At 29.5% G+C, this 57,671-nt stretch carries 47 protein-coding genes (1 of these 47 running past the window's edge); 38 read left to right on the forward strand and 9 right to left on the reverse strand.

What is annotated here, in order from left to right; translation table 11 throughout:
• A protein-coding gene (locus NAB20_RS10020) for a T9SS type A sorting domain-containing protein (RefSeq protein WP_164849080.1) crosses the window boundary here: on the forward strand, window positions 1-982 show its 3' end. The gene continues 1,487 nt to the left of window position 1, outside the view; the window shows 982 of its 2,469 coding nt (coding positions 1,488-2,469); its start codon lies off the left edge, out of view; the stop codon is at window positions 980-982.
• 852 nt (window positions 983-1,834) lie between these two features.
• On the opposite strand, the gene NAB20_RS10025 is transcribed toward NAB20_RS10020, so the two are convergent.
• Complete coding sequence (locus NAB20_RS10025; RefSeq protein ID WP_375605070.1) at window positions 1,835-2,515, reverse strand: Crp/Fnr family transcriptional regulator; 681 nt, start codon at window positions 2,513-2,515, stop codon at window positions 1,835-1,837.
• A gap of 106 nt (window positions 2,516-2,621) precedes the next feature.
• On the opposite strand from NAB20_RS10025, the gene NAB20_RS10030 reads away from it, so the two are divergent.
• The 15 genes from NAB20_RS10030 (at window position 2,622) to NAB20_RS10100 (ending at window position 20,579) form a co-directional block, all read left to right on the forward strand.
• Complete coding sequence (locus NAB20_RS10030; protein ID WP_127823156.1) at window positions 2,622-4,997, forward strand: heavy metal translocating P-type ATPase metal-binding domain-containing protein; 2,376 nt, start codon at window positions 2,622-2,624, stop codon at window positions 4,995-4,997.
• Window positions 4,998-5,124: 127 nt separating this feature from the next.
• The gene (ccoS, locus tag NAB20_RS10035) at window positions 5,125-5,313 is read left to right on the forward strand and encodes a cbb3-type cytochrome oxidase assembly protein CcoS (RefSeq protein WP_088391602.1); all 189 of its coding nucleotides are present in this window, start codon (window positions 5,125-5,127) and stop codon (window positions 5,311-5,313) included.
• Between the two features lie 2 nt (window positions 5,314-5,315).
• Entirely contained in the window at window positions 5,316-7,502 is a 2,187-nt protein-coding gene (gene ccoN / locus NAB20_RS10040) for a cytochrome-c oxidase, cbb3-type subunit I (protein ID WP_235878105.1), read from the forward strand.
• A 4-nt stretch (window positions 7,503-7,506) separates the two neighbouring features.
• Window positions 7,507-7,701, forward strand: a complete 195-nt coding sequence (locus NAB20_RS10045; RefSeq protein WP_088391606.1) for a CcoQ/FixQ family Cbb3-type cytochrome c oxidase assembly chaperone — start codon at window positions 7,507-7,509, stop codon at window positions 7,699-7,701.
• Window positions 7,702-7,795: 94 nt separating this feature from the next.
• The gene (locus NAB20_RS10050; RefSeq protein ID WP_375605071.1) at window positions 7,796-8,734 is read left to right on the forward strand and encodes a cbb3-type cytochrome c oxidase N-terminal domain-containing protein; all 939 of its coding nucleotides are present in this window, start codon (window positions 7,796-7,798) and stop codon (window positions 8,732-8,734) included.
• A 125-nt stretch (window positions 8,735-8,859) separates the two neighbouring features.
• Entirely contained in the window at window positions 8,860-10,281 is a 1,422-nt protein-coding gene (ccoG, locus tag NAB20_RS10055) for a cytochrome c oxidase accessory protein CcoG (RefSeq protein ID WP_375605072.1), read from the forward strand.
• 91 nt (window positions 10,282-10,372) lie between these two features.
• On the forward strand, window positions 10,373-10,819 hold the full coding sequence (locus NAB20_RS10060) for a FixH family protein (RefSeq protein ID WP_105196775.1): 447 nt from the start codon (window positions 10,373-10,375) through the stop codon (window positions 10,817-10,819).
• 83 nt (window positions 10,820-10,902) lie between these two features.
• Window positions 10,903-11,604 carry a sulfite exporter TauE/SafE family protein gene (locus tag NAB20_RS10065; protein ID WP_105196806.1) on the forward strand — a complete coding sequence of 234 codons (702 nt, stop codon included), beginning with the start codon at window positions 10,903-10,905 and terminating at the stop codon, window positions 11,602-11,604.
• Window positions 11,605-11,660: 56 nt separating this feature from the next.
• On the forward strand, window positions 11,661-11,891 hold the full coding sequence (locus tag NAB20_RS10070; RefSeq protein WP_088391614.1) for a YdcH family protein: 231 nt from the start codon (window positions 11,661-11,663) through the stop codon (window positions 11,889-11,891).
• A gap of 565 nt (window positions 11,892-12,456) precedes the next feature.
• Window positions 12,457-13,506 carry a LysM peptidoglycan-binding domain-containing protein gene (locus NAB20_RS10075; RefSeq protein WP_105196774.1) on the forward strand — a complete coding sequence of 350 codons (1,050 nt, stop codon included), beginning with the start codon at window positions 12,457-12,459 and terminating at the stop codon, window positions 13,504-13,506.
• 25 nt (window positions 13,507-13,531) lie between these two features.
• On the forward strand, window positions 13,532-14,323 hold the full coding sequence (locus NAB20_RS10080) for a DUF4280 domain-containing protein (RefSeq protein ID WP_105196285.1): 792 nt from the start codon (window positions 13,532-13,534) through the stop codon (window positions 14,321-14,323).
• 18 nt (window positions 14,324-14,341) lie between these two features.
• The gene (locus NAB20_RS10085; protein WP_375605073.1) at window positions 14,342-16,732 is read left to right on the forward strand and encodes a glycoside hydrolase family protein; all 2,391 of its coding nucleotides are present in this window, start codon (window positions 14,342-14,344) and stop codon (window positions 16,730-16,732) included.
• Window positions 16,716-17,786: a hypothetical protein gene (locus NAB20_RS10090; RefSeq protein WP_375605074.1), complete on the forward strand. Its 1,071-nt coding sequence runs from the start codon at window positions 16,716-16,718 to the stop codon at window positions 17,784-17,786. The genes NAB20_RS10085 and NAB20_RS10090 overlap by 17 nt, the downstream gene beginning before the upstream one ends.
• A 57-nt stretch (window positions 17,787-17,843) precedes the next feature.
• On the forward strand, window positions 17,844-18,695 hold the full coding sequence (locus NAB20_RS10095) for an SH3 domain-containing protein (RefSeq protein WP_375605075.1): 852 nt from the start codon (window positions 17,844-17,846) through the stop codon (window positions 18,693-18,695).
• A gap of 315 nt (window positions 18,696-19,010) precedes the next feature.
• Complete coding sequence (locus tag NAB20_RS10100; RefSeq protein ID WP_127823152.1) at window positions 19,011-20,579, forward strand: hypothetical protein; 1,569 nt, start codon at window positions 19,011-19,013, stop codon at window positions 20,577-20,579.
• A gap of 257 nt (window positions 20,580-20,836) precedes the next feature.
• Here NAB20_RS10100 and NAB20_RS10105 read toward each other — a convergent pair whose 3' ends face one another.
• The 4 genes from NAB20_RS10105 to NAB20_RS10120 form a co-directional block, all read right to left on the reverse strand.
• Window positions 20,837-21,238, reverse strand: coding sequence for a DoxX family membrane protein (locus NAB20_RS10105; RefSeq protein ID WP_127823151.1), 402 nt, complete (start codon window positions 21,236-21,238; stop codon window positions 20,837-20,839).
• Between the two features lie 23 nt (window positions 21,239-21,261).
• On the reverse strand, window positions 21,262-21,795 hold the full coding sequence (locus NAB20_RS10110) for a carboxymuconolactone decarboxylase family protein (RefSeq protein ID WP_088391722.1): 534 nt from the start codon (window positions 21,793-21,795) through the stop codon (window positions 21,262-21,264).
• A 65-nt stretch (window positions 21,796-21,860) separates the two neighbouring features.
• Window positions 21,861-22,721, reverse strand: coding sequence for an AraC family transcriptional regulator (locus NAB20_RS10115; protein ID WP_088391720.1), 861 nt, complete (start codon window positions 22,719-22,721; stop codon window positions 21,861-21,863).
• A 280-nt stretch (window positions 22,722-23,001) separates the two neighbouring features.
• Window positions 23,002-24,141: an acyl-CoA dehydrogenase gene (locus NAB20_RS10120; RefSeq protein WP_127823150.1), complete on the reverse strand. Its 1,140-nt coding sequence runs from the start codon at window positions 24,139-24,141 to the stop codon at window positions 23,002-23,004.
• An 87-nt stretch (window positions 24,142-24,228) separates the two neighbouring features.
• Here NAB20_RS10120 and NAB20_RS10125 point away from each other — a divergent pair, with 87 nt between their 5' ends.
• The 3 genes from NAB20_RS10125 (at window position 24,229) to NAB20_RS10135 (ending at window position 27,268) form a co-directional block, all read left to right on the forward strand.
• The gene (locus NAB20_RS10125) at window positions 24,229-25,308 is read left to right on the forward strand and encodes an anhydro-N-acetylmuramic acid kinase (protein ID WP_088391716.1); all 1,080 of its coding nucleotides are present in this window, start codon (window positions 24,229-24,231) and stop codon (window positions 25,306-25,308) included.
• Window positions 25,309-25,374: 66 nt separating this feature from the next.
• Window positions 25,375-25,953 (forward strand): chalcone isomerase family protein, encoded by a 579-nt coding sequence (locus NAB20_RS10130; RefSeq protein WP_240668941.1) that lies wholly within the window; start codon window positions 25,375-25,377, stop codon window positions 25,951-25,953.
• An 88-nt stretch (window positions 25,954-26,041) separates the two neighbouring features.
• Window positions 26,042-27,268, forward strand: coding sequence for a Glu/Leu/Phe/Val dehydrogenase dimerization domain-containing protein (locus NAB20_RS10135; protein WP_375605076.1), 1,227 nt, complete (start codon window positions 26,042-26,044; stop codon window positions 27,266-27,268).
• Window positions 27,269-27,496: 228 nt separating this feature from the next.
• On the opposite strand, the gene NAB20_RS10140 is transcribed toward NAB20_RS10135, so the two are convergent.
• Window positions 27,497-29,032, reverse strand: a complete 1,536-nt coding sequence (locus tag NAB20_RS10140; protein WP_105196550.1) for a YifB family Mg chelatase-like AAA ATPase — start codon at window positions 29,030-29,032, stop codon at window positions 27,497-27,499.
• A gap of 149 nt (window positions 29,033-29,181) precedes the next feature.
• Here NAB20_RS10140 and NAB20_RS10145 point away from each other — a divergent pair, with 149 nt between their 5' ends.
• From NAB20_RS10145 to NAB20_RS10190, 10 genes are all read left to right on the forward strand, one after another.
• Window positions 29,182-32,184: an amidohydrolase family protein gene (locus NAB20_RS10145; RefSeq protein WP_375605077.1), complete on the forward strand. Its 3,003-nt coding sequence runs from the start codon at window positions 29,182-29,184 to the stop codon at window positions 32,182-32,184.
• Window positions 32,185-32,224: 40 nt separating this feature from the next.
• Window positions 32,225-33,526 (forward strand): amidohydrolase family protein, encoded by a 1,302-nt coding sequence (locus NAB20_RS10150; RefSeq protein ID WP_181142887.1) that lies wholly within the window; start codon window positions 32,225-32,227, stop codon window positions 33,524-33,526.
• Window positions 33,527-33,723: 197 nt separating this feature from the next.
• Window positions 33,724-34,797: a peptide chain release factor 1 gene (prfA, locus tag NAB20_RS10155; RefSeq protein WP_088391708.1), complete on the forward strand. Its 1,074-nt coding sequence runs from the start codon at window positions 33,724-33,726 to the stop codon at window positions 34,795-34,797.
• A 166-nt stretch (window positions 34,798-34,963) separates the two neighbouring features.
• On the forward strand, window positions 34,964-36,991 hold the full coding sequence (locus tag NAB20_RS10160; RefSeq protein ID WP_105196548.1) for a DUF5723 family protein: 2,028 nt from the start codon (window positions 34,964-34,966) through the stop codon (window positions 36,989-36,991).
• Window positions 36,992-37,041: 50 nt separating this feature from the next.
• The gene (locus NAB20_RS10165; RefSeq protein WP_105196547.1) at window positions 37,042-37,641 is read left to right on the forward strand and encodes an outer membrane beta-barrel protein; all 600 of its coding nucleotides are present in this window, start codon (window positions 37,042-37,044) and stop codon (window positions 37,639-37,641) included.
• 73 nt (window positions 37,642-37,714) lie between these two features.
• The gene (gene pyrF, locus NAB20_RS10170) at window positions 37,715-38,554 is read left to right on the forward strand and encodes an orotidine-5'-phosphate decarboxylase (protein WP_375605078.1); all 840 of its coding nucleotides are present in this window, start codon (window positions 37,715-37,717) and stop codon (window positions 38,552-38,554) included.
• Window positions 38,555-38,584: 30 nt separating this feature from the next.
• Entirely contained in the window at window positions 38,585-39,415 is an 831-nt protein-coding gene (locus tag NAB20_RS10175) for an ABC transporter substrate-binding protein (RefSeq protein WP_105196546.1), read from the forward strand.
• Window positions 39,416-39,435: 20 nt separating this feature from the next.
• A complete protein-coding gene (locus tag NAB20_RS10180) occupies window positions 39,436-40,209 on the forward strand; it encodes an alpha/beta fold hydrolase (protein WP_105196545.1) in 774 nt (257 codons plus the stop codon).
• A 562-nt stretch (window positions 40,210-40,771) separates the two neighbouring features.
• Window positions 40,772-41,857, forward strand: a complete 1,086-nt coding sequence (locus NAB20_RS10185) for an L-dopachrome tautomerase-related protein (protein ID WP_127823146.1) — start codon at window positions 40,772-40,774, stop codon at window positions 41,855-41,857.
• Window positions 41,858-42,082: 225 nt separating this feature from the next.
• On the forward strand, window positions 42,083-42,682 hold the full coding sequence (locus tag NAB20_RS10190) for a nitroreductase family protein (protein ID WP_088394323.1): 600 nt from the start codon (window positions 42,083-42,085) through the stop codon (window positions 42,680-42,682).
• A gap of 348 nt (window positions 42,683-43,030) precedes the next feature.
• On the opposite strand, the gene NAB20_RS10195 is transcribed toward NAB20_RS10190, so the two are convergent.
• Together NAB20_RS10195 and NAB20_RS10200 are read right to left on the reverse strand one after the other, a co-directional pair.
• Window positions 43,031-43,438 carry a DNA-binding transcriptional regulator gene (locus NAB20_RS10195; protein WP_088394325.1) on the reverse strand — a complete coding sequence of 136 codons (408 nt, stop codon included), beginning with the start codon at window positions 43,436-43,438 and terminating at the stop codon, window positions 43,031-43,033.
• 230 nt (window positions 43,439-43,668) lie between these two features.
• On the reverse strand, window positions 43,669-44,754 hold the full coding sequence (locus NAB20_RS10200; protein WP_375605785.1) for an IS1380 family transposase: 1,086 nt from the start codon (window positions 44,752-44,754) through the stop codon (window positions 43,669-43,671).
• 300 nt (window positions 44,755-45,054) lie between these two features.
• Here NAB20_RS10200 and NAB20_RS10205 point away from each other — a divergent pair, with 300 nt between their 5' ends.
• The 8 genes from NAB20_RS10205 to NAB20_RS10240 all read left to right on the forward strand — a co-directional run bounded on the left by NAB20_RS10205 (window position 45,055) and on the right by NAB20_RS10240 (window position 55,842).
• Window positions 45,055-45,456 carry a hypothetical protein gene (locus tag NAB20_RS10205; protein WP_375605079.1) on the forward strand — a complete coding sequence of 134 codons (402 nt, stop codon included), beginning with the start codon at window positions 45,055-45,057 and terminating at the stop codon, window positions 45,454-45,456.
• Window positions 45,457-45,633: 177 nt separating this feature from the next.
• Entirely contained in the window at window positions 45,634-46,233 is a 600-nt protein-coding gene (locus NAB20_RS10210) for a hypothetical protein (RefSeq protein WP_375605080.1), read from the forward strand.
• Window positions 46,234-46,314: 81 nt separating this feature from the next.
• Complete coding sequence (locus tag NAB20_RS10215; protein WP_375605081.1) at window positions 46,315-50,586, forward strand: hypothetical protein; 4,272 nt, start codon at window positions 46,315-46,317, stop codon at window positions 50,584-50,586.
• A gap of 98 nt (window positions 50,587-50,684) precedes the next feature.
• Window positions 50,685-51,293, forward strand: coding sequence for a DUF6088 family protein (locus tag NAB20_RS10220; protein ID WP_375605082.1), 609 nt, complete (start codon window positions 50,685-50,687; stop codon window positions 51,291-51,293).
• Between the two features lies 1 nt (window position 51,294).
• Window positions 51,295-52,281 (forward strand): nucleotidyl transferase AbiEii/AbiGii toxin family protein, encoded by a 987-nt coding sequence (locus NAB20_RS10225; RefSeq protein WP_375605083.1) that lies wholly within the window; start codon window positions 51,295-51,297, stop codon window positions 52,279-52,281.
• A 4-nt stretch (window positions 52,282-52,285) separates the two neighbouring features.
• Window positions 52,286-54,436 (forward strand): AAA family ATPase, encoded by a 2,151-nt coding sequence (locus NAB20_RS10230; protein WP_375605084.1) that lies wholly within the window; start codon window positions 52,286-52,288, stop codon window positions 54,434-54,436.
• Window positions 54,429-55,610, forward strand: a complete 1,182-nt coding sequence (locus NAB20_RS10235; RefSeq protein ID WP_375605085.1) for a hypothetical protein — start codon at window positions 54,429-54,431, stop codon at window positions 55,608-55,610. Before NAB20_RS10230 ends, NAB20_RS10235 begins: the two co-directional genes overlap by 8 nt.
• Window positions 55,588-55,842 (forward strand): hypothetical protein, encoded by a 255-nt coding sequence (locus tag NAB20_RS10240; protein WP_375605086.1) that lies wholly within the window; start codon window positions 55,588-55,590, stop codon window positions 55,840-55,842. The genes NAB20_RS10235 and NAB20_RS10240 overlap by 23 nt, the downstream gene beginning before the upstream one ends.
• A 362-nt stretch (window positions 55,843-56,204) precedes the next feature.
• On the opposite strand, the gene NAB20_RS10245 is transcribed toward NAB20_RS10240, so the two are convergent.
• Window positions 56,205-56,612: a helix-turn-helix domain-containing protein gene (locus tag NAB20_RS10245; RefSeq protein ID WP_088394327.1), complete on the reverse strand. Its 408-nt coding sequence runs from the start codon at window positions 56,610-56,612 to the stop codon at window positions 56,205-56,207.
• A gap of 206 nt (window positions 56,613-56,818) precedes the next feature.
• On the opposite strand from NAB20_RS10245, the gene NAB20_RS10250 reads away from it, so the two are divergent.
• On the forward strand, window positions 56,819-57,058 hold the full coding sequence (locus NAB20_RS10250; RefSeq protein WP_123901362.1) for a hypothetical protein: 240 nt from the start codon (window positions 56,819-56,821) through the stop codon (window positions 57,056-57,058).
• The last annotated feature ends 613 nt before the right edge of the window (window positions 57,059-57,671 follow it).

Genomic DNA, 57,671 nt, shown 5'->3' on the forward strand with positions numbered 1-57,671 from the left:
TTTATATGAATATAATTTTAATTCAAAATATGATGGTTCTTTTATTGCAAATCATAGTTATGAAAAAGGAGAGTGGGTTACTCCTTTAGAAATTTCAAATAGAGGAAATATTTATGGAGGCTGGAAAGAGATAGAGGAGTTGGTTAATAGGACTTGGAAACCGATAACGAATAATTCTAATGGATATAATATAAAGAATATGAAAGTTAATCCATTATATCCTAATAGATTGTTATATTATAGAAAAAGTAAGGCTAATGCTAATTTTGATGAATTAATTTATACTGAAGAAGAAAGGGATAATTTAGGTAATTTAGTTCCAAAAGTAATTACTCTTCCTTCTACTTCAAGATTGGTTAAGAACTTAGCAGCTATTTGTTTTAATCCTGTAAATCCAGCTATTTTTTATATACTATATGCAGGAAAAATTTATAAAACAGCTGATTCAGGAAAAACATGGAATGATATAAGTTTTAATTTGCCTTATTCAACTACTTATTGTATTGCAGCGCAAGGAAATCAAAAAAATTCAGTTTATGTAGGAACTAATTTAGGCGTGTATTATTTTGATGAAGAATCTAATTCTTGGAGTCTTTTTAATAATGGTTTGCCAAGAGTAAAAGTTACAGAGTTAAAAATTAATACTTCTGAAAATAACTTAACGGCTTCAACTTACGGAAGAGGAATATGGAGAGTTGCTTTACCTAGCGGGACACTTGCTGTAGAAGAGCAGGTATTAAATGAATATAAAGGAGGTGTTTTTCCTAATCCATCTAATGGCGTTTTTAAAATTAATGTTAGTATTGAAGAGCCTTTAAAAATGGCTATATATGACGTGTCAGGAAAAATGATTTTTGAAAAAAGTTTTCAATCGTTATCTCCTAATGACGAAATTAATATTTCAAATAATCCGAAAGGAATTTATTTATTAGACATAAAATCAGATCAATACACTATCAGAAAAAAGATTTTAATAAAATAATTAGAATTATATAGCGTAAAATCTTTTTAATTGAAAATAAAAAGGAGTAAGATGCGTTATACTTGTGTAGTAAAGACACTTTTAGACTGTCCTGAAATAATTTAAAAAGAAAATAAATAAAAGTAATATCAAGTTTTTTTTTAGTTTTTAACCCTATTTTGAGTAAAAATCAAAATAGGGTTTTAATTTTCTATTAACTCCAAATTCGGTGTTGGATTTGAAGTGAATTAGCAACTTCTGATCTATTCCATTTTGTTTTTTAAATTCAAAATACGTATTCAAATTTTAATGATCAAAATAGTTTATTATTTCTTCTTTTGTAATTTTTGATGAGCATTTGAATTTATTGAGAAATTTTGTTTCACAATGAAGTTTTAATGCGGAATATGTGTAAATATGAAGAAGTAAAGAAAAAAGAATTAATCATAAATAGCGAGAGTTCGACTTAAAAAAACTTTTAACTTGCTAATAAACAGTTCTTTCATATTTCTTTGAGGAACTTTGTGAATAGCTATACGACGAAAAACACAAAGAAAGTACTAATGGAAGTACAAAGTTTTTGTGTAATATCTTAAAAATCAATGCTTTTTATGTCGAACTTACGTTAAAATAGGAATGGTTTTGTATTTTTTTAGAGTGTTTTATAAGGATTGTTTTTTAGTTTATTGACATTTATTGTTTGCAAAGAACTAATTTAGTACAATCAAAAAGAGTCTTTTTTAAACTAAGTAAAGGGTATCTTTTGTGATGAAGATAGAAAAGACAAAGAAATCGCTTCTTTTTATATTCAAAGTTATTTTTATTTGGCTAAATTTATTATTTAAAGAGAAAAGTATATTGTGATATTAAAATTTATTCTGCTATTTTTCGTAATTGGTTTTTATTTTTAATAGCAATTTTTTTACCTGATATACTGATTAACTCTTGTTTGTTTAATTCAGAAAGTAATCGGATACAGCTTTCGGTAGCGGTACCTATTATACCAGCTAATTCTTCTCTGGATAGTTGAATACGAAGAGAGCCGTCTTCATTATTACCAAAAGTTTCTTCTAAATAAATAAGAGTTTCTGCTAAACGTTCTTTTACGCTTTTTTGAGCCATTGAAACCATGTGATCATCAGCTTCCTTTAAATCACCACAAATAGTTTTCATTATATTCATGGAAAACTGATTGTTTTGATTAAAAAATTTCAAAATTTCGCTTTTAGGAACAAAGCAAACTTCCATATCTTCTAAGGCAACAGCACTTAAGTTGGCGGGTTCTTCGCTAATCATAGATCGTTGTCCTAAGAGTTCTCCCGACTTTACTAATTTTACAATTTGGTCTTTACCATTAGTACTCAGTTTGGTCATTTTACAAACACCATCCTTTATACAAAATATGCCATTGGTCATATCACCTTCTTCAAAAATAGACTCTCCTTTTTTAATGGTGTATGACGTTTTACATTCGGCCATTCGTAATAATTCGTCCTTTGTTAGAGCCTTCAAAGAACTGAATTGTCTAACGATACATTGTTCACATTTGCTCATAGCACAAAAATCAGCATCCAAAGATATTTAAAGTATGACAAATATCATAGTAAAATAATCAATAAGAAAGGAAATTTGTTGAAGGTTTTAAAGAGCAAATGAATTTATGGATAAAATACATTGTTTTCATTGTGGAAACGATATTGTAAAAACAGAAGAAATTGTTTTAGAAGACAAGTCTTTTTGCTGTGTGGGCTGTAAAACAGTATATGAGATTTTTAGTCAAAATGATTTGGTTTGTTACTATGACTTTGAGCAATCCCCTGGTACTGCTCCACAGGATATTAAGGGAAAGTACGTTTTTTTGAATGATAAAAAAATCGTTTCTAAATTATTGGATTTTGAAGAAGAAGGAGTTCATGTTGTTTCTTTGTATATACCACATGTACACTGTAGTTCATGTATTTGGATTTTAGAAAATCTTCAAAAGTTAATCGAAGGAGTTGTTAGTTCACAAGTTAATTTTAATCAAAAGAAAGTTAGAATTACCTATAATCCAGTAAAAACGAATCTAAAAGATATTGTTGAAATACTTAGTAAAATAGGTTATGAACCTTACATTAGTTTAGAAAATTATGAAAATAAAAGACAAGAAGTTGATAGAACCTTAATTTATAAAATAGGGGTTGCCTTTTTTTCTTTTGGCAACATTATGTTGCTTTCTTTTCCAGAATATTTTGAAGTAGGGGAGTTTTGGATAGAACAATACAAAAGCTTTTTTCGTTGGTTAATTTTTGCTTTGTCATTACCTCCTTTTTTTTATTCCGCTTGGGGATATTATGTGTCTGCTTGGAAAAGCATTCAGTCAAAAATGCTTAACATAGATATTCCTATTGCTTTAGGAATTGTAGTCATGTTTGTTAGAAGTACTATAGATATAGTTTTTGATTACGGGCAAGGTTTTTTTGATAGTATGTGTGGATTGATTTTCTTTATGTTATTAGGAAGATTATTTCAGCAAAAAACCTATAATTTTTTATCATTTGAACGGGATTATAAATCTTATTTTCCAATAGCCATTACGAAAATTACAGCAGATGGATTAGAAGAACCTATTCAGGTATATGATATTTCAAAAGGAGATAGACTCTTAATTAGAAATCAAGAATTAATTCCTGTAGATGGTATTTTAATTACATCAGAAGGGTCTATTGATTATAGTTTTGTTACAGGTGAAGCCATTCCAATAAAGAAAAAATCGGGAGATAAGGTATATGCTGGAGGAAAGCAAATTGGTAAAGTAATAGAGATAGAAGTGTTAAACTCTGTATCGCAAAGTTATTTAACCCAATTATGGAGTAATGATGTTTTTCAAAAAAGAGTAGAACAAAAGTATAAAACAATTACAGATACTATCAGTCGATATTTTACCCCAGCATTGTTACTATTAGCTTTTTTATCCTTTGTTTTTTGGATATTTAAACAACCTGTTACCGCTTTTAATGTTTTTACGGCAATTCTAATTGTAGCCTGTCCTTGCGCATTGGCATTAACAGCTCCTTTTACGCTAGGTAATGTTCTTCGTATAATGGGGTATAGAAAATTGTATCTTAAAAACACAACGGTTATAGAACAGTTAGCAAAAGTAGACACAATTGTTTTTGATAAGACAGGAACCATTACAACTAATAAAAAAACGGCTATAACTTACGAAGGAACAGAACTAAGTTTAATAGAATTAAAACAGCTGAAAAATGTACTTAGAGGATCTAATCATCCTTTAAGTAGAAGATTATATGATTTTATTCCAGTTTATGAAAAAATAGAAGTAACAGACTTTGAAGAGATAACAGGAAAAGGAATTTTTGCAAAAATAGCTGGAAATTCAATAAAATTAGGTTCCTCTCAATTTTTGGAACACATGAGTGAAAATACTCATAAAAAAACCAAAGTACATATTGAATGGAATGGAATATATAAAGGGAGTTATGTTTTTAATAATCAGTATAGAGAAGGATTGGAACAACTGTTTGAAAATTTATCTAAAAAATACCAATTAGTTGTGTTGTCAGGAGATAATGATGGAGAAAAAAAGATTTTACAAAAAATGTTACCCTCTTCTACGCGTTTAGTTTTTAATCAAAAACCAGAGGAAAAGTTACAATATATTGAAAAATTGCAGAAAGAAGGTAAAAATGTTATGATGGTAGGAGATGGATTGAATGATGCAGGAGCATTAGCTCAAAGTAATATAGGAATTGCTATTTCAGAAAATGTGAATGTTTTTTCTCCTGCTTGTGATGGTATTTTAGATGCAACCCAATTTTCCAAGATACATTTTTTTATGCAATATTCAAAAAATGCCATGAAAACCATCTATATGAGTTTTGGATTATCACTATTGTATAATGTTATAGGACTTAGTTATGCTGTAACAGGTAATTTATTACCTATAGTGGCTGCTATTATAATGCCATTAAGCACTATTACTATTGTGAGTTTTGTAACATTAATGAGTAATTTTTATGCGTCTAAAAAATAATTTTAAGTTACAGATTTGAGGTTTATTAAAAAAAGAAACTTGAAATATTAAACAAAATAGGGAGTATGATAAAAATCATATTTTATCCCATATAGTCAAGGTAAATTTGAAGTGTAAAAATAAAGGTATGAGTATTATATATTTATTAATCTGCATCAGCATTGTATTAGCTGTTACTTTTCTTTACATCTTTATTAGAGCAGTAAGAAGTGGTCAGTTTGACGATGATTATACTCCTTCAGTACGAATGTTATTTGAAGATGAGTTAAAAAATAGTAAACCCAAAACAAATATAAATTCAGAAAAACAAAATTAATTATGGAAATGCAACAATTTTATTACGACAACAAAATTGTAAATAAGTTCATATACGCAACCATAGTTTTTGGGGTAGTAGGTATGTTAGTAGGGCTATTGTTAGCAACAATGTATTTATTCCCTAATATTACAGATGGTATTTCGTGGTTGAGCTACGGACGATTACGCCCCCTGCATACAAATGCAATCATTTTTGCTTTTGTGGGCAATGCAATGTTTGCTGGTTATTACTACTCAATCCAGCGATTATTAAAAACAAGAATGTATAGCGATTTTTTAAGTAACCTAAATTTTTGGGGATGGCAGTTAATTATTGTTGCGGCTGCTATTTCTTTACCTTTAGGTTATACCACTTCTAAAGAATATGCAGAACTAGAATGGCCAATAGATATTGCTATAGCAGTAATTTGGGTAGTATTTGGTGTTAATATGATTATGACTATTTTACGTCGTAGAGAAAGACACCTTTATGTAGCCATTTGGTTTTATATAGCCACTTTTGTAACGGTAGCAGTATTACATATTTTTAATAGTTTAGAATTACCAGTTAATGGTTTAAAATCATATTCTGTTTATGCAGGCGTTCAAGACGCATTGGTACAATGGTGGTATGGACATAATGCGGTTGCCTTTTTCTTAACAACTCCTTTTCTTGGCTTAATGTATTATTTCATGCCAAAAGCAGCTAACAGACCCGTGTATTCTTACAGATTATCAATTATTCACTTTTGGTCTTTAATATTTCTATATATCTGGGCAGGACCTCACCATTTGTTATATACAGCTTTGCCTGATTGGGCGCAAAATTTAGGGGTAGTATTTTCTGTAATGCTAATTGCGCCCTCTTGGGGAGGTATGATTAACGGACTTTTAACCTTAAGAGGTGTTTGGGATAAAGTACGTACGGATGTTGTATTAAAATTCTTTGTAGTAGCGCTTACAGGTTATGGTATGGCTACTTTTGAAGGCCCTATGTTATCATTAAAGAATGTAAATGCCATAGCACACTTTACGGATTGGATCGTGGCACACGTACACGTTGGTGCTTTAGCTTGGAATGGCTTTATGACTTTTGGTATTATTTATTGGTTGTTACCTAGATTAACAAAAACATCATTATACTCCCAAAAATTAGCTAATTTCCACTTTTGGATAGGAACATTAGGTATCATCATGTACGCTTTACCAATGTATGTGGCTGGTTTTACACAAGCCTCTATGTGGAAACAGTTTAATCCAGACGGATCGTTAGTATATGGTAATTTCTTAGAAACAGTAACTCAAATCATGCCTATGTACGCTATTCGTGCTGTAGGAGGAAGTATGTACTTGATAGGAATGTTAGTAATGGTTTATAATGCTTATAAAACAGTTGTAAACGGACAATCAGTAGAAGATGAATTAGCCGAAGCACCCGCTCTAGTTACGATTGCTCCATATCGTTTAAAAAATGAAAAATTTCATGCTTGGTTAGAAAGAAAACCTGTTCAATTAACAGTTTTAGCTACAATAGCCATTTTAATAGGAGGAATTATACAAATTATTCCAACAATCGTTGTAAAATCTAATATTCCAACTATTTCAAGTGTAAAACCTTACACTCCTTTAGAATTAGAAGGACGTGATTTATATATCCGTGAAGGATGTGTAGGATGTCATTCCCAAATGATTCGTCCTTTCCGATCAGAAGTTGCACGCTATGGAGAGTATTCTAAGTCAGGTGAATATGTATATGATCATCCGTTCTTATGGGGATCAAAACGTACAGGTCCCGATTTATTTAGAGTTGGGGGTAAGTATAATGATAACTGGCATTTTAATCACATGTGGGATCCCCAAAGTACGTCAGCGGGCTCTATTATGCCTGCATACAAATGGTTATTTGATAATAAATCTGCTGATTATTCTCAAATTGAGAAAAAAATGAAAGTAATGCAAACATTAGGAGTGCCTTATACCGAAGAAGACATCAAAAATGCCAAAACATCTATTGCAGAGCAATCAGCTAAAATAGAGACAAATTTGAAAAATGATCCAGATTTTGTAAAAAGTTATGCTGAAAGCGAAAAAAATGCTAAAATCCGTCAAGAAGAATTTGTTCCTATGAAGGATCGTGAAATTGTAGCTCTAATAGCCTATTTACAACGTTTAGGTACTGATATAAAAGTTAAAGATTCTCAAAAATAAAACTATGTTGAAGTTTGTTAAACATACTATGGAAAATATCACAGGAATTGAGATATATCCTATCATTTCATTGTTAATCTTTTTCTTCTTTTTTGTAGGATTGTATTGTTGGGTTTTTACCTATAAAAAAGAAAAGATAAATCAATTAAGTAATTTGCCTTTTGCTGAAGGTACTACAGACGAATTTTTAAATTTATAAAACATAAAACGGCTGTTTTATAGCAGATTGTAGCTCTATATCAAACATAATAAGATAATAGATATATACTGCTAAAAAATAAAATTTAAGCATTATGAAAAAAATATTTCCTATATACGTAAGAATTCCAGCATTTTTTGCCTTGTTTTTCATGGCGATGGAATTTTTTATAGACTCGGGCGACCGTCCAGCTTTTATTAAGTACCCTATACTAAATGTTATTTTATTGATTTTTTTGTTAATTCTGATAGCTGTAGAGTTAGTCCTTAAGGCAACAGATAAAGTTTTAGATACTTTATTAACTGAAGAACAACGTAAAGAAAAAGAATTAGAAGAAAATCTACCTTTTACTAAAACTCAATTTTTTAAAGGAATTATACAAAAATTAACTCGTTCTCGTAAAGTAGAAGAAGAAAATGAGTTAATTATGAATCATAATTACGATGGAATTCAAGAATTGGATAATGTTTTACCTCCTTGGTGGGTGTATCTATTTTATGGGACCATTGCATTTGCATTAATTTATTTAGTCCGTTTTCACATGCTAGGTCATGATGATCAAACAACTGAGTTTGAAAAAGAAATGACTATAGCAAAAGTTCAGGTAGAAGAATATAAGAAGACAGCCCCCGATTTAATGAGCAAAGAAAATGTTACTTTATTAACAGATGCTGAAAGTATTAATGCAGGTAAGGCTATTTTTCAAACAAACTGTATTGCGTGTCATAAGGCAGATGCAGGAGGAGCAATAGGTCCCAATCTAACAGATAAATATTGGGTTTTAGGCGGCGGAATTAAAAATGTATTTAATACCATTATGGAAGGTGGACGTGCTGGTAAGGGTATGATTTCATGGAAAGATCAAATAAAACCATCAGATATACAGAAAATAGCAAGTTATGTATTGAGTTTACAAGGTACCAATCCAGCTGGAGCTAAAGCACCCGAAGGAGATCTATGGGAAGAAGGCGCTACAACTATGCCTGCAACTCAAAACATTTCAGCAACTGTAGATTCAACTAAAGCTAAATAATACTAAATATAAAATTAGTTGCCATTTGAAACAAAGGGAGAAATCCGCTATAAGTATAAAAATATTGTATATGATTTCTCCATTTCACTCTGTTTTATTCAAAATGACATAAAAAATAACAAATTATGGCAGGCCATTTACCATCAGATAGCTTTAGAGATACCATTGCAACTATTGACAAAGAGGGAAAACGTGCATGGATTTTTCCTAAAAAACCAAGTGGGAAATTATATGATAAAAGAAAAATAGTAAGTTATTTTTTGTTAATATTTCTTTTCTCAGCACCTTTTGTAAAAGTAAACGGCAGTCCGTTTTTATTATTTAACGTAATAGAACGAAAATTTTCCATTTTTGGATTTCCATTTTGGCCTCAAGATTTCCATTTGGTCGTAATTTCAATGATCATTGGAGTTGTAGGATTAGCTCTATTTACAGTAGCATTTGGACGCATTTTTTGTGGTTGGATTTGTCCGCAAACTATTTTTATGGAAATGGTTTTTAGACGAATAGAATATTGGATAGAAGGGGATAGAGGAGCGCAAATTAAATTAGCTAAACAAGAATGGAATGCTGAAAAAATAAGAAAAAGATTAACCAAATGGATGCTCTTTTTTATAGCCTCCTTTTTTATAGCCAATGTTTTCTTAGCTTATTTAATAGGAGGTGATTCCGTATTAGACATGGTACGCCAAGGCCCCTTACAAAATACAACGACCCTAATTGCTCTTTTAATTTTTACAGGCGTTTTTTATTTTGTTTTTGCATGGTTTAGAGAACAAGTATGTATTATAGCTTGCCCTTACGGTCGTATGCAAGGAGTCTTGTTAGATAATAAGACAATCAATGTAGCGTATGATCACGTAAGAGGTGAAGGCGAAAGAGGAAGAGGAAAATTTAGGAAAGGAGAAGATAGAACACTATTAGGAAAAGGAGATTGTATTGATTGTCATCAATGCGTAAATGTTTGTCCTACAGGAATAGATATTAGAAATGGAGTTCAGCTAGAGTGTGTTAATTGTACTGCTTGTATAGACGAGTGTAATGCTATTATGACAAGTGTAAACTTACCCATTAACTTAATACGCTATGCAAGTGAAAATGAGATTGTAAAAAAAGAAAAATTTGTTTTTACAACTCGAATGAAAGGATATGTAGCCGTTTTAAGTATTTTAATAGGTATTTTTATAGGAATGCTATTTTTAAGAAATGATGTAGAAGCCACTGTATTACGTTTACCAGGACAATTATTTCAGCATAAAGGAGAAAATATTACAAATGTTTTTACTTATAAAATAGTAAACAAAACCATGGATGATTTTAAAAACGTAACCTTTAAATTAGTTAGTCCAAAAGGAAAAATTGAAATAGTAGGTAAACAAAGTGTTCAGGTTAAAAAAGATAATTTAGCCCAGGGAACTTTGTTTGTAGAAATTCATCCAGCATTTTTGGAAGGAGATAAGACAAAAATAAAAATAGAAATTTATAATAATAAAAGGTTAATAGAAACCACTACTAGTAATTTTTTAGGGCCAAGAAAATTTAATTAGTATAGTTCAACTTTAATAAAACAAAAAGATGACATAAAAATGGATAAAATGGTTTTATTGAGTTAAAAAAAAGGTATGTAATAATAGAATTATGAAAGCAAATTGGGGAACAGGAATTGTGATAGCATTTGGGTTATTTATCACATTCATATTATACTTTGTATTTAAAGTACAAGGAACAAAAGAATACGATCATGAAATGGTTACAGAAGAATATTATAAAAAAGAAATAGGATACCAAGATCAATTAGATAAAGAAAAAAATGCTCTCAATCTAAACGAAAAGGTTATTTTAGAAATTAAAAAAGAAGGACTTATAATAAAATTTCCAAAATCATTTGATTACAAAAATATAATAGGTAAGGTGTCCTTTTATAGACCGTCTAATCAGCAATTAGATTTCGATGTGCCCATATCGTTATCTTCTTCCAATTTGCTCATACCTAAAACCAAGCTGATTGGCGGTCGTTGGGACATTACTATTGACTGGGAATACCAAGGAAACAAATATTTGAATAAAGAGAAAGTAAATTTATAATAGCAAACAATAATCGTATGCCATAAACTACTAAATAATAGTTTTAAAATAATAGGTATATGGTTATTGCTAATCATAAAAAAATGATATACTCAGCATTCATATTAGGTTTAATTAGCAGTTTGCACTGTGTGGGTATGTGCGGACCTATTGCTATGATGTTGCCAGTTGATAGAACTAATCAACTTACAAAAGTTATACAAATTATAACCTATAATATAGGAAGAATCATATCCTATATTTTATTAGGATTGTTTTTTGGTTTGTTGGGTAGAGGGCTTTTTCTTGCTGGTTTTCAGCAAAAAATGTCAATTATGATTGGCATTTTAATGATAGTAATAGTTTTAGTTCCAGAAAAAGTCTTCGCCCAATATAATTTGTCTAAGCCCATCTTAACAATATTAACTAAATTAAAATCGTCATTGGGACAGCAATTTAAAAAGAAAAGCTATCCCTCTATTTTTATGATCGGTTTACTCAACGGATTTTTACCCTGTGGATTAGTATATGTAGCACTTTTTGGAGCGATTGCAATGCAAAAAATTCATTTAAGTATCCTATATATGACTTTGTACGGAATAGGAACCATTCCGATGATGGCAACAGTTGTATACACGGCTAATTTATTAACAATCCCTATACGAAGTAAAATTCAAAAAATAATACCCATAGCAGTTATTGGAGTGGGAATATTATTTGTTTTTAGAGGATTAGGATTAAATATCCCTTTTTTATCTCCCAGTACCATGAGTTTATTAATTCAAAGCACACCACATTGTAAATAAAAGAGATAAAGAAAAATCAATATAGAATTATAATAATAATTTAAATATAAGCAAAAATGGAAAGACACAACCTACTGAACGAATTCCCTGAATTCACTGAAAAAATTCATGATTTAAAAACAAAAGACAATCATTTTAGAAAACTATTTGATGAATACCATGAAGTAGAACATGAAATTCACCGATACAATTCTGGAGCAGAAGTCACTACAGATGCACACATGCACGAGTTAAAAGCTAAAATGTTATTTTTAAAAGATGAAATTTTTTCGATGCTGAAAAATTAATTAGATAAAAAGTGAAAATCGTTTAAGATTTTCACTTTTTTATTTTATTTCAAAAAAACATTCAAAAAAATAAATTTTAAAAGTTATAAAAAAACAGTTCTCATAGCTTTGAATAAAAAAATAGTTCTACTATAATTTTATCCAATAAACAATTTCCTCTATTCATTCCTATCGTTCCTATTGATTAGGTTAAACAAAAAATACGATTACATTCAATACGGTAATAAATAGGGTAAAAATAAAATTTTCCATAAAAAACAACAAAATATAATTATTTTGTAATTTAAAATGATAAATTTGATATTTATTGTAAAAAAAATAAATATAAAATTGAAAACAATGTCTTGATGAAAAAAACAAGCTATATAGGGTAAAAAAACACAATTGAAGAAGATGTAAATTTATGACACAATAACATGTTTTAATACAAGTATAAATATGGCTAACAAACAGTTTCAATACAAGACTATTAAAATAAAAGAACATCTTCCATTAAAAGATTTTAAATACAAATCAACTTGATAAAACATTTCTGTTTTATCGCTAAAAAACAAACAAAAACGAGATGAATATTAGTTGGTCAATGCATATTGTAAAAAAAGGAGATACCTTAGAATCTGTAGCACAAAAATTAGGAATCAGTAGTCAAACACTCAGACAATATCATAATACCTATTGCGATCTAAAAGAAATAATAGAAGAGAATCATCTAAAAGGAATTAGTGCAATCCTATTACCTTCCTCACAAGAAATCCAAGAGTTTAAAGAGTTTGAAAAAAAAAATCAGACCCTTAACAGTCTACCATTACACTACTTACCTCATAATTTTTATAAACCCAGTTACAATATAGAAGAAACAATAGAATCATCAGCAAAAGCTCCCTTTACAGTAAGTTATAAGGCGACCCTAAAAACCACAAGAGAAAAAGAAGGAATCATAGTATCGTTAGCAAACAGCTATTTTCAAAAAGAAGAAGAAACCCCAGAAGATAAGATTTCTACATTAGCCATAGCTTGTATGAACACAATATATCCGATAGAATTTATAATAAATTCCGGAGGTCAGATAATAAACATAAAAAATCATCAAGAAATAATAAACAAATTTAAAGAAAGAAAATTAGACCTTTTAACTTATTTTTCAGGAAAAATAAATCAAGCATATATTGATAAGTTTGAGAAAACTCTAACAGATAGAAAAAAAATTCTAAAGAGTTATTGTTCAACCTTATTATACCAAGTCCTTTTTCCCAATATGAGTTGGTTTAGTGAAGAAGAAAAAAATGATTTTTTTTATTATCAAGCCAATTCGTATAACGTAGAAAGTGCAGTTATAACACAACATAATTTTGAAAACACAGACTATATAAAAACAATTGTTACATCAAATTATGAAGAAGGGAGCACATTTGAAGAAATATTACGTAAAAAAATTATAGAATATTCCCATAATACAATAGATACCCAAGAAGAAGATCTATCAAATTGGCAAGGAAGTATAACTTTTATTTATTACACCTCCAAAAAAGAAAAACAATTACTAAAAGTAGAAGCCGAACTTAAGATAGAAAATAACCAAGAAATATATCTAAAGCATACCTTAAAAATAAATTAACTAAACAAACTAAACCAGTCTATATATGAAAAAATATAGAGTACAAAAAGGCGACACACTCAATAGCCTAGCGGAGAAATTTGCTATAAAAGACGGAGCCAGCCTTCGCGCATTTCACAACATATATTGTCCTTTAGAAGACTTATTAGATTCAGAAGTCGTAGTAGGAAAAGAGCTTCTAATAGCAGAAGAAGCCCCTTATATAAAAGAAAAGCAAGAAAACAATGCCCCACAGAACAACGATACAAAAACAGAAGTAGCAGTATCCCAGAGTTCCAAAGAAGTAGCAAAAAAAGAAACAAGTCCAAGTTCTGACTCCTCCAGCTCCACTCCACACGAAGGCAAGCACTTTGTCGTACAAAAAGGACAATGTCAGTGCAACCAAGGGTTTCAATTTCCATCCTTTAAAGTAACCAGTCATACCAAACATTATTGGAATGATTCCCAAGGCAAGTCTGATTACTTGGCCGTAACAGAAGAAGATATACAACTAAATCCAACAGCACAACCCTTTGGACAATGTAAACTAAAACCCAGCTCCGGAGGGTATTTACCCTGCTCCTTTGCAGCCGCAGGGAAATGGACTAAAACCTATGATAAAGTAAAAATTTTAGACAAAAAATGCGTCACCGAAATATCCGAGTTAATGTGCAGTACAGGCGGTAAAATTACCATTTTAAAACACGGACAAGAAAGTCAAACCAGTAAAAACCAAGTTAAAAAAGCCAATCCACACGAACAACATCTATACAACCCCATTCTGAATTTTGAAGAATTTCAAGAAGAAATTAACAGTGATAATAATGAAATTTGGTAATAAAAAAACAGATTTATAATGAAAAAAGGGATATCCGTAATATCAGGCGTAACCTCGCCCACAGTAGGCGAAAAAATGACCTACCACATATCCGAATGGTACCCCAATACCCCCTTATCTGAAAGAGAAAAAGCCAACGTTACTTGGGAGCTATTCAAAAAAAGAAGCGATGGAAGATTTACCACCACCCATGTTAAGAAAAAAGGAGACAGCAGTTTTACCTTTGGCGAATCTTCGGCAGGAGAAACCTATCGATTAGAAGCCTATTTATACCAACCCGAAGGAGGCGGATTAATCATAACCCCCAAAGCCAGCAGAATCCCCAAAATATGTAAAGTAGACCTAACCTATGTAGACGATAGTAAAGGAAGTGTTTTTAGTTTTACAGAAAAACTACGAGCCAAAGCGCATTGTGTAAATATGTTTAACAAAGAAATCTTATTTACTTTATGGGAAGACGACGCAAAAGGCAGCGGACACAATGCCTCTAACAAACTCATTGATACAAAGAAGGCAAAAGTAGATTTATATGGTAATGTTGTAGTAGACTTTATGCTAACCAAAGCCTTGATGAAGAAAGCCATGCAAGGAGAAGCAGATATAAGAGAACTAGAGTTTTATGTAACAGTAGAATATTACAAAAATAAAAAGCACACAACAACAAACGTAGATATACAAAATCCATTACCTACAGAAAATAAACCCCCTTCTCAGTCTACGGGAATAAAAAAAGCCAAAGGTTCTCCAGCTGAAGAAAAACCAAAAAGCAAGAAAGAGGAAAGTGGCTTATTAAACCCTATTTCCGAAACCTTAGGTGAAATATGGGATTGGGTAGAAACCCAAGGAACTGCCCTAAGAGACAAACCCCACACCATTGAAATCCCGGAGGGAAAAAGCCCCGCTATTGTGGGGAAAACGAAAGTGGAGAAGGCTTCCACTACAGGTACAAGCTGTGGTGAAAGATATTGCATTAAAAAAGGAGACAAGAGTGAACTCATACGAGAAATTAATATTCGTTTAGCGGGTTTTGGCGGAAATGTCCCGACTGATGAATTTACAGACCGCACCGAAAAAATGATTAAACAGTTTCAACGGGATTATATGAAAGTTCCTGAGACAGGTAAGGTTTGTGGTAATGTGTTGAGGGCGATTGATGATTTTTCTACTAAGTTTGATATAGGTGTGCCTTTTTGGAACCAATTAAAATGTAGTTGTTCAACCAAAGGTAGACAAGCTAGTTCTAAATTAAGAGTAATTAAAGAAAAAAATATTTGTGATGGTTTTGGTGATCATACTGGAAAAGGCACATATAAAAAAAAACCTCATAATGAAGCAAATCATAATTATGAATATCCAGGCATACATAGAAGCTTATTGTTTGGTTTAAAAACTTTAAAATTTTATTTCAGCCAGCAAACTATTTATTCTCTAGATTTAATTTCATCTGGATACAGATGTAGATTTAAAAATTACACAACAACAAATCATCAAGGAAAAGCAATTGATATTCAGTTTAGTAAAGGGGATTGGAATATCAGAGGTGAACAAAAAAAGAATTTGGAAACATTGCGAAAAATTAGGGATGAATTTTATATAAAATATTTAGGAGGACAAGAAAATTGGACAAATCCAAATAAATTTTCAATTGAACCAATTGATTTGTTATATAAAAAAAATGGGAGTGTTAGATTTGATCATACTTTTAGTTGGATTCATTTTGATGTTAGACGATTTGATGCAATTTACTTAGAAGATAAATATTTTTGTAAAAATAGTCAGTCCTTAAATGGTAAGAGCATAGTTCAATTAGCAAGAGAAATGGGATTAAATGATTTGTGTAATTGTTTTAGAAGTTTTACACCTCAAGGTAACCCAGAAGCTGAAAAAAAAGACTCGAATGAAAGAGTTGATCCTAAAACCCTAAAACTATCGGATAAAGGCAAACAATTCATAAAAGATTGGGAAAAATTTGAGCCTAAGGCTTATAATGATTCTGAAGGATATTGTACTATTGGGTATGGTCATTTAATAAAAAGAAAAAAATGTGAGGATATTACAATTCCTGATGAATTTAAAAATGGAATAACCAAAGAAAGAGCAAATGAATTATTTGAGCTTAGATTAAAAAAATTCGAAAATTCCGTAAAAAGAGACATCACTGCTCCTCTATATCAATATGAATATGATGCTTTAGTAAGTTTAGTATTTAACACTGGGGAAAATTTTTTAAATACAGGTGGCAAAAATGATGGTGAGACAAAAATTAAAAAAAATATAAATAATAAAGAATATGAAGCAGGAGCTAATGAAATGAAAGATGTCACAAATGGAGGAACTTCTGGTTTAGTAAAAAGAAGAAATGCAGAAATTAAAATGTTTAAAAATAATATATATGATTCAACACATTAAACTTATAAAAATGATTTTATTTATTTATTTAACCAACTTATTATTCCTAGTTTCAGGATGTAAGACTGATTCTAAAAATGGTTTAGAAAAAGAGAATGTTATTTCAAATACAGAAATAACAAATACTTTACCAATTAATGAAGATAAAAAAGATAGTACTTCTGATGATTTAATAGAAAAAAAAGAAAACTTTGAATTAATTGAAGTAAAACAAATATCTAATAACAAAACTGTAGATTCAATTGTATCAAGATTGAAATCGATAAAAATTAATATTACTGACAATAACATCATTATAAATAATATTAAAGCCCAATTTACTGTCAATAAATCAAATTCGAAAAATTTATTTGGTCAAAATTATATATACAAATATTATTCTGACTATCTGTCCAAAAATTACAAAATCAACATACAAAATGAAGTTGATTATATTGAAGTGAGTTATGAAGATTCTCAAAAGTATCCCTTTAAGGATTTTTTTATGGAGGGTGGTATTGCCGTTTTTACTAATGGCTATCTAATTTTACAATACTCTGATTACTTAATAACTTTCAGAAAAAAATCCAGCAATAACAACAATTCAAATAATCTAGTATCTCTCCCATTTGATTATCAAAAATACACAAATGACTGTTACTTAAAAAATAATGCTGAATGTGATAAAAGATATCCTCAAATTCAAGGTAATGAATTGAACTTAGTCACTAGTTTAATTAATAAAAAAATCAACAAGAACAAACCTTATGCAATTTATCATATTGATAATGGTGGGTTATCTTTCGAGACATACATAATTCAAATTCGTGATGATATAGAAGAATATTTTTTAAATCATTTAATGATAAATGTAAAAAACAATATACTGATTTCTAAACAAATGATAGGAATTCAATTAGATGGTGATGCACCCGAAGATCTGACTTATACTGCTAAAACATTTACTTTAAATAAAAATCTAAGTATAGATATTTTCGAAATGAGATTTTCCAAGATTTATAAAAAAATAGAAAGTTATAAATTAAACTCTGATGGAAGTTTATCTAAAATTTAAATAATAGAAAACGGCTTAAAACCGTTTTTCTCAACATTCTTGACAAAGTAAAAACCAATGAAAAAATTCATTTATCTAGCATTAATAGTTGTGTGTTTTTCTTGCAAAAAAGATAATTATATAACAAATAATTTTAACGATTCAAATAAGGAAGACACATCTAAACTTAATAATCAAGAAAGTAACAGTTTAGAAAATCAAGAAAATTCAATAGAATTTGGCAATTTATTCAATGAAGGATCTCAAATAAATTTTACTCCAAGCGATTTAGTTAATCCAAGCAATGAAGAACAAAAAGAATTTAAAAAAAAATTATCTGAATTTGAAAACAGTATTCCAATTGAAGATTTCGATCCAGAGAATTTAAAAATTTTAATTAACAATTCCACTTATTTTGATTCACAATACTATGTAAATAGTCAATGGCTAGACTATTTTATCAAAAAATTCAAATTAGAAAACTATCTTGATTCAATTATGCAAGAAGCAATAAAAAATGAAGACTTTAATGCTGTGAAAATTATTATTGCAAATAATTATATAGTCAATTTGACAAATATAGAAATGGCAAACGAAAGAAAATCTGAACAAAAACTTCTAATTGAAAGAGATGTAAAAGAAAACGAAAACTTTTACATAAAGGAAAAGTCAAAAATAGATGAAATAATTATTCTTTTAAATAAAAAATTTAATTCAAATATGATTTTTGACAAAGATGGTTATTCAAATCTAAGAAGTAAGCCAAGTTCAAATTCAGATATTATAACAAAAATAAATACCAATGAACATATAATAGTTCTTAAATGTATTGAAGAAGATGTTGAGGAAAGCAAAAAAGGATGGTATTATATCGAGACAAAAGATGGTAAAAAAGGCTATGTACACAAATCAAGAATTGTATCAAAATAAATAAAAACGGCCGTAATGCCGTTTTTTGTTGTACGTTCCTTGACAAACTAAAAACTAAAATCAATCACAGGACCCAGTACCATAAAAGCAGGCGAATGGACAGATTACAAAGTATCAAGCTGGTATGATGCAACACCTGCAAACGAACGCAATGAAGCACACGTAAAATGGGTAGCATATCACGATAACAAAGGCAATTGGGAAAAAATCCTAGAAAAAGAGCAAGGACATTTCCGCTTTCAAGAAGGTGCTGTAGGAAACACCTATCTCATTGTGGCATATAGCCACGAACCAGAGCTGGACAATGCCAGTGCAATGAAAGTAAAAGTAGTTTCTGCCGAAAAACGTGAGGTTTTACGAGTAGAAATGACAGATATAAATGATAATAAACTCACTAAAGACCTACCTTACGGGCGCAAAGTAAAAGCAAAAGCCTATACCACTGGAATGGTCGGAGAAAAAATTTTATTCAAAATGTGGGAAGATGATGCAGAAGGTGGTGGACATAGTGAAGAAAACAAATATAATCTTGTCGCTCAAGCTATGGGAAAAGTTGGTGAAAAAGGCCTAGCTATTGTAGAGTTTACCCTAAAACCAGATTTTAAAGTAATCGCAAAGGCGCACGCTGGCAAAGGCGGCGAAGGTAAAACACACGAATACTATGTAACAGCGGTAGCAACGCTAAAATCAAACTATGTTGCAGGAAGTAATTTCAATGTATATTCACCAGAGGAAATAAAAAAAGTAGAAGAAGATCAACTAAAAGGAAATCCACCTAAAGAAAATACTCCTCCAAGCGCAGTTGAAAAAGTCGAAGTAAAACCAGATAAAATTGAAATTGATGTTCCTACTAACGTTACTAAGACTAAAGTAGAAGATTCTAAAACAGACGTTCCAAAAATAGAAGCTCTAATTGATGCCTATTTTGCTAAAGAAGAATTCACTAAGGAAACCACCGAAAAAGCAGGTAAACAGCAATATACGTTTAAAAACGAGAACAAAAATATAGATAAAGACAAAATTGCCACTATCATAAAGAAAAAAGTAGATGCAGACCTAAAGAAAGATAAAAAATATTCGAAACTAGAAGATATAAAAGCTGCTTTAACTAAAACTACTTATGCTAAAAATGAAGTAATCTCTTTTGACGTCTATAAGCTAGGGGCGAATTTTGTTAAAATCAACAATGCTCCACTAGAAGAAGAAATATATGTAGTAGCAAAAACCGTATTGCTAGATGGGAAAGAAGTAAACATTAAAATAAAAGAAAAAGAAGAAATTTTAATAGCTAAAACTGCCGATTTACCCGTTCAAGAAGCGAAAAAAGAGGGTGCAGAACTAACCACATTAAAAGCTACAGTAGAAAAAGGAGAAGCTAAAATAAAAATTAAGCTACGCCCAAAATCTGATGAGGATTTAAAAAAGTGGAAAGAAAAACTGGCTGGAATAAAAGACGGACAGTATACATATACTTTTGGAGGTAAAAATGACACTAGTACTGATGCCAAGAAAAAAACGGTTGCTGGCGTAATTATTAAAAAAATAAAAGACGAATTAGCTAAAAATAAAAAATTTTCTAAAGCTGAGGATATTGTAAAATCATTGGCAAATGTCTCGTATGACAAAGGCGAAAAAATCACTTTCGACACCTACAAAGTACCGACCGAATACCTATGGCTACAGGCAGAATGCCAGGGTAACGTTAAAAAACACGAAGGGGAATTTTTGAAAAAAGAGGGGTCTTATTTTGAAATAGGAAAAAAATGTGAGTGTGAAGCTAAGATTAGGGCTTTTATGAGAGTATTGAGAATAGCCAATGATTTTATTTCTAATAAGCAGGCCAATTATACGCATTTTTTGATGAAGAAGACTGGTGCTTTGTAGAGACTAAAGATGGTAAAAAAGCTATGTACAAATCAAGAATTGTATCAAAATAAGTAAGAGGCTGTCTAAGTACACTGACCCCAAATAGTATCTAACTTTTTGGTGCAGTGCATTTTTTAGACAGTCTCAAAACGAGTTGTATAGCTAAGAAAAAGTATTTTTTTTCTTAGACTTTACTTTTTTATCACAAAATATAATGCGGAATTTGTTATAAAGTCTGCTGTCATACATTTTTTTTAGTAAGGCTAATAAAAATTTTATGTTTTAGATGTAAAAATTTTATTATCAAATTCATTTATGCCGAGACCTAATAAAGTACCTAATAAAGTAATATGAATCATAATATTCATCCAATTTCCTGATGGTATATGAACCGTCGCTAGGGCAATAAACATCACAAGTGATAAAAAGCTGTAAGAATAAAAAAGTTTTTTATTAATAATAAGAAAAATACCAGCAATTAATTCTAATAAAGCTAAAATAAGGGCTAAAATAAAAGTTCCTTTATGGCCTAAAAAACTCCAACCAGTAGATTTTAAAAAATTAGCCATATTTTGTAAACCTACACCTCCTAAAAAACCTTCAAATAATTTTTCAAGTCCGCCCCAAATAAATAATAGACCAAAGGCTATTCTGATGATTAAATTTCCCGATTTCATTTTGATAAAATTTTAAAAGTTAATTAAAGTTCAGATGCAATTGGAAAGTCAATGGCAAACTCCGTTAAATTGTGTAGGTAATTACTAATTATTTTGTCTCCTACGATAATAACGAGATCAATTAAATTGGCTTCTGTATAGCCTGCAGCAAAAAAAGAGGCTTTACTTGTTTCAGTTGCTTTACCACGATTTTCTACTACTGAAGCGGTAAATTTAGCCAAAGCGTCTAATTTAGGATCAAAAGAAGCAAAACCCTTACGAAGTTCTATTACCTGCTCTTCTGTAAAACCATTCATCTTACCTAGCATAGTATGGGCTGATAGACAATAACGGCATCCATTAATTTGACTTGTTACAAGATTGATTACTTCTCTTTCCTTTGCCTTAAGTGTACTTTTTCTATTTTGCAAAGTAAGATAATCGCTTAATGCGGTTTCATTTTTTGCGTAATAAGCGTATAAATTAGGTATAAAACCTAAGTTTTTTTGAAGATTGTCAAAAATTACTTGATTGTTTTCTGATACTTCTTCTCGAGTTGGAATTGTAAACTTTGTCATTGTTTTATTTTTTATGTTATTGGAATAATTACAATGCAAAGATCAGGTAATAGTAAGATCAAGGGTTAGGTTTTCGTTCCCGATGAGTTGGCAATATTTCCCAATAATGAGTTTTTAAATTCAGAAGGGCTGATTTTTTCAGATTTTTTAAAAAAACGACTAAATGATTGTATATCTTCAAAGCCAAGTTCGTATGCTATTTCTTTAACTGCCTTATCAGTATACCTAAGCATTCTTTTGGCTTCTAAAAGTTTTCTTTCATGAATGATTTGTAAAGGGCTTTTTTTGGAAACTTGTGAAAAAATATTAGCCAGTGTTTTTGCTGATTTATTTAATAAGCTGGCATATTCTTTTACGGTATGTTTTTGTTTAAAATGTTGTTCTACCAAAAAATGAAATTCTCTAACAATATCAATTTCTTTTGTCTCTAATTTAAATAAGTTTTGTTGTAATTTGTAAATGCGTGTACAAAGAATAATAAATCTTTTTAACATCATTTGAAGCATTTCTAATTGTAAACTATCTTTTGATTGCATCTCAATTAAAAACATTTGCCATAACGTTTCAAATTTATCAATTTCATCTTCTGGTATTTGAAAATAAGGTAATTGATTAGCTCCATAAAAGAGTAATCCCTTGCAGCTTACTTCGCTGTCATGATCTTTAACACAATAAAATTCACGATTAAATTTTATAACCCTTGCTGCTTCTAAATGATCAATTTCAATTTTATGAAAAGATGTAAGACATAAAATAGTATTATTAGCAAGATTTAAAGTATTTCCTTCATAAGAAAAATCCGCTTGGTCACTTTTTATCCATATAAATAAAAGAGGATAAGACAAAGTGTTGTCTAATGTTAATAAACTGCCAGTATGGAGGTTTATTAGTTCTATGTATTCATTATTTAATCCGCTATATATCATTAGAAAGAGCTCTTTAATAAAGTTTTTAGTGGCTTTAATGTGTAAAAAAACAAACTCAAATATAATTAAAATAGTTCGTTTAAAAGAAAGACTTTATTATATCTTATATAATGGTAATATATTTAATAAAGCAATTGGAAGATATGAATGAAGAATGAAATTGAATATAAAAAGTATGAGCTCGAACTTATCGAGCTCATATTCTAATTAAAGCAATTATAAACTAATTGATGTTTTTGAGTGCAGTGTATAACGGCATTCTTTTTTATATAGGATAAAATTATTTTATTAAACCTCTAGAAATAACAATTCTTTGAATTTCAGAAGTTCCTTCATAAATTTGAGTAATTTTAGCATCACGCATCATTCTTTCTACATGATATTCACTAACGTATCCGTTACCACCGTGTATCTGAACTGCTTCTATTGTTACATTCATTGCAGTTTCTGAAGCAAATAATTTAGCCATTGCGCCAGAATGAGATATATCTTGTCCTGCATCTTTTTCACAAGCAGCTTTTAAACAAAGCATTCTTGCAGCAGTAATTTGGGTAGCCATATCTGCTAATTTAAAAGCAATAGCTTGATGTTGGAAAATTGGTTTTTTGAAAGCTACACGTTCTTGTGAATATTTTAATGCTAAATCGTAAGCACCAGAAGCAATACCTAAAGCTTGAGAAGCAATACCAATACGTCCACCATTTAAAACAGCCATAGCAAAATTAAAACCAAAACCATCTTCACCTATACGGTTTTCTTTTGGTACTTTTACATCCGAAAACATAAGAGAATGTGTGTCAGAACCTCTGATTCCCATTTTTTTCTCTTTAGGGCCTATAGAAAAACCTTCCCATCCTTTTTCAACGATAAAAGCATTGATTCCTTTATGTCCTTTTTCAGCATCTGTTTGAGCAATAACGATATAGGTAGAAGCAGATCCACCATTTGTTATCCAGTTTTTAGTACCATTTAATAAATAATGATCTCCTTTGTCAATTGCCGTCGTTTTTTGGGAAGTAGCATCTGAACCAGCTTCAGGCTCAGACAAACAAAAAGCACCAATAACATCACCTTTAGCAAGAGGAACTAAATACTTCATTTTTTGCTCTTCACTAGCAAATTTTTCCAAACCTGCGCATACTAATGAGTTATTTACGGACATGATTACAGCTGCAGAAGCATCAATTTTAGCTATTTCTTCCATAGCCAGTACATAAGAAACGCTATCTAAACCTGCTCCTCCATATTTAGGATCAACCATCATACCTAAAAAGCCTAGTTCAGCCATTTTTTTTACTTGTTCCGTTGGAAATATAGAATGTTCATCTCTTTCTATAACACCTGGTAATAATTCAACCTGAGCAAAATCTTTTGCAGCTTGCTGAATCATTAAATGTTCCTCGCTTAAATTAAAGTTCATTGTATTTTTGTGTTTTTGTTTTATAAAAGTTTTCAAATATAGTTATTTATACTAATTTACCAATAAGTTTGATTATTTTTGCAGGTTATGGAAAAAAAGTTTTTTAATGTTATAGGCGTTATGTCGGGCACCTCTTTAGACGGGGTTGATTTAGCCCATATTTTTTTCAAAGAAGAAGATCAAACTTGGAAATTTGAAATATTAGAAGTAGAAACGGTACCTTATGACCAAGAGTGGGTATTAAGGTTAAAATTAGCTGTAAACTATAATCAACAAGATTTAGAAAAGTTAAATGAGGATTATACGCTATATCTAAGTTCTATCATTAATAAATTTATAAATCAATACCAATTAAATAATGTAGATGCTATTTGTTCACACGGGCATACTATTTTACATCAACCAGAAAAAGGTATTACCCTACAAATAGGTAATTTACCCATGATAGCTCATTTAGTTAAGCAGACGGTAGTGTGTGATTTTAGAGTTCAAGATGTTAATAAAGGAGGACAAGGAGCCCCTTTAGTTCCCATAGGAGATCATATTCTGTTTTCAGATTTTGATTATTGTTTGAATTTAGGAGGATTTTCTAATATTTCATTTCAACTATTAGATAAAAGAATTGCTTTTGATATTTCTCCAGTAAATACGGTTTTGAATTTCTTTGCAGAAAAAACAGGAAATAACTTTGATGACAAAGGAGCTATGGCTAGATCTGGATCTATTAATCATTCTTTGTTAATGAAGTTAAATCAATTAGCCTATTATCAATTACCTTTTCCTAAATCTTTAGGAATAGAATATGTAAAAAGTCAAATATTACCGATTATCAAACAATTTGAAGGTTTAAGTATTCCAGATATTTTATGCACATTTTCAGAGCATATTGCCGTTCAAATTAAAAATGTATTATTAAATAAATCAGGGAAAATGCTAGTTACGGGAGGAGGAGTGTATAATGATTATTTAATTGAAAGAATCAGAAATAATAATCCTAATATAAAAGTTTTAATTCCTGATCAAAAAATAATTGAGTTTAAAGAAGCATTAATTTTTGCATTTTTAGGCGTTTTAAAATTAGAAAATAAAATAAATGTACTCTCCAGTGTAACAGGCGCTTCAGAAGATCATTCGGCAGGTTACATATATAAGATTAAATCAGAATAAAGCAATCATTTTTTGGAATAAAATTTAAATGTGGTACATTTGTATTACCCTAAAATATTGAAAATTATGAAATTGAAAAAGTTATTTTTTCTTGCTTTAATGTGTACCGCTTTTATCTCTAATGCGCAAACACAATTTGAAACAGACGGCGTAATAGTTCCCAGAACTATAGAGGTAAATGGAGGAAAAAAAATTCAATTAAATGGATTTGGAACTCGATCAAAGGCTTGGGTTGATGTATATGTACAAGCTTTATACTTAACTGCTTTATCTCAAGATCCACACGTGATTATGGATAGTGAAACAGATATGGCTATTCGTATTGAAATAATTTCAAAAATGGTTACAGCTCGTAAACTAACTAATGCAATGGAAAAAGGGTTTGAAAAATCATGTGGAGAAAAATTAAACGCCATGATGCCTAAAATTAACCAATTTAAGTCATTGCTTTCGGAAGAAATAGTGAAAGGAGATGTGTATGTATTATCTTATAATCCCAAAGAAGAAGCTATTACAGTTACTAAAAATGAAAAATTAAAAGGTAAAGTAGAAGGGAAAGACTTTAAAAAAGCTCTTTTTGGTATTTGGTTATCAGATGAACCAGCAGATGAAGATTTAAAGAATGAACTTTTAGGAAAACATTAAAAGAATAAGTCCTTGAAAAAAGTTGTGCAAAATAATTACATTTGCACAACTTTTTTCATAAAATACACATCTAAAATTAATATATAATATGAAAGAGCTTTTAAAGAAATTTGAAAATAAAGAACCAGAAGTCGTATTTCATTGGAAAGATCCAGAAACAGATGCAGAAGGTTGGACTGTAATTAATTCATTGCGTGGAGGGGCTGCAGGAGGAGGAACTCGTATGCGTAAAGGTTTAGATATGAATGAAGTTTTATCTTTAGCTAAAACAATGGAGGTTAAATTTTCAGTTTCTGGACCAGCTATAGGTGGAGCAAAGTCAGGAATTAATTTTGATCCAAATGATCCAAGAAAAAAAGAAGTCCTGCAACGTTGGTATAAAGCCGTATCTCCCTTGTTGAAAAGCTATTATGGTACTGGAGGTGATTTAAATGTAGATGAAATTCATGAAGTAATACCAATGACCGAAGAATGCGGTGTTTGGCATCCACAAGAAGGTGTTTTTAATGGCCATTTTAAGCCTACTGAAGCAGATAAAATCAATCGTATTGGACAATTACGTCAAGGAGTTGTAAAAGTTATAGAAAACACAACTTTTTCGCCAGATATTCATAAAAAATATACCGTAGCTGATATGATTACAGGTTACGGAGTTGCACAAGCCGTAAGACATTATTATGATATTTATGGAGGTAATGTTGCGGGTAAAAAAGCCATTGTTCAAGGTTTTGGAAATGTGGGATCAGCCGCTGCTTTTTATTTAGCAGAAATGGGAGCCAAGATTGTAGGAATTATAGATAGAGAAGGAGGGCTTATTAATAAAAACGGTTTTACTTTTGAAGAAATTAGAACGTTATTTCTTAATAAAGATGGCAACAAATTAGTAGCAAATAATATGCTTTCTTTTGCCGAAATTAATAAAGAAATTTGGACTATAGGAGCTGAAATTTTTGCACCATGCGCCGCTTCTCGTTTAGTTACAAAAGAACAAGTAGAAAACATGATAACATCAGGATTAGAAGTAATCTCTTGTGGAGCTAATGTTCCTTTTGCCGATAAAGAAATTTTCTTTGGTCCTATTATGGAGGAAACAGATAGCAAAATAAGTTTGATTCCTGATTTTATTTCAAATTGTGGAATGGCTCGCGTTTTTGCTTATTTCATGGAACGAAAAGTACAAATGACAGACGAAGCTATTTTTAATGATACTTCAGATGTTATTAAAACGGCTATCCAAAAAACATTTGATTCAAGTTCTGATAAAAAGAATATAAGTGCAAGAGCTTTTGAAATAGCCTTAAAGCAATTAGTATAATTTTTATAGTCTTTAAAAAATAATATTTTAAAAAGAAATAAGATTTAAATGCAATACGAATTGTTTTGTTTCTTGCTTCTTCAAATTTCCTTTTACTGATTAAAGTAAGGTGATTTTTGAATTAAAATAATAAGATTTCAACTTTTTGAATCGTTTTAATTTTTATAGATTTATGTAAAAAGAGAATATCATAATTTTTTGAATATTCTCTTTTTTAGTTGTAAAATATTACCCAAGCCAGCCTTCTCGGTCTAAACTCCTGTATTGTATTGCTTCCGCTATATGATCCGCTTGGACATTTTCTGAATTTTCAAGATCGGCAATCGTGCGAGACACTTTTAAAATTCTATCATAAGCTCTAGCAGATAAGTTTAAACGATCCATAGCAGTTTTTAATAAATGGATAGAATCGGCATCTAAAAGACAATATTCTCTTATTTGTTTTGTTGTCATTTGAGCATTGTAGTGTAAATGATCATATTTTTCGAATCTTAAACTCTGAATTTCGCGTGCTTTACAAACTCTCTTTCTAATTTCAAAACTAGATTCTGATGGTTTATTATCCGAAAGTTTTTCAAAAGGTACAGGGGTTACTTCTATATGTAAATCTATTCGATCCAACAAAGGACCTGATATTTTACTCATATAACGCTGCATTTCATTAGCAGTGCCACTTAATTTAGAATTAGAATCATGAAAATATCCACTAGGACTAGGATTCATACTAGCAACAAGCATAAAAGAAGAGGGGTAGGTAATGGTAAATTTAGCTCTTGCTATTGTTACTTCTCGATCCTCTAACGGCTGTCGCATTACTTCCAAAACTTCTCGTTTAAACTCAGGTAGTTCATCTAAAAAAAGAACACCATTATGGGCTAAAGAAATTTCGCCAGGTTGTGGATAACTGCCTCCTCCAACTAAAGAAACACTTGAGGCAGAATGATGAGGTGCTCTAAAAGGACGTTGATTCATTAAGCCTGAATCCTTAGCTTTTCCAGCAACACTGTGTATTTTAGTTGTTTCCAATGCTTCTTTTAGTGTCATAGGAGGTAAAATGCTGGGTAGTCGTTTGGCTAACATAGTTTTACCCGATCCAGGAGGTCCAATTAAAATGATGTTATGACCTCCAGCTGCCGCTATTTCCATACATCTTTTAATAGATTCTTGCCCTCTTACTTCTGCAAAATCAAATTCTGCAAAATCAATAGTTTTAAAAAATTCTTCACGAGTGTTGATTTTTGTAGGCTCTAGTTGTATTTTCTTTTCAAAAAAATCAATAATTTCACGTACATTTTCAATACCATAAACCGCCAAATCAGATACAATAGCTGCTTCATTAGCATTTTGTTTTGGCAAGAAAAAACCTTTAAAACCTTCTTCTCTAGCTTTTATAGCAATAGGAAGAGCTCCTTTTATAGGTTGTAAACTCCCATCTAAAGAAAGTTCACCCATTATAATGTATTCCTTTATTTGGGCTTCATTAATTTGTCCAGAAGCAGCTAAAATACCTATTGCAATTGTTAAATCATAAGCAGATCCTTCTTTGCGTAAATCGGCTGGGGCCATATTTACAATTATTTTTTTTCCAGGAAATTGATAATGATTATTCTTAAGAGCAGCTGCTATTCTAAAACAACTTTCCTTAATGGTACTATCAGGTAGTCCTACTAGATGATAACCAATCCCTTTTTCTGTATTTACTTCTACTGTAATAGTAGTAGCATCTACACCAAATACGGCACTTCCAAATACTTTTACTAACATGGCTTATATTATTTTAAATGGCTTATATATGACAAAAGTAATAAAAACATTTATTATTTAATTTTGTTCTTAAATAAATGTTAAAATTTTAATAAATAAACTCTAAATAGAGATGTTATTTTTAATTTTCAAAAATAAATAAATCATGAATGATGAAAAAAATTATAGCATGCTTATTCCTTAATTTAATATTGTTAAATACTATAAATTCCCAAGAGTATTTTCCTAATAATGAAAGCGTTCAAAGCAAAACTTCTAATTTTATAGCTTTTATTAATGCAAAAATTTACGTTACACCTTCAGAAATAATAGAAAATGGAATATTATTAATTAAAGAAGGCAAAGTGGTGGAAGTTGGTCAAAATCTAATAATTCCAAAAAATACTATCACTATTGATTTAAAAGGAAAGAACCTCTATCCTTCATTTATTGATTTATATACCAATTTTGGTATCCAAACCAATGAAAAGTTAAATGCGTATAAAGATAATAATCCATTATATGATACCAAAAAGAAAGGATATTATTGGAACGAACATATCAAACCAGAAAAAAATGCTTTTGAAGCTTACAAATATGATACTCAAAAAGCAGAAGAATTTTTAAAAGCTGGATTTGGAGTGTTAGGAACTCATATTCCAGACGGGATTGCAAGAGGTACAGGTGCTTTAGTTTTTTTAAATAATGAAAATGGAATTAATAATTTCTTAGAAAAATCAGCCACTCATCATTTTGCCCTCATGAGAAGTGCCTCTTCTAATCAAGCTTATCCATCGTCATTAATGGGGATTTTAGCACTTTTGAAGCAAATGTATTACGATGCTAATTGGTATAAAAAAGGAAATTCAGAATATAAAGATACCTCATTAGAAGCTTTAATAAAAAATGAAAAATTAATTCAAATTTTTGCTACAGAAGACAAATTAAATGCACTGCGTGTAGCGAAAATAGGAAAACAATTAGGCGTTAATTATATATTTAAAGGTTCAGGAAATGAATTTGAGCGTATTGAAGAAATAAAAAAAACAAATTCCCAATTTATTATTCCCATTCATTTTCCTGAAACTTACGACGTATCCGATCCTTATATAGCCAACCAAATAGAATTGGCCGATTTACGTTTTTGGAATCAAGCACCCTTAAACCCTAAAATATTAAACGAAAACGGTATTGTATTTGCTTTAACAACAGATAAATTAAAGAAATTAGAAGACTTTAAGACCAATTTGTTAAAGGCAATAAAATATGGTTTAAATACGACCACAGCATTAGAAGCCTTAACTACAGTTCCAGCTCATTTATTAGGCAAAGAAAATCAGATAGGTTGTTTAAAAGCAGGAGCTTATGCCAATTTTTTAATTACTTCAGGAGATATTTTTGATATAAAAACAACTTTGTTTGAAAATTGGGTTAATGGTAAGAAATATGTAATTAATGATTTAGAAGCAAAAGATATCAGAGGAAATTATCAGTTAACTATTGGAAATGAAAACTATAAAATGAAAATTGAAGGGGAAATAAAAACACCCAAAATAGAAATTAAAAATGATCAAGATAAAACAATAAATTCCAAATTAACACTATCTAATAATTGGGTAAACATCCTGTTACAAACAGTAGATACCACTAAAACAGAATTTCATAGATTAGCAGGTTTTGTTTCAGATGCTAAAAAAATGACAGGAAAAGTCATAAAAGCCGATGGATCAGAATCGGTTTGGGAAGCAAAACAATCCGCTATCTTTATATCCAAAGAAGAAGAACAAAAGAAAGAATATTTAAATAAAATTTTTCCTATAACCTATCCTAACTTACCTTATGGTAATAAAGAAAAACCCAAAGCAAAAAATGTACTATTTAAAAATGCAACAGTTTGGACAAATGAAAAAGAAGGAATTTTAACAGAAACCGATGTTTTAGTAAAAAATGGAAAAATAGTAGCTTTAGGAAAATCAATAAAAGAAGAAACAGCACAAATAATAGATGCTAAAGGCAAGCATCTAACAAGTGGAATCATAGATGAACATTCTCATATAGCAATATCTAATGGAGTGAATGAAGGAGGACATAACTCATCAGCAGAAGTTACAATAGAAGATGTTATTAATTCAGAAGATGTAAATATTTATAGAAATCTAGCAGGAGGCGTAACAACTTCACAATTATTACATGGATCAGCCAATCCTATTGGGGGACGCTCAGCCATAGTACGTTGGAAATGGGGATTATCACCAGACGAAATGATTTTTCAAAATTCACCCCAGTTCATCAAATTCGCTTTAGGAGAAAATGTAAAACAATCCAACTGGGATATTTCAAATCCAACTCGTTTTCCACAAACACGTATGGGAGTAGAACAAGTATTCGTAGATTATTTTACTCGAGCATTAGAATATGACCAAAATTGGAAATTGTATAATGCACAAGGAAAATCAGGTAAATTAAAACAACCACGTATAGATCTTGAATTACAAACAATAGCCGAAATTTTAAATAAAAAACGATTTATTTCCTGTCATTCGTATGTTCAATCTGAAATTTTATCACTAATGCGAGTAGCCGAAAAGTTTAATTTTAAAGTAAACACTTTTACCCATATATTAGAAGGTTACAAAGTAGCTAATGAAATGAAACAACATGGGGTAGGAGCATCTACTTTTTCTGATTGGTGGGCCTATAAATATGAAGTAAATGATGCCATTCCATACAATGCCTCAATTTTACATAAACAAGGAGTACTTGTAGCAATTAATTCAGATGATGCAGAAATGTCAAGACGATTAAATCAAGAAGCCGCAAAAATAGTTAAATACGGAGGAGTTTCAGAAGAAGATGCTTGGAAAATGGTTACATTAAATCCCGCTAAATTACTCCATCTAGATCATAAAATAGGAAGTGTAAAAATAGGTAAAGATGCTGATTTAGTTTTATGGGATAATAACCCATTATCAATATATGCAAAAGTAGATAAAACCATGGTTGAAGGGATCATATATTATGACACTGAACAAGATAAACAACACCGAAAATCCATTCAATTAGAAAAAGCAGAGTTAATCAATCAAATGCTACAAGAAAAAAATCAAGGAACTTTTACAGTACCAGTAGTTAAAAAAATAAAAAAACAATACCATTGTGATACAATGGAATAGTAATAATTCAATTCTTGTACCCTTTTAAAGATATGAAACAATGAAAATAAATATAAAAATTTTATACTCCTTACTATTTGCAACAGGCATTTACTCTCAACAAATTCCAGCCCCTAAACAAACCAAATCAGTACTGATTATCAACGGTGTAGCGCATTTGGGAAATGGAGAAAAAATAGAAAATAGCGCAGTAGGCTTTAAAGACGGTAAAATAAACTTAGTAGCGGATGCTCGCCTTACTCGTATAGATTTAAGTACCTATGACGAAGTAATACAAGCAGAAGGCAAACATATATATCCTGGTTTTATAGCTCCCAATTCTACAATAGGATTAGTTGAAATAGATGCCGTAAAAGCAACTAACGATGAAAGAGAAATAGGCGGTTTTACTCCTAACATAAGAAGTCTTATAGCTTATAATACAGAATCAAAAGTAATAGAAACAGCACGTATTAATGGCGTTCTTATAGCTCAAGTTGCACCAAGAGGAGGAACCATAGCGGGAACTTCATCTATTGTCCAAATGGACGCTTGGAACTGGGAAGAAGCAGTTGTAAAAGAAAATGATGGAATTCATTGTAATTTTCCAGCTACGTTTAAAAAAACAGGATGGTGGGCTGAACCAGGAATGATAGAAATAAACAAAGAATATTTAAAAGAAGTAAACGAGTTTTCTGATTTTTTAAAAAATGCAAAAGCCTATTTAGCCAGTGAACCAATAGAAAAAAATAGAGTATATGAATCTTTAAGAGGTGTTTTTAATGGAACCCAAACCCTATATGTAAACGCCAATGAAGAAAAACAAATCATCGATGCCATTAGAGTGATACAAGAAAATCAAATACAAAAAATGGTAATCATTGGAGGATATCAAGCTGATAAAATAGCACCTCTTTTAGTTAAAAATAATATAGCAGTCTTAGTAGGAAGAGTACACAGTTTACCCAATTTAGATCAAGATGACATAGATCACCCCTTTAAAATAGCCAAACTCTTAATAGAAAAAGGTGTTTTAGTAGGTTTAGAAAACAGTGGAGACATGGAACGAATGAATACCAGAAATATACCTTTTCAAGCAGGAACAACAGTAGCCTATGGACTGACAAAAGAACAAGCCTTACAAACAATTACCCTAAATACCGCTAAAATTTTAGGAATTGATTCTATTTGCGGTTCCTTAGAAGTAGGTAAAGAAGCAACACTCTTTATTTCTGAAGGAGATGCACTGGATATGCGTACAAATAACCTATCACACGCCTATATTCAAGGAAGAAAAATTTCTTTACAATCACATCAAACCCAATTAAACGATAAATACAAAAAAAAATATAACATTCAATAAAACTTTAAATAGAAATCATCAACTTAATGAAAAACAATAAATAATAAGATTTTTGATAGTACACGAAGCTTTCTTTTAAAAGGGAAAAAAATATTTATAAAAATATATTTAAACCAGATCATAAAACTTAAATCTCTAATTCTTGGTTCTTGAAACAAAAATTGTAATTTTGTAGTCCAAAATAGAAGAATTACAATATGTTAGAAAGACTTCAATATGTAAAACAGCGTTTTGATGAGGTTTCAGATTTAATTATCCAACCAGATGTTATTGCTGATCAAAAACGTTATGTACAATTAAATAAAGAATACAAAGATTTAAAAGCGTTAGTTGAAAAACGTGATGAATATGTAAACCTTGTTGGAAATATTAATGAAGCCAAAGAAATTATAGCAGATGGTGCTGATGCTGAAATGATAGAAATGGCAAAAATGCAACTAGAAGAAGCACAAGAAAGACTCCCTCAATTAGAGGAAGAAATCAAATTCATGCTAATCCCTAAAGATCCAGAAGACGCTAAGAACGTAATGGTTGAAATTCGTGCTGGTACAGGTGGGGATGAAGCCTCTTTATTTGCAGGAGATTTATATAAGATGTATACCAGATACTGTGAAACCAAAGGATGGAGAACCTCTGTTGTAGATCTAAACGAAGGAACAGCTGGAGGATTTAAAGAAATTATTTTTGAAGTAACAGGAGAAGATGTTTACGGAACTTTAAAATACGAAGCAGGTGTACACCGTGTACAACGTGTACCCCAAACAGAAACACAAGGACGCGTACACACCTCTGCTGCTACCGTTATGGTATTACCAGAAGCAGAAGAGTTTGATGTACATATAGATATGAATGATGTTCGTATTGATTTATTCTGTTCTTCAGGACCTGGCGGACAATCTGTAAATACAACCAAATCAGCTGTGCGTATGACACACATTCCAACAGGATTAGTAGCACAATGTCAAGACGAAAAATCACAACACAAAAATAAAGATAAAGCCTTGTCAGTACTACGCTCCCGTTTGTACGAAATGGAACTAGCTAAAAAACAAGAAGAAGACGCTAAAAAACGTAATTCGCAAGTTAGCTCAGGGGATCGCTCGGCAAAAATTAGAACCTATAATTTTCCACAAGGACGTGTAACAGATCATAGAATAGGTATGGATATTTTTGATATGGATGGTGTAATGGGTGGAAAAATTCAAAAATTTATAGACGAATTACAATTAGTAGCTAATACCGAAAAATTAAAAGAATCAGAAGTATATTAATGGGGGCTGAAAAGTTAATACTCAGCGTTTAATTTGTTACTTCAACGACAGGAGAAGTCACATTACCAGTATTATGTGATTTCTCCCTATGGTCGAAACAATAAGATTGTCATTTTTTAGAAGAGCCTCTACTTTTAAACAATAAAACCATCATCAAATAAAAAAAATGAAAAAACTTCTCACATTATTTTCTCTTTTCCTCTGTGCAGAACAAATACAAGCACAGTCCTATATCGGATTTGTTCCCGATAACTACAGTGGTGTACACGGTATGATTTATAATCCCGCCGCTATAGTAGGATCTCCCTATCGTCTAGATTTAAATTTAGTTTCAGGAAGTGCCTTGCTAGGTAACGATTATTTTGGTGTCAAAATTACAGACCTTTTAAAAAAAGACTTTGATATAGATTTACAAGCCAAAAAATTTGCTTCATCAAACAATAATGCAATCGTAAATGCAGACGTATTAGGTCCCTCATTTATGTTTAATATTGCACCCAAACACGCTATTGGTTTTTTTTCTAGAGCCAGAGGAAATGTAAACATACACGAGTTAAATGGTACTTTATTTGATAAATTTAGAGAAGATTTCAAAGATGTTAAAAATTATAATATTGATGAAGGCGATTTTAACATGGTAGCCAATACTTGGGCAGAAGTAGGCTTGTCTTATGGAGCCATTATCCTAAATAACGAACAATATTCATTAAAAGGAGGTTTTTCATTAAAGTATTTACAAGGATTTGCAAATTCGTATGCCTACGGAAGAAATATAAGCTTGTTTTTTAATGCAAATAATCTTCCTAAAAATCAAAAAATTACAGCCACAGGAGATTTTATTTATGGCGGTACTAAAGAATTTGATAACCTAGATAAAGAAATTAAATACAACTCAAATTCTAATGGATTTGGAGGTGATTTAGGATTCCTATTTGAAATAAAAAATCAGGATATTCAAAAAAAATATGGGCCTAATTATAAATGGAAATTTGGAGTATCTGTAACCGATATAGGTTCTATTAACTATAAATCAAATACAGAAAATCATTACGAATTTAATAGCATTACCATCAATCAAGTACTTGTTGAATCAGCAGGAAATTTAGACAAGATTTTAACATTATTTGATTCAACTCCAGAGGTTAATACTTCACAAAAAGTAATGCTGCCAACCGCTTTACATACCAATATAGATTGGAATTTTTTTAGAAAATTTTATTTAAATATTAACGGTGATTTTAATTTAAACGATAAAAAAGCCTTAAATACAACATCAATTGCTAATACCTATATTTTAACTCCACGTTACGAAAGCAAATGGTTTAGTTTTGCTTTGCCAGTAAACTATATGGAATACAGAGGACTAAATGTAGGAACTAGTTTGCGTTTTGGTCCTTTATTCTTAGGATCAGGATCTATCTTAAGCAATCTCATTTCATCAGAGTCAAAAGGTGCCGATGTTTATTTTGGATTAAAAGTACCAATTTATAAAGGAGAAAAAAGAGTAAAACAGCCAAAAGAAATAAAACAACCAGAGCCGACACCTGTAGTGGTAGAAAAGATAATACCTGACACCGATAATGATGGTTTGTTAGACAATGTAGATCAATGTATTAACGAAAAAGGACCCAAAGAAAACGGAGGATGTCCTTATAAAGATACCGACAATGACGGTGTTATAGATCCTGAAGATAAATGTATAACAATAGCAGGACCTGTTGAAAATAAAGGTTGTCCTTGGCCTGATACAGATGGAGATATGGTGTTAGACAAAGATGACAAATGTATAGATGTACCTGGAACAATCAAAAACAATGGATGTCCTGAAGTAACACAAGCAGTTGTTAAAAAGCTAAATGATTATGCAAAAACAATTTTGTTTGATGCAGGAAAAAATACTTTCCAATCTACTACTTATCCAGTATTAGAAGCTATGTCAGCCCTTTTAAAAGAATATCCTACAGCTAAATTCTCATTAGAAGGCCATACAGATAGTATAGGGAAAGCAGAAACAAATCAAGCTTTATCAGAAGCACGAGCATCCGCTATTATGAATTATTTAGTAAGTAAAGGAATTGATAAAGCAAGACTAAAAGCAATAGGATATGGTGAGTCAAAACCAATAGCTTCTAATAAAACAAAAGCAGGAAAAGCATTGAATAGAAGAGTAGAAGTGAGATTAATCATTGAATAATTTCATCATTTTTAATATCTTGTACATCATAAACAAAATAATGTACAACTATGAAAAATACGAATTTTAAAAAAATAGGCCTATTATTATTACTAAGTTCATTTTTTAATAGTAATGCTCAAGAAAAAAGAACGAGCGAGTTCAGAGTTAGTTATGGAGTAGTTTCAACTAACAGTATCATTAATACCGTTACAGATATTTTAACTACTCCAGCAACTTTAGGAGCAATAACAGTAGATAATAAAATCAGTTCAGGAGTATTTACTATTAGTTATAGTTATGCTCTTGTAGATAAGTTAAATTTAGGATTAGATCTAGCGTATGAAGCTTTTGTGTCAGATGTCATATCCAATGGCAAGATTGTAAATAAACAAAAAGAAGACGATATTACCCTAGCTCTAAAATCCAATTATAATTATCTGTCAAAAAATAAATTTAGATTATATTCAGGTTTAGGAATAGGTTATACACTTATCAAAAACAGAACAAATGATTTATCCTCACAAGGACTATCCTTTGATAATTCAAGCCGATTTAATTTTCAAATAACAGGTATCGGATTTCGATATGGAGGAAAATTAGGAATAAGTGCAGAAGCTGGTTTAGGATATAAAGGAATTTTAAATGCAGGAATTTCCTATCAGCTCTAAAATTAAGATATTTATTAAAAAGGATGTTCAATTTGAACATCCTTTTTTTATTTTTGTAACACAAAAAAATAAAATGACAACACAACAATTAATCCATCAAATTCAAGAAAAAAAATCATTCCTTTGCATAGGATTAGATGTAGATTTAGATAAAATACCACAACACCTTTTAACAACAGAAGATCCTGTATTTGAATTTAATAAAGCTATTATAGATGCTACACAAGATATATGCGTAGCCTATAAACCCAATATTGCTTTCTTTGAAGCTTATGGAATCAAAGGATGGATTTCGTTAGAAAAAACCATTCAATATATTAATAGAAATTATCCTCAAATTTTTACCATTGCAGATGCAAAACGAGGCGATATAGGCAATACCTCCTCTATGTATGCCAAAGCATTTTTTGAAGATCTAAAATTTGATTCCGTTACAGTAGCACCCTACATGGGAAAAGATTCCGTAGAACCTTTTTTAGCATTTAAAGACAAACATACAATCATGTTAGCTTTAACATCAAACGAAGGAGCCTTTGATTTTCAAACCTTAAATGTAAATGGAAAAGAATTATACAAACAGGTTATAGAAACATCTAAAAATTGGAAAAACTCAGAAAATCTAATGTATGTAGTAGGTGCCACTAAAGCAGAATATTTTCAAGAAATTAGAAAAATTATACCCGATAGTTTCCTCTTAGTACCAGGAGTAGGAGCACAAGGAGGAAGCCTACAAGAAGTATGTAAATACGGAATGAATAGCAATGTAGGTTTATTAGTTAATTCTTCTCGTGGAATTATTTACGCTTCAAAAGATAAAGATTTTGCTCTAAAATCAAGAGAAGAAGCTTTGAAATTACAAAATGAAATGAAAGAAATTTTAATTTCAAACCCAACTTTAAACCTTCAGAGTTAAAAGAACATGATTTAATCCCCTTTTGAACAAATGATTTATACTGATCCAACAGGAAACCAACAAGAATTAAAAGCAACCCCCAAAAGAATTATTTCTTTAGTACCTTCACAAACCGAATTATTATATGATTTAGGTTTAGAAGATAAAATTGTAGGTATAACAAAATTTTGTGCACATCCTTTTCATTTTAAATCCACAAAAACTATTGTAGGAGGAACAAAAAATATAAAAATAGATAAAATAAAAGAACTAAATCCCGACATCATTATTTGTAATAAAGAAGAAAATACCCAAGAAATAGTTCAAGAATTAAACTCAATATGCCCCGTTTGGGTAACAGAAATCTATACTGTTGAAGATAATAACAAAATGATTGAAGATTTTGGCAAACTATTTAATGTACGTACCGAATCACAAAAATGGATCGATAAAATTAATTTTGCAAAAAATGATTTTCTTCATTTCATCAAAGATTATGAAAAACAAACAGTAGCCTATTTCATCTGGGGAAAACCCTATATGGTAGCAGGAAGAGATACCTTTATTAATCATTTATTACAATTAAATAAATTAGAAAATATTTATGCAAATAATGATAAGTATCCCCAACGATATCCAGAAGTTATTGTGCAAAAAATGCGAATTCAAGGCGATCCCGACTTAATATTCCTTTCATCAGAACCCTATCCTTTTAAAGATGAACACGCTTTTGAATTAGGGCGATATTCACACCATGCAAAAACTGTTTTTGTTGATGGAGAAATGTTCTCATGGTATGGTTCACGTTTAGTAAAAGCCTTCGATTATTTTAAAAAATTACGTTTACGTATAGGTGAATTACATTTACACCATGCACACTAAAAATAGAATTACTATAAAATATGATTCATTACACCATTTATGAAAATACATCAAGTAATCAATGGGTTACTTTTGTACATGGGGCAGGAGGAAGTTCTTCTATATGGTTTAAGCAAATTAGAGAATTTCAAAAACATTTCAACGTCCTATTACTCGATTTAAGAGGACATGGAAATTCTAAAAAAGCAAACTTCTCAAAAAAATATACATTTAAGTCTATTGCTCATGACGTATTAGAAGTTATAGATTATTTAAAAATACAGTCATCCCATTTTATCGGAATTTCTTTAGGAACCATAGTCATCAGGCAATTAGCCGAAATGTATCCAGAAAGAGTTAAAAGTATGATTATGGGTGGTGCTATCCTAAAAATGAATTTTCGCTCACAAATATTAATGAGAGTAGGTAATTTTTTTAAATATGTATTACCCTATTTATTCCTCTATAAATTATTTGCCTTTATTATTATGCCAAAAGATAATCACAAACAATCCCGTTTGATGTTTATCAATGAAGCTAAAAAATTGTATCAAAAAGAATTTATAAAATGGTTTAAATTAACATCTGAAATAAATCCCGTATTAACTTGGTTTCGACAAGTAGAATTAAATATCCCAACGTTATATATAATGGGAGAAGAAGATTACATGTTTTTGCCAACCGTAAAAAAAGTAGTAGAAACACATTATAAATCAGCAAAACTAACCATTATTGAAAAATGTGGACACGTTGTAAATGTCGAACAAGCCCCTATTTTTAATAAAAAAGCAATTGATTTTTTAAAAAAAATATAATAAAATCCAATTTTAAAATTTTGAGATAGATTTAACCTAAGTTTCACATTACACTTTGTTTTACAATAAAAAAGGCAATAAATTCAAGTGCTCACGGAAAATTTTAGAAGATGAAAAAGGCAACTATTTTGGTACGTCCTTAAATTTGAATAAAAGTAAAATGGAATAGATTGCTAATGCGGAATTTGAGTTAAACCATTTTCAAAAAGATCATGTTTTGTTTTTTAAAAATCATTTTGAGACAGATTCAGAAAAAACTATCAATAAAATTAGTTTTCAATACCTCCTTACTTATAAAATGAAGACCTGTTTTTGGAAAAGTCCAAAAGTAGGGTTTTTCTTTCCATCTTTTACTACAGTATCTACTCAATGATTTTGTAGATGTCTAAAAAAGAACCTATTACTATCCCCAAGCAGCCCATTAGTAATCTAATGCTAGACGTAAATTCAGTCGTCTATACAATATATTAGGTACTATCTATTTTATCCGTTATTGCAAAGATAAATAACTATACTTATTTTTGTAACTATAAAAATTATAGTTTAATCAATTCTTGTAAAAATGAAAAAAAACAATCTATTTATATCAATGGTATTTGCTTTCTTACTTATAATAAGTTTTGAAACGAATGTCTACGCCCAACTAAAAGCAGATAAGAATAGCCAATTGGAGATAGTTGCAGAAATGCAGATTCGTCCTGGAAACGTAGCAGTTAGTAACAAAGGGGTCGTTTATTCAACCATTCATCCTTTGGGAAATCCATCCATGCAATTGGTTGTTATTAAAGATGCCAAAACAATAGAAGCGTTTCCCAATATGGGATGGCAAAGAGGAGCCGATCAAAAGGCAACTCCTACTACCTTCGATACACCACTTGGAATAACTACAGATGAAAACGGAAATTTATGGGTAATTGATATGGGGTTAAATTTAGGGCAAACTAGATTGTTTTGCTTTAGTTCAGAAAGCAAAGAAAATATTTTTTCTTTAACCTTCCCTGAAGAAGTAGCCCCAAAAGGCTCTTTTATCCAAGATTTAGCAGTTGATATAAAAAATGGTTTTATTTATCTAGCAGATATAGCCAACCCTGGGATTATAGTAGTTAATATAAAGACAAAAGCCGTAAAAAGATTAAAACAACACCCTTCATTTTTAAGTGAAGACATTGATACAGTTATAGACTTTAAAATTATAAATTTTGGAGGCAAACCTGCGCGTGTAGCAATAAATCCAATTACAATTTCAGCAGATAAAGAAACGGTTTTTTACGGTGCGATGAATGGAAAAACATGGTACAGTATATCCGCAAGGGCAATTAGAAAAAATGAAGAAGAAGATAAAATTTTAGCAACCATAAAAAAAGTGGGAGATAAACCAATTTCAGACGGTGTTGCAACAGATAAAAAAGGCAATCATTATTTTACAAATTTGAATGATAAAGGAATTGATAAATGGAATGCTAAAACAAAAAAGTTAGAACCTTTCATTCGAGATGCTAGATTACTTTGGGCTGATAACATCAGTTTACAAAATGGATACCTCTATATATCTGTTAACCAGCTTCATAAAACAATAGCTTTTTCAGGTACAATCGATTCAGGAAAACCACCTTACTTTATATACAAAATAAAAATAAACAAATTGTAAACTTTTAAAAATAAAAAGGCGGTTATTGCTTCATATAATTTATTTAAAACCAGATTTCGCATTAGAAAAAATAAATTTTATAACTTATTGAAATAAAAAGATTTAGTTTTACTGATTCTAGTACTTAATTTTATAAAATACTGATAATCAATAAAATGTACTTTTTTAAAATCTCTAATGAGTATTTGGGTTAAACCAGCATAAAAAATAATTAAAATAAATAAAATGGATTTTATAAACTTATCAAAAAACAGATATACAACCAAAATGTATAACACACAGCAAAAAATATCCGATTATGAAATAGAACAATTGAAGGAAATTTTGCGATTAAGTCCTTCATCTATTAATAGTCAACCATGGAAATTTATTATTGTGTCAAACGATAAAACAAAAAATCAATTAGCAGAAGTTTCTTACTTTAATGAACAAAAAATTAAAGAAGCAAGTCATTTAGTGGTTTTTTGCGCAATAAATGACATTCCTACTTTTGAAAATCAAATAAACAAAAATCTTCCCGAAGGAGCCGTTGGTTATTACAATCAGTTCATAAAACCACTGCCTGAGTCTGAAATAAAGTCCTGGCTAAAACATCAGATTTATCTTTCATTAGGCTATTTTTTGAGTGCTTGTGCAAGTATGAAAATTGATTCTACCCCAATGGAAGGGATTAAATGTGATGAATATGATCAAATTCTTAATCTAAAAAATTATTCAACATTATTTGCAGTTGCAATTGGTTATAGAGATGAAAATGACCCCAATCAACCCCACATTAAAAGTAAATCAAGATTACAAATGGAAGAAATTGTCGAAGTCTTATAGTCGATTTTTTTTACCCGCAATTTAAATAAGTTTTGCTGAAAACTAATTCAACGTAAATTGATATTATTTTTACTCCAAATATTCTTTTTTATGTTTTTTAGAAAATGTTAAGTCTTATATAACTTGTAAAAAAGATATTTTAAAAATAGAAATTGAAGAAATCAGAATACTTAAATGCAAGGTTTTTATACTATAATATTCTCAAAAACCTTGCATTTAATAATAAAATTCAATTGTAGTTTTATCTTTTTAAACCAAATGACTATTTAAAAAAAGTAAGAAAATCATAAAAAACAAAATCAAATACTATAAAATATCATTTTAGCAGTACAACCTTATAAAAAACAATTAAAAATTATTTTGCTTTACTTTATTTATATATTTAATCCTTTCCTTATAAACTTGGATGAGCTCTATGTTATGATAATAGTCAAGAGAATTAGGATTTAAAATCTTCAAAATCTCCTCACGTTGATTAATTAATTCATTCAAGTGATGAATCGTTTTATCTAAACCACTTTCCGTATAATATATTTCCGAAGGTTCTTTTATATGATTTACATCAGATAAAAATTTATCTAATATTTGGTATTTTGTTGATGGAATCTTCTTTCCATTTTCATAACCATTATAAGTTTGAAAAGAGACCCCTATTAAATCCGCCACTTCCTTTTGAGTCAAACCTTTCATTTTTCTAGTTCTTTTCAATTCTTCTGGGCTCATAGATCTTTTTTTAGTTTCGTTTAATTTCAACATCGTTTTTTATTTTTATAAAAAATTTGATTTTATATTATTTTTAATCAAATATTTTATATATTTGTACATCTGATTTTTGATATAGTTTATAAGTATAAACCATACGTTTAATTTTCATAAAGAATTTACACAAATTATATGCTGGTATAATTTGTGTAAACATTAAAAACAAATATACAAAAGTTATATTAGTTCATTCTAAAAACACGACAAAGACAAAATAGTTTGTGTTAAACTGACAGATTACGCATTAGGAATTTCCTTAGTCCAGTCAATAGGATAATCCCAAATACTTTGGAACCATTTTCTACGTTTTTTGTTAGAGCGATTTTTAGCTTTATAATGTCTTTGACTTTTTCAAAATAAGCCCCTACAGCAAAAGTTCTATATCTTAATGTCGACAACGTTTTTTGATTTTTTTCTTGTAATACAAAAATTCTAAATAAAGACATTAAATTGTAAGCTATCATCGAGAAAATTAGGGCTGCTTCGGTTGGAAAAAAATCTTTAAGATTAAAACTTTCAGCACCAAAATCTGATTTTAATTCTTTGATTCTATTTTCAGCATCACCTCTTTGTCTATAGGTTCTCCATACGTCTGTAGCGGCATATTCTACATTTGTAACATAGGCTGAGTATCTGTAATTTTTATGTATTTCATCTTCTGGAAATAAGCTTAATGTTCTTCCTGTAGCATTTGGACGCTTTGAGATTTTTTGTCTAACAATTACAATTCTTCTGCTTTTATCCCAAGAATTTGCTTGATATTCTTTATCACAAATTTCTATTCCATCATCGACATTTATCCATAAATCTTGCTTGTTAATAAGGTTTTGAATAGGATGTGTAAAGCGTACAGCAACAATGTAATTAAGTGCTTTTTGTTCTAAATAATCCAAAATATCTTTTTGAAAAAATCCGCTATCCAATCGAACTAAACCTACTTTTTTAGTTCCAAAATTAGACATTGTATCTTCTAAAAACCCAACAAAATTATTGGCAGAACTACTATCACCGCTTCTAAGCCAAAAATTAGCAACCATTTTTACATCATTAATAAAAGCAATAATAGGATGATGACTCTTTCTACCTTTTTTCTTTGGGTTATATCCTTTTTTTGCACCTTCTTGTATACCGTAACGTGTAATGACTGACGAATCAATATCAAGAGTGAAGTAATTAATATTCAAATTTTGAAAAAACCAACTAAAAAAATGTCGTGAAACTCCTTGATTGGTGGCTTGTGTAAATTTCGAAAAATAACGCTTGTAAACATCTTGTGCTGGTATTTGTGACCAACCAAAAATATCCCTAATGCTCTATCTGCTCGAGTAACTTCTGTATGCAAAAATCGATTCGCTCCACACCAAATACTAGTAATAAATGATTCTAAAATTACCAGACATCATATCCTCCATTCGAGTTTTGAGTAGGTAAGGAATTACAATTGTAAATATGGGTTTTAAAGTTGATTTTATCTAACATTTGCTTCAAAAAAACCATTCCGCCGCAAGGTGTAATCTCTTTATTAGTAAAGGATAACTCAAATTTCATAAGTTAAATTTCTCTAACGCTACGCGTTAGAATTATTGTACTAAAATTACTACTTTTTTCTAATGCGTAATTTGGGTTTAATGAAATACCTAACAGTAACAGAACATAAGTTTTTCGTAAAACCTTGTAGATATATGAGCTTTGAATTCATCCAAGATGGCTACCAAATAATCCATAAATACAGCATAGGCAAACTCTATCAATCAGAACCAAGAACCTATTGCTTTGACGATTTAGGAACAGAAAACAACCTAAAATACTTCGGCAATGAATGCAATGTAATGACAGAAATTCTATTAAGTCGATATGATCTATTCATTTCAAAAAAACTCCAAACCCGTATAACCACAAACCTATCAGCCACAGGAATAGAAAAACATTACGGCAATCGAGTTAGCTCAAGATTACGAGAATTATGTAATTTAATAGTCTTTGATAATATAGCTAAAGACAAGCGTAAATAAATTGCATAATCACGATCACCCAAAAACAATAACAAAGCGTGAGTAAATGATAAATTTAATAGCATTTGAAAAATCAGCTTAAGACAAAAGATAAAATCCGTATAAATCCGCGTTGCGAAGCATCCGTTTCATCCGCGTTCCATTAACAAGAAAGAACATGAAAACAATAACCAACTTTTGGAATTACTTCCAACAAAACAACTTCGTTTTCCTACTCCTAAACGAAATCCCAAAAACGAACTAAAAATCCATTTCGACAAACTACTCGAAATACTACATCAATACAACAATAACCTAGACCTCATCATTAAAAACAAAAAAAACGGTGCAGAATTAATCATTACCGCAAACGAAAATCCCTATCTTTTCAAAGAAGTAGAATTACTTGTCCATCATGCACCAGTTGTACAACGTTGGAAAATAACAGAATTCCTTCAACCAGAAAACAACTTAACCAAATACGAAAACGGCACCGACAAACCACTAGAATATTACGGCATCACTTTACGTATAAGTGAAATGTATTTTATCCCATTAGAAAGCCCAAACCAACCAACCGATTTAGGAATAAAAGTATTGCTCAAAAATTACATCGTCCACAAAGAAAACTCAAGACTTCGAGAAGCAGTTTATGTGCATATCGAACATCTAATTGTTGAAAAATCCTTTGCCAATGATATTACATTTATTGAAATTGGACAATTAAAAAATAATCAAAATGATAAAATTGAAATATACAATTTACATAGTTACATAAAGAATAATAATGTTAATTAAATATTTATAAATGAAATCAAATCATAACAAAACACATTAAAATTATTTCTAATTTTATCATATTTAGTTATTTAAATTAATATGATAGATTTAATTTCTTGGGATAAATTAAAACCTTACAATTCTACTCAAAACAAAAGCTTTGAAGAATTGTGTTTTCAAATATGTATAGAAAAATATAAAAATGAAGGTAACTTTACCCGTATTGACGATAGTGGCGGTGGCGATGGAGTTGAATTTTATTTAGAATTAACTAATGGTGACATTTGGGGTTGGCAATGCAAATTCTTTGGAAGATTTGACGAAGGAGGTAGAAAAGAACAGATTAAGAAATCGTTACAAACTGCTTACAAAAAACATGGCGATAAATTAAAAAAATGGACACTTTGCTCTAAAAATTCATTGACAAACGAAGAAAAAAAATGGTTTGATAATGTTGGTAATCTAAAATACGACGGAGCTACAGTCTTACCTCTTGGCAATAATATTATTATTGATCATTGGGGAGATAGTATAATATTAAATCTTTTAAGAAAATATCAAAGTATCTATAAATTCTTTTTTTCTGATAAGATTTTAGATGAAAACTGGTTTAAAGAAAAGTTTGAACTAATTTATAATTCCAATGTCATAAAGTCAAAATATTTAAATTCCTTACATGTCAAAGGTGAAGTTGATGATTTTATAACAAGACGTTTAGGTGGTAAAGATTTAGTTAATTTGATAGAAAAAAATGAAGACAATATTGGAATTTATCACTTTAAAAAAGAATTCAATGAAGAAATAAATAGGATTAAAAATGAAGAAAATAAATTTGAGTTTGATGAAATTTATCAAGAAATAAAATCATTTTTATTTGAAAATAAATATGATACAATAGTTGATGATGGTGCAAAATTACTTGATGATATAAAGTCTCATTTTTTGGATGATAATTACAAATTATCAGTTTCTTTAGAAACAAAAATTGATGAGTATAAAAATCGTTATAAAGACTTTTATGAAGCTTACATATTATATAAGAATTCCGAAAAACTTAAATCAATTCACTGGGATGATGAAGAATTAGAAAACAGTGAATCTTCGAAAGAAAAGATTAAGAAGTGTAGAGAAACATTACTTGGACCTTATTTTACACTCAGAAATTATGATTATTTCTTAGGTACTTTTGAAGAATTAATTGCGTTAAAATCAAATGAAATTCATATAAGCGGGAATGCATCTAAAGGAAAAACACACATTTCAGTTGATATAGTAAAAAAACAATTAGATAAAAATAAACCAGCCGTTTTTGTTTTTGGCAAAAGTTTCAAATCCGATTTACCTTTAAAAGACCAACTGAGAAGTATTCTAGATTTGCCAACAGATTGGACAATTAGTGATTTTTTAAGCATTTTAGATGTTGCAGGAAGAATTCAAAATACAAAAGCAATCTTACTAATTGATGGGCTTAATGAAGCTATAAAATGGAAATCTGTTTGGGGAGACAATTTAGAAGAATTAATAAACGAGATAAACGTAAAATATCCCAATATTCTACTTATCACTACTTTTAGAACATCCTACAAAAAAGAATTGTTTCCTAAAGATTATTTTAATTATGATCCATATAACTATGACAAGTTGGTTAGAGTTAATGGATTTACCCATTATAATCTAAATGAAGCAATGGATAAATACTTTGAGCATTATGATATAACTCTTGTTAACTCTTCTGGAGCTGTAAATGCTTTTTCTGAACCACTATATCTAAAAATATTTTGTGAGACTAAACAAGGTAAATCGGTTTCATTCCAAAATGAAGACCTATTTGATGTTTTTGAAGAATATTTAATAAAGTGTAATGAAAATATTAGCGAAAAACTAGGAAAAGAACTTAGGTTCAATAAAAAATTCACTATTAATATTCTTGAAAAAATTTCTGAATCTCTTTGGGAAAATAGCTCTAGAGAAATTGATTTTGAATATGTAATTAATAATATATTTAACGAAGAAGAGTTTCTGGTTTTTGAAAAAGAAGATTTATTAATATTTAGGGATTGGAATAATGTGGAGGTTATAACATTTACTTATGACTTACTAAGTGGTTATTTAATTGCAAAAAATCTATTCAAATCAATTGATTCTAAAGAAAAACTAAATGAATTAATCAAATCAACAAAATTCAAGAATGAACTTTTAAACAGAAAAACATGTCACCCACTATTCAACGATATCCTCAGAAGTTTTTGTGTATTAGCAATTAAAAAATTTGGATTAAGTTTTTATTCATCTATCAAAAACGAAACTTTAAACGATTATTTATTAAAATCTATTTTCGAAGTAAATCAAAAAAAGATTATAGATAACAAATCGGTTGCAGTTAATATTATCAAAGAGAATTTTAAAGATTTTAACAAACATAATCTCATTTTCAATCAATTCAAAAATACTGAACTAGATAGCCAAAATCCATTAAATATAGATTTACTATCTAATTTATTGTTCAATATGAAAGTTTCCGATAGAGATTTGAGTTGGACAGAATATATTAGGTCAAACAATTTTGTTCGCGACAATGAATATAAAAAATTCTTAAATGGCTTTGAAGTAGCCTGCAAATCAAAAACAAAATTCAAGACTGATAAAGTTCATTTAGCGGCAAAAAAAACAATGTGGTTTTTAACATCAACCAACAGGGAATTTAGAGACTTGTCAACAAGAGCTCTTTATTATTATGGTCAAAAATACCCTGACAAATTTCTTGAATTGGTACTATATTCCTTATCAATAAATGACCCTTATGTTTGGGAAAGAACATTAGCAGCTATGTATGGTGTTGTTATGGCTAAACACAGTACTGATGACAATTTTAAAAAATTATTCCTTCCAAGAATAGCTCTAACAATATTTGAATCAATTTTTAAAAAAGAGGCTCCTTTTTCAACAACTCATATCTTAGCTAGGGATTATGCTTCAAAAACTATTGAAATTGGATTATTGCACCATAACGATTTATTGAAACCTGAAGAAATTTTACTGACAACTGCTCCATTTACAATAGGTGGCAATCGAAATCCTAATGAATTTGATTATGAAAAGGAAGAAGGTATTTTTTCAGAACCTATCAGTATGGATTTTAGTAACTATACTATTGGTAGAATTGTAGAGGGTGGGCATTCCTATTCTGACCCACCAGAGAAGAAAAAAGTTAGAAGGCAGATATATGCTAGAATTTATGAATTAGGCTGGAATGAAGCAGAATTTAATGATATTGATGGAAGAATAAGATCCCAAGGTTATCGTTCAAGAACAGAACAAGCCCATACTGAAAGATATGGAAAGAAATATTCATGGATTGCTTATTTTGAAATAGCTGGTTTACGGATAGACAATAAATTAATAGAGGATAATTGGGATAGATTCCGTTTTTCAGATGCTGATATAGATCCAAGCTTCCCTGAACGTGCTAAAAATAAAAAATTTGTTTTAAAAGATTATCTCGGAGATTCAAAACAACCATTGCTAGAATGGTATACCAATGGCGGTATACCTGACATTAATGAATATCTAAAAATAGATAAACTAAAAGGTCATGATGGAAGCTGGATATGTTTAGATGGTTTTATAGTTCAGGAAAGAAAAAAAATTAACCGCGAAGTTTTTGTATTCATAAGAGGATTGTTAGTTAAAAATGATAAATACGAAGAACTAAAAGAACATCTTATTAAAAAGGAAGATATTGGAGGTCGATTTTTACCCGACCCAAGAAGTAATTATTACACTTTTGCAGGTGAGCTATATTGTATCAAGGAATCCGTAGCCGACAATTCTTGTATAATAAGTTTTGAAGCAGATAGGAAAACAGTTAAAGTTAAAAAAGGAGAACCAGGATATTTTGCCAGACCAGTTTTTGATGAAAACAAAATAAAATTTTCATATCCAGAATTCATTGGGATAGATTCAGTAACCTATGATGAATGCGAAGTACTATTACCTGTTATGGATTACAGTTGGGAAAGTAGTCATAGTGAATTAAATAAAGCAGGTCATGAAACTGTTATTTCAAAAGAACTGGCTAATTCATTAAATCTAATTAACAAACCTCAAACTTTTGACCTTTTTGATGATAAAGGGGATTTAGCTTCGCAAAACTTATTCTATAACAAGGATTATAACAACAATCATAGATTTACGTACTTAAGAAAAGATTTATTAGATAAGTTTCTTCTAGAGAATGACTACAAACTCATTTGGGGAATTTGGGGTGAGCGTAATGTAAGATTTAAAGATATAGATTATAGCAGAAAATTTCATACCGATAACAAAGTATCCAACTTACAGATTTTTAGTGATGTTATTGAATACAAATAATATTTTTTTTCTTGTAAATTCATTTTAAACAAAAATAATCATATCAAATGTTTTTTGTCCCATTTTTTTACTAAATTTGGGACAGACATAACATTAAAATGAAACCACAATCTATTCACAATCAAATAGAAGAAAAAATAAAATCTTTAAAAAAAGGAAGCATTCTATTTATAGCCGATTTTATAGAGTTCGGTACTGCCGAAAATGTAAAAAAGGTACTATTGCGATTAGAAAAAAAAGAAATTTTAATTCGTTTAGCACACGGTATTTATCTATATCCCAAAAAGGATAAAGTCCTTGGAACCCTATTCCCTTCAACAGAAGAAATAGCTTTAGCTATTGCCAAAAGAGATAAAGCAAGAATAATTTCTACAGGTGTACAAGCATTGCAACAACTAGGTTTATCCACACAAGTACCTATGAACGTAGTCTATTTGACTGATGGAGCACCAAGAAAAATTAAAGTAGGTAAAAGGACTATCACATTCAAAAAAACCACTCCCAAAAATCTGACCATTAAAGATAAAAAACTCAACATGGTAATCCAAGGATTAAAAGAGTTAGGCAAAGACAATGTAGATGAAAATGCGAAACAAAAAATTAAAAAAGTATTGCACCAAATGTCCATTGAAAGCATAAAAGAAGATAGTGTTGCAGCACCAACATGGATTAGAAATACAATCCTTGAATTAATAAATAAAGACTAATATGAACGAATGGCTTAAACTATCCGAAAAAAGACGGCTTGAAATACTAAATGAAGTCAATAGTCAAACCGGACTTCCAACCAATGCTATAGAAAAAGATTGGTGGGTAACCATTACGTTAAAAGCAATATTTTCATCAAAATTTGCACAACATTTAGTTTTTAAAGGCGGCACATCATTAAGTAAAGCCTATAACTTAATAGAACGTTTCTCAGAAGATATTGACTTATCAATTGATAGAACGATGTTAGGATTTGAAGGCGAGTTATCAAAAACACAAATAAAAAAACTTCGTAAAGCTTCGGGTAATTTTATAGTAGGTGAATTTAAAGAAGAATTGATTTCAGAACTAGAAAAGCTGGGAGTAAATAAAGAAAATTATAATTTATTTGATGATGAAATAGATGATACAAGTGATCCGCATCGTATAGAATTAGAATACAACTCAATAGTGGAACCAGGAGAATACATTCCGCAAAGGGTTATCATTGAATTAGGAGCTAGAGCTTTACTAGAACCAAACGAAAAAAAAGAAATTCAATCAATCATTGGCCAAATATATCCGGAACAAGCTTTTACAATTCAACCATTTGAAGTAATTGTAGTGCCAACTAAAACCTTTTTAGAAAAAATAATGTTGTTGCATGAAGAATTTCTTAAGCCAACCGAAAACATAAGACATTACAGAATGTCAAGACATCTTTACGATATAGAAAAACTAATGGACCACGATTATGGAAAAGAAGCAATAAAAAATAAAGAGCTATTCGAAACACTAGTCCAACACCGAAGTAAATACACACCTATAAGAGGAATTTCGTATGAGTTACACACACCACAAACTATTAATTTCATTCCACCAGCAGAAGTAACTGAACTTTGGAAAAAAGACTACCAAGCCATGCAAGAATTTATGATTTATGGAAAGACATTGGAGTTTGAAAATCTTATAGCAAGAATGTATGAATTAAAAGAAAGATTTTTATAAATAAATGGTATTAGCAGCAATTTACATAAAAGAACATAAATATTTATTTAATAATGAGCCACAAGTATTAAACTTTGGAGCCAAATATTTTTACGATTTCGAATATATTACTGATAACGATATAACTATTTATAGAAAGGAAAACAATAAATTTATAAATGATTTTTTTTCTAATGAGATCACTTTAATTTCAGGAATAGTTGGAGCAAATGGTGTAGGTAAAACAACACTATTAAAAATAATTCATAAAAGTTATCAAGAAGATACACCAACAATTTTTTTATATGAGAAATTAACTAGTCAAGGAATAGAATATTTTATAGACAACAGGATTGGCAGTAGAAATGAAAATAGAAGTTTTATTGAAGAGACTAAACCCAGGATAAGCTTTTTTGAAAATATAGAATTTAAAAAGTTTGAATTTAATTCTTATACACAACTTTATTATTCTCCTATTTACGATAAAAATGTTTCAGATTTTTATACTCTATTAAATATTGAGTCGAAAGATTCAGAAAGAACTCTAGAAGATATTTACAATGGTGGTATATTAAAAGAAGTTATATTCTTGGAAAGCAATGTCAGTCAGAGAATAAAAGATATTTATCCTGACTTCCCTAGTTATGGAAATCTAATTATTAAGCCTCGTAAACTACACAAAAGAGATTTTACAGAAGTTTACATCAATTCAAACTTAGGGAATCCAAATAAAGCTGAAACGCTTATCCACACAATTGAGAGAGATTTAAGAGTAAAAAACTTTCCAAATCCAGTAAGTCTTTTAAATAGTTATCTATCTATACTAAAAAGTGGAAATATTACTGATGCTTTAAAAGAAATATGGGATTTGCCTCAATACAAAAATAATGATAAAAAAAATTCTCACTTAATTCACAGCTCTGATGACTTTATAAAAAATATAGAGATATCACTATTATCATACCTACTTCTTAATGACATATTTGCTATAACTGAATTGTCAGGAACTTTTGATTATAATAAGATTTTAAAAGCAAAGAGTTTTGAAGAAGCTTTGAATTATATGTTGGCAAAATATATTATTCAAACAGATAAAAGATTTTATGATAAACCTGAAGAAGTTGATATCAATGAATATGATAAATTAATTCAAAAATGCAATACTTTATATAATGGTTTTTCTTCACCAAGTGGTGTGGATACAAAAGTTAACAAAGAAAAAATTACTACTGATATTAATGGTATTAAAGCAATTAAAGATTTCTATGATTTAATTATTAAAAATCAAAACCTCCTTGAAAAAAGGTCCTACTTAGTCCTAAATGTAAAAAATAAAGAGACAAAAGAAATTCTTTCACAAATAATTCAAGCTTATGTAAAAGTAAAAACATATTTTTCATCTATTCGAATAGCATCAGTTGATTTTATTGATATTGTAGCCGATAAAAAATTATCATTTGGAGAGAAATCACTTTTGAATTTGTATTCAACTTTATATGAATTTACATTAGAAAAAAATCATACAAGAGAAAGTGAAAATTATTTATTAATTCTTGATGAAGCAGATTTAGGTTATCATCCTTTATGGAAGAGGATATATATTGACGCTTTAAATAAAACACTTCCAGAAATTTTTAACACTTTAGAAATCAAAGTTTTTGATAATATCAAAAAGAAGAAAGTGAATTCAGAAATCGAAAACCCAAAAATTCAAATAATTTTCACGACTCACGATCCGATAACATTATCTGATTTGCCCAACAATTCAATTGTCTTTTTAAAAAAAGATAGCCAACAAAATAGTAGTGTATTAAACATAGATGATATTGAAAGACCTACAAATACTTTTGGAGCTAACATAAGTGATTTGCTTTCTGAGTCATTTTTTATCAATAATGGTTTAATTGGTGATTTTGCTAAAGATAAGATTGAGAAATTGATAGTTGATCTCAACAAGTTACTCGATTTGAAGTTCAATAATAAATATGTAGATATATCGGAAGATAAAAAAATATTACTCAAAGAAACCATTGAAATAATCGATGAACCGATCATTAAAATGAAACTGATAGATATGTACAATACAATTTTTGAAGTTTCAATAGAAAATGAGATTAATGAGTTAGAAGAAAGATTAAAACATTTAAGGAATCTAAAAAATAATCAAAATGATTAGCATAAGAGAATGTATATCAGAAACAGAGTTAATATCTATAAGAAATAAGCATATAGATTTTGTATCAATTGAAGTTGATAAAAGGATTGATTTTTATATTAATCTCTTCATGTCTATTAATTCATTTAGTATTGAAACAAAAGAAATTACTATAAAAAACAGTGTTAATAAGTTTATAAACTCAAAACAGTATGTCCCATTCATAAAAATAATTTTTGCTAATCAAAAAAAGTTTGGCAAAACAAAATATTTAAATTTAAAGAAAACTGAACTTTTTAAAACAAAAGCTCAAAATGTTAATCTTGTAATTGAAAAACTTGAAAACTTAAAATCTAAAAACAAACTTATTTTAGGTTTAGATTTAAGTTTTGGAAGCCAATACAAGATAGATTATTATAATCATTTAAAAGATTCTTATTTTGAACCAATAGATTTTCTAATAAATAAAATATTTGACTATGAAAATTGGTTTTTAAATCTTGATCCAAATAGAGTTTGGGGTCCTTATCAATTAACTAAAAGTTTAGGAATCAAAGTATGTTCTTATTGCAATAGACAATATACATTTAGTCTTTCAAAAGGAAAAAACAAAATAGCAAGACCTGAATTAGATCATTTTCTACCAAAAAATGAAAATCCATTATTATCGCTAAGTTTTTTTAATTTAATACCATCTTGTACTATTTGTAATAGAGATTGTAAAGGGAAAAAAAGTTTTTCATATCAAACACATTTTTCACCTTATGAAGCAAATTCTAAACATGAATTGATTAAGTATGATTATTACCCAAAAACTTATTTAGGTTCAATAGGAGAAACAGATGAATTTAGAATTTTTGTAAAAAATGATGGTGCAAAACTTAGCCCTGAACTTAAAGCAAAAATAGACGGTAATACTAAAGTTTTTGAATTAAATACTATAGTAAATGAGCATAAAGATGTAGTACAAGAAATAATTAAAAAAAGACATATTTCTAATGACAATTATATTGAAACATTGCAAAAAACTTTTCCAGAAGCTAAACTAACTTTGGAGGAAGCATATAGATTAGCGTATGGAAATTTTTACGATGAAAAAGAATTTAATAAAAGACCTTTAGCAAAATTGACCAAAGACATAGCAGTATCTATAGGTTCCTTAAAAAAATATAATGTTTTTAGAAAACATAGATAATAAAGCTATTCAAATCTTAAAAGATAAATCAACATTTGGAGCAAATATTCATGATTTATTAAAAGATGGATTTTTTATGAATAAAGGCTCTATTGGAGAATTTGCTAAGAAAAGAATTACTGAAACAATCCAATGGATGAATTCTATACGTGAAGAAAAAGTAAAGCCTTTTAAAGAAGATTTTGAATTATTAGTAAAAACAAAGAATATCACAAGAATATTATTGAAATAATTGACGAACCAATAATAAAATCAAAGTTACTAGAAATGTATTCCGAAATTTTCGGAAATGAAGAGAGAAAAAAGCATCTTAAATACGAAATTGATAGATTAAATAAAGAATTAAAATCATTAAAATAATAACTGTTGAGTAATTCAGTAAATCCAAATTTCAACTTCATTAAAATTTTAAATGAAGAAAACACATACAAGCTTTTATTTCCAGAAATAGAATTTAAACACTTTTAAAATAATAATAAAAAAAGCAACTACTTCTATTTTAGAATGAAAACCTATAAAATCTAATAAATAAAGAGATTAACTATAAAATAGTCCTTTTATTTATAATATATTTCTACACAAAATAAAAAATACCTAAAAAGAATTCTTTCTTACGCTATTTATGTATTTAATCCTTTCCTTATAAACCTGAATTAACTCTATATTATGGTAGTAGTCAAGAGAATTAGGATTTAAAATCTTCAAAATCTCCTCACGTTGATTGATTAATTCATTCAAATGATGAATCGTTTTTTCAAAATCATTTTCCGTGTAATATACTTCTGAAGGTTCTTTTACCTGATGAACATTTGATAAAAACTTCTCCAATATTTGATATTTTGTTGTTGGTATTTTCTTCCCATTTTCATAACCATTATAAGTTTGAAAAGAGACCCCTATTAAATCCGCTACTTCCTTTTGGGTTAAACCTTTGATTTTTCTAGCCCTTTTTAATTCTTCTGGATTCATAGATTTTCTTACAGTTTCGTTTAATTTTAACATTGTTTTTTATTTTATAAATTATTTGATTTTTTACTTGTTTTTAATCAAATATTTTATAAATTTGTATATCTGATTTATATAATTTACACAGGTAAATTATATTGCTAGTTTTCACAAATAGTTTACACAAATTGTATAACAATACAATTTGTGTAAACATTAAAAACAAATATACAAAAGTTATGTCAGTTGATTCTAAAAATACAATGAAGAAGAGAGAACTCTCTACATTAAAACGAATAGAGTTAATTCAGCGTTCAAGTAAGCTTTTGATTGGCTTTTTTAATAAAGGATTTAGAAGTTTTGATGCTTTTAAAGCTGTAATTCAAAATTACTATCCAGAAATACCAGAGTCAAAGGTTTTTGATTTTTGGCATTTTAGAAACATAAACAAAGAAATATGTGATAAAATAGAACAAGTTTTAGAATTATTAGTTAATCAATGATGTAATTTTTAAAAAAGAACAATGAGTAAATAATGCTAAAAAACTAAATTATTTATCAAATTACAATCGTATATATAACATTTTTAATGCTATATCTTTAATGATAAATTTTAAAAAGCTTGTTAAGATAAAATGGCGTTAATCAAATAAAGTTAAAAAGAGATAGTAACTTAATGAAAAATGGCTAGTACTATTAAACATATTCTTTGTTAATATTGAAAATAATATATGAAAACTATAAAAAAAGTAAGGATGTGTAATAACTGTTTAATCTGGTTGTTAATTGGTGTCGTATTAAATTTATTGGTTCAAACTATTTTGTATTTGATATTATAATTATACCGAATAATATATTTTAAAAAGCAAGAATTGCTTTTATCTTATTAAAAAAAATCCAGAATAAAAGATCGTAAATGCTTTTAGGTTTTTCCGTATCACCTATTAAGTTTAAGTTTTTAGTTTGTTTTTTAGTTTTTTTTTGATCTTTAATTGTAGGGCTGGTTAATAAGACAGATAAATATATTAGCCTAGGAATGTCTAGAGCTAATGGTTTTGTAGAAAAGAAGATTTTAAAATGCTTAACTTGGTGGTTGGGTTCGTATTTTTTTTCTTC

Source organism: Flavobacterium davisii, from assembly GCF_042182265.1.
GTDB classification, from domain to species: Bacteria; Bacteroidota; Bacteroidia; order Flavobacteriales; family Flavobacteriaceae; genus Flavobacterium; species Flavobacterium davisii.

Excerpts from the sequence above, each read along its gene's own strand:
- NAB20_RS10080 (WP_105196285.1), top strand. The coding sequence starts at position 13,532 with ATGAAAAAATATAGAGTACAAAAAGGCGACACACTCAATAGCCTAGCG.
- NAB20_RS10110 (WP_088391722.1), bottom strand. The coding sequence starts at position 21,795 with ATGACAAAGTTTACAATTCCAACTCGAGAAGAAGTATCAGAAAACAAT.
- NAB20_RS10150 (WP_181142887.1), top strand. The coding sequence starts at position 32,225 with ATGAAAATAAATATAAAAATTTTATACTCCTTACTATTTGCAACAGGC.
- NAB20_RS10025 (WP_375605070.1), bottom strand. The coding sequence starts at position 2,515 with ATGAGCAAATGTGAACAATGTATCGTTAGACAATTCAGTTCTTTGAAG.
- NAB20_RS10105 (WP_127823151.1), bottom strand. The coding sequence starts at position 21,238 with ATGAAATCGGGAAATTTAATCATCAGAATAGCCTTTGGTCTATTATTT.
- NAB20_RS10125 (WP_088391716.1), top strand. The coding sequence starts at position 24,229 with ATGGAAAAAAAGTTTTTTAATGTTATAGGCGTTATGTCGGGCACCTCT.
- prfA (WP_088391708.1), top strand. The coding sequence starts at position 33,724 with ATGTTAGAAAGACTTCAATATGTAAAACAGCGTTTTGATGAGGTTTCA.
- NAB20_RS10135 (WP_375605076.1), top strand. The coding sequence starts at position 26,042 with ATGAAAGAGCTTTTAAAGAAATTTGAAAATAAAGAACCAGAAGTCGTA.
- NAB20_RS10190 (WP_088394323.1), top strand. The coding sequence starts at position 42,083 with ATGGATTTTATAAACTTATCAAAAAACAGATATACAACCAAAATGTAT.
- NAB20_RS10220 (WP_375605082.1), top strand. The coding sequence starts at position 50,685 with ATGAAACCACAATCTATTCACAATCAAATAGAAGAAAAAATAAAATCT.
- ccoN (WP_235878105.1), top strand. The coding sequence starts at position 5,316 with ATGGAAATGCAACAATTTTATTACGACAACAAAATTGTAAATAAGTTC.
- NAB20_RS10045 (WP_088391606.1), top strand. The coding sequence starts at position 7,507 with ATGTTGAAGTTTGTTAAACATACTATGGAAAATATCACAGGAATTGAG.
- NAB20_RS10160 (WP_105196548.1), top strand. The coding sequence starts at position 34,964 with ATGAAAAAACTTCTCACATTATTTTCTCTTTTCCTCTGTGCAGAACAA.
- NAB20_RS10245 (WP_088394327.1), bottom strand. The coding sequence starts at position 56,612 with ATGTTAAAATTAAACGAAACTGTAAGAAAATCTATGAATCCAGAAGAA.
- NAB20_RS10240 (WP_375605086.1), top strand. The coding sequence starts at position 55,588 with ATGTTTTTAGAAAACATAGATAATAAAGCTATTCAAATCTTAAAAGAT.
- NAB20_RS10065 (WP_105196806.1), top strand. The coding sequence starts at position 10,903 with ATGATATACTCAGCATTCATATTAGGTTTAATTAGCAGTTTGCACTGT.
- NAB20_RS10235 (WP_375605085.1), top strand. The coding sequence starts at position 54,429 with ATGATTAGCATAAGAGAATGTATATCAGAAACAGAGTTAATATCTATA.
- NAB20_RS10095 (WP_375605075.1), top strand. The coding sequence starts at position 17,844 with ATGAAAAAATTCATTTATCTAGCATTAATAGTTGTGTGTTTTTCTTGC.
- ccoS (WP_088391602.1), top strand. The coding sequence starts at position 5,125 with ATGAGTATTATATATTTATTAATCTGCATCAGCATTGTATTAGCTGTT.
- NAB20_RS10230 (WP_375605084.1), top strand. The coding sequence starts at position 52,286 with ATGGTATTAGCAGCAATTTACATAAAAGAACATAAATATTTATTTAAT.
- NAB20_RS10050 (WP_375605071.1), top strand. The coding sequence starts at position 7,796 with ATGAAAAAAATATTTCCTATATACGTAAGAATTCCAGCATTTTTTGCC.
- NAB20_RS10085 (WP_375605073.1), top strand. The coding sequence starts at position 14,342 with ATGAAAAAAGGGATATCCGTAATATCAGGCGTAACCTCGCCCACAGTA.
- NAB20_RS10215 (WP_375605081.1), top strand. The coding sequence starts at position 46,315 with ATGATAGATTTAATTTCTTGGGATAAATTAAAACCTTACAATTCTACT.
- NAB20_RS10180 (WP_105196545.1), top strand. The coding sequence starts at position 39,436 with ATGATTCATTACACCATTTATGAAAATACATCAAGTAATCAATGGGTT.
- NAB20_RS10090 (WP_375605074.1), top strand. The coding sequence starts at position 16,716 with ATGATTCAACACATTAAACTTATAAAAATGATTTTATTTATTTATTTA.
- NAB20_RS10120 (WP_127823150.1), bottom strand. The coding sequence starts at position 24,141 with ATGAACTTTAATTTAAGCGAGGAACATTTAATGATTCAGCAAGCTGCA.
- NAB20_RS10130 (WP_240668941.1), top strand. The coding sequence starts at position 25,375 with ATGAAATTGAAAAAGTTATTTTTTCTTGCTTTAATGTGTACCGCTTTT.
- NAB20_RS10030 (WP_127823156.1), top strand. The coding sequence starts at position 2,622 with ATGGATAAAATACATTGTTTTCATTGTGGAAACGATATTGTAAAAACA.
- NAB20_RS10100 (WP_127823152.1), top strand. The coding sequence starts at position 19,011 with ATGAAAGTAAAAGTAGTTTCTGCCGAAAAACGTGAGGTTTTACGAGTA.
- NAB20_RS10185 (WP_127823146.1), top strand. The coding sequence starts at position 40,772 with ATGAAAAAAAACAATCTATTTATATCAATGGTATTTGCTTTCTTACTT.
- NAB20_RS10070 (WP_088391614.1), top strand. The coding sequence starts at position 11,661 with ATGGAAAGACACAACCTACTGAACGAATTCCCTGAATTCACTGAAAAA.
- ccoG (WP_375605072.1), top strand. The coding sequence starts at position 8,860 with ATGGCAGGCCATTTACCATCAGATAGCTTTAGAGATACCATTGCAACT.
- NAB20_RS10225 (WP_375605083.1), top strand. The coding sequence starts at position 51,295 with ATGAACGAATGGCTTAAACTATCCGAAAAAAGACGGCTTGAAATACTA.
- NAB20_RS10075 (WP_105196774.1), top strand. The coding sequence starts at position 12,457 with ATGAATATTAGTTGGTCAATGCATATTGTAAAAAAAGGAGATACCTTA.
- NAB20_RS10205 (WP_375605079.1), top strand. The coding sequence starts at position 45,055 with ATGCGTAATTTGGGTTTAATGAAATACCTAACAGTAACAGAACATAAG.
- NAB20_RS10060 (WP_105196775.1), top strand. The coding sequence starts at position 10,373 with ATGAAAGCAAATTGGGGAACAGGAATTGTGATAGCATTTGGGTTATTT.
- NAB20_RS10140 (WP_105196550.1), bottom strand. The coding sequence starts at position 29,032 with ATGTTAGTAAAAGTATTTGGAAGTGCCGTATTTGGTGTAGATGCTACT.
- NAB20_RS10115 (WP_088391720.1), bottom strand. The coding sequence starts at position 22,721 with ATGATATATAGCGGATTAAATAATGAATACATAGAACTAATAAACCTC.
- NAB20_RS10195 (WP_088394325.1), bottom strand. The coding sequence starts at position 43,438 with ATGTTGAAATTAAACGAAACTAAAAAAAGATCTATGAGCCCAGAAGAA.
- pyrF (WP_375605078.1), top strand. The coding sequence starts at position 37,715 with ATGACAACACAACAATTAATCCATCAAATTCAAGAAAAAAAATCATTC.
- NAB20_RS10145 (WP_375605077.1), top strand. The coding sequence starts at position 29,182 with ATGATGAAAAAAATTATAGCATGCTTATTCCTTAATTTAATATTGTTA.
- NAB20_RS10165 (WP_105196547.1), top strand. The coding sequence starts at position 37,042 with ATGAAAAATACGAATTTTAAAAAAATAGGCCTATTATTATTACTAAGT.
- NAB20_RS10250 (WP_123901362.1), top strand. The coding sequence starts at position 56,819 with ATGAAGAAGAGAGAACTCTCTACATTAAAACGAATAGAGTTAATTCAG.
- NAB20_RS10175 (WP_105196546.1), top strand. The coding sequence starts at position 38,585 with ATGATTTATACTGATCCAACAGGAAACCAACAAGAATTAAAAGCAACC.